A 57,496-nucleotide genomic window follows, 5' to 3' on the forward strand; every position below is an offset into this window, starting at 1 on the left:
AGCGCGAGTCCTTCTGCGATCGCTGTTTTCCCAACGCCTGGTTCACCAATAAGAACAGGGTTATTTTTATTTCTTCTATTTAAAATCTCAATGACTCTTGCGACTTCTTCATCACGGCCAATGACTGGATCAATTAAACCAGCATTTGCTCCATCTGTTAAGTTACGGCCGAGCTCATCGAGTAAGCCTTTTTGCTTTGGCTGCTCCATGTTTGGGGCATGACCTGCTGCCTGAGAGAAGAATGAACTTCCTCCAAAGAGCTGAGGTCCCATTTTCATTTTTGACTGCTCCATCAAAGAGGTATAGCAGTCTTCACATAAAACCATTTGGCTCCGGGACGAATTTACTTGCATATTCAGGCGAATAGTTGCTTCATTTACTTGACAATGTTGACAACGCATTTGCCATGACCTCCTTAAAATAAAGTTTGACTTTATTTGACCAATGAATGTTAAAGAAAATGGTCTATTGTTTGACCATCTTTGACTATAGTATACTCTGACCTATTTTGACTTTCAACTGTTTTGCTCAAAGGGGAATAAAAATCCTTTTTTGCATTTAATCATGGTTTGTCCTTCTTTTCAAGGAACTTGTCTCATAGGATAAAAAAGGAACAATCGAAAGTGATGGGTGCGGAGGGGTCACATGAAACGTTCAAATGAATCCGCTTTTCAGCTTGCCTTTGTATATGTAGGAACAGTGGTTGGAGCTGGGTTTGCGACAGGGAAAGAAATCGTAGAATTTTTTGTTCGTTTTGGCTGGATTGGACTATTAGGAATCCTGATTAGCGGTGTTATTTTTACTGGCCTTGGGGCAAAAATGATGCTGATTTCGAAACGAATCGAAGCAGAATCTTATCAAGATATGAACCGTTTTTTATTTGGCGCAGCTGCGAGTCGATATATTAATATTGTCATGTTTTTTATTTTACTTGGTGTCACCTCAGTCATGATTTCAGGCGCAGGGGCTATTTTTGAAGAACAACTTGGTATATCGAAGGAATATGGGATCTTTTTGACGATCATTCTGAGCGTCATTGTACTCTTTAAAGGTTCAAAAGGGCTATTTGGAGTCAACGTCCTTGTCGTTCCAATGCTGATTTTCTTTTCAATGATCGTGTTTCTTGATTCATTTGTGTTTAGCAGCAGTGAAAGTTATGTTCTTGCGCTGCAAATGGGTGAGGGCGAGTGGATATTATCAGCAGTGTCATATGGTGCCTTTAATTTAGCACTGTCACAGGCAGTGTTAGTACCCGTCGCAAATGAAATGACCTCTGAAGCAGTCATTAAAAAGGGAGCGGTGCTTGGGGGCGTCATGCTGACACTCATTTTGCTTGCTTGCTTCTTATCTCTTTCTTCATTAGATATGCTGGAGGCGTTTGATATTCCAATGGCCCAGGTGGTGTATCAAGTTGCAAACTCGATTCATCTCATTTATTTATTTGTCATCTTCGGTGAAGTTTTTACATCCGTCATAGGTAATTTATACGGGCTGGAGAGACAAGTGAGGGCATATATCCGAATGAACAGCATCTTTACGATATCCCTTATTCTCATATGCTGCTATGTGATTAGTAAAATTGGTTACGGTACACTGATTTCAACGGTTTATCCGGTTTTTGGCTATGTCAGCATCTCTTTTATCCTCTTTCTTTGTCTAAAAAAAGTGCCTGCACCGCTAGATAAGTAAAGAAAGAATAGCCTGCAAGAAAAATATGTGGTACACTATCCTCTGTGAAAATTGAACAAAAATCCGTGAAGACGGGAGAGGTTCTAGCAAAACCCTCTATAAAAAACTAAGGACTTGCCGTATCCTTGGATGTGGCATTTTTTATTTTTTATGGCTGGGACACCTCATACACATGTAAAGGTGTCTTTTCTTTTGAGAAAAATAGGGGTTTTCAGGAGCCTTTCAGATGCAGTGTTGTACGGTTGTACCATCTGCAAAAGGAGGAGAACAGAAAATGAAAAATGAAAAAGCAGTCGTTGTCTTTAGCGGGGGACAGGACAGTACGACCTGTTTATTATGGGCACTTCAACAATTTGAAGAGGTAGAAACAGTGACCTTTCATTATAATCAGCGTCATCAAGAAGAAATTGATGTCGCCAAAAGAATCGCTGACAAATTAGGTGTGAAGAATCATCTATTAGATATGTCACTTTTAAATCAACTCGCACCTAATGCTTTAACAAGAGATGACATTGACATTGAGGAAAAAGAAGGAGAGCTTCCTTCCACATTTGTACCAGGAAGAAACTTAGTGTTCTTATCCTTCGCCTCTATATTAGCGTATCAAATTGGAGCAAGACATATTATCACAGGTGTTTGTGAGACAGACTTTAGCGGCTATCCAGATTGCCGTGACGAGTTTGTGAAATCTTGCAACGTCACAGTGAATTTAGCAATGGAAAAACCATTTGTGATTCATACACCACTGATGTGGCTGAATAAAGCAGAAACATGGAAGCTGGCAGACGAGCTTAATGCGCTGGATTTTGTGAAAAATGAAACGCTCACTTGCTATAACGGCATCATCTCTGATGGCTGCGGGGAATGTCCTGCGTGTAAGCTGCGGAAAAATGGCTATGACACTTATATGGAAATGAAGGAGGCAAAATAAATGCTTTCTCAGATCTATCCACAAACCGATCATCCATTTTCATTTGAACTAAATAAAGATATGCATGTATCTGCTGCCCATTTCATCCCGCGAGAAGATGCGGGCGCATGCAGCCGTGTTCATGGTCATACGTACACCATCAATATCACGATTGCGGGAGACGAGCTAGATGAATCGGGTTTCCTTGTCAATTTCAGTACATTGAAGAAGCTCATTCATGGGCAGTACGATCACACGCTGCTCAATGATCATGAGGAATTCTCATCAAACGATCGATACGCGATGCCAACCACTGAGGTGGTGGCAAAGACCGTACATGACAAAGTCGCAGCGTATTTATCGACTTTAGCGAACAAGCCGACATGTGTTCAGGTCTTTGTCAGAGAGACACCAACAAGCTATTGCATTTACCGTCCGAAACGAGTTGAGATCAATGGCTAAAGCGATTCCCGTATTAGAAATCTTTGGTCCAACCATTCAAGGAGAGGGAATGGTCATTGGACAAAAAACCATGTTTGTCAGAACGGCTGGCTGTGACTACTCGTGCAGCTGGTGTGATTCCTCTTTTACATGGGATGGCTCAGCGAAGCATGACATTCAGTGGCTTGAGGCAGAAGACATTGTCAAAGAATTAAAAAGAATAGGCGGACAGGCTTTTTCTCATGTCACCATTTCAGGGGGAAACCCGGCGCTTTTAAAACAAATGGAATCCCTTATTGATTTACTGCATGAAGAAGGAATTGATACAGCGCTTGAAACACAAGGGACGATGTATCAGGAATGGTTTTTGAAAATTGATGATTTAACCATTTCTCCTAAGCCGCCAAGCTCGAATATGAAAACAGATTTTACGAAACTAACACGTATTATAGATGAGCTGAAAAGCGGGAATAGATTGCAGCATGCTAGCTTGAAAGTCGTGATTTTTGACGATCGTGATCTTGCGTATGCGAAGGATGTTCATGCGAAATATCCTGAGCTTCCTTTTTATTTGCAGGTAGGAAATGATGACACAACGACAGGTGATGATGCGTACTTATTAACGCATTTATTAAAGAAATATGAAGCGCTTGTGAATCAAGTCGCGCAAGATCCAGACTTAAACCGCGTAAGAGTGCTGCCGCAGCTGCACACGTTATTGTGGGGAAATAAACGAGGCGTATAGAAAGGAAGAGATGACATGACGACAAGAAAACCAGAAGAATTAGAAGGTGTCACGCTACTAGGAAACCAAGGAACCAATTATTTGTTTGATTATGCACCACAAGTGCTTGAAACGTTTCCGAATAAACATACAAATAGAGATTACTTTGTGAAATTCAATTGCCCAGAATTTACATCACTTTGTCCGCAAACAGGTCAGCCAGATTTTGCGACAGTTTATATCAGCTATATCCCAAATGAAATCATGGTCGAAAGTAAATCACTAAAATTATATTTGTTCAGCTTCCGTAACCATGGTGACTTCCATGAGGACTGTATGAACATTATTATGAACGACCTGATTGAATTGATGGACCCAAGGTATATTGAAGTTTGGGGCAAATTTACGCCAAGAGGCGGTATTTCCATTGACCCGTATACGAACTACGGGAAACCTGGCACGAAATATGAGGAAATGGCAGAATACCGTATGATGAACCATGATATGTATCCGGAGACGATTGATAATCGGTAATTATTCCGCTGTATGAAATGAATTGGTGTCACATTAAAGTGGAAAAAGTCACACCTGAAAATACTCATGGGAATTGTATGAAAAAGTGTGACCTGAGGTGCAACCTGAACTGTGACTTTTATGCAGTGAAAAATTGATAGTACAGAAGCAGATGAAGGCGTACAATTTGTACGTCTTTTCTTTTTTATCCGAAAGAAAAAATGCCTATTTAGAGATCTTAGGCATTAAATATTATGATCATATCTTCATTTATTGTTTGGCTAAGTTACTGAACCTTCTCTTTAACATTGGAAACAGCTCATTTTTGAATTTCATCAAAGCTCTCCTGAATATGTCCATGACACTTCTGATTAGAACTTCACTTTCAAAATTGACTATCTCATTTATTTCTGACTGTTCTTCATCTGAAGGTGATGGTATTGAAGTTGTTTAGCATTTACTTCAGCAGCTACATCTATCCTAACTTTAGTTGTTCTGGTTGTACAATTTCATATTCACCTTCTGCATACTCTTGCTCCGCATATTGGCTCCCCCATTGACAGAGCTCCTGCAAGATAGGTTTAAGAGATTTTCCAAGTTCAGTGGATGAATATTCAACCTTCGGCGGTACTTGATTATACATCTTTCTGGTCACAAGTCCACTGGCTTCAAGCTCTCTAAGAGTTTGAATCAGCATTTTCTGAGTTATATTTGGGATAATGCGCTTTAATTCACTCGTTCTCTTTGGTCCATTCATTAAAAAGTATAATACAAGACCTTTCCATTTTCCGCCAATCACTTCCTTTGTCACTTCAAACCCACAGCTAAATTTTTTCATGTCTAAAGCTCTCCATTCCGCATTTGTTACTTTTTAGTTACTATATCACAAAAAAGTGGGTACTTCCGATAATGTGCTCACTGAAGGATACTATTACTTGTAAGTTGTTCTTCAAGTACTTAAAGGTACTAGACATAAAATAATATGAATTCTAAAGGAGTGTTAAGTATGGGGATATTTGAAGGTAAAGTAGCGCTTGTAACGGGTGGAACAAGTGGGATTGGTCTTGCTACAGCACAAAAATTTGTAAACGAAGGTGCATATGTTTATATCACGGGACGTAGACAAAACGAACTTGATAAAGCTGTTAACCAAATTGGCAAGAACGTAACCGGTGTTCAAGGTGATATTTCTAAGCTTGAAGACTTAGACAAACTATATGACATGATAAAGCAGGAAAAAGGTAAATTGGACATCCTTTTTGCTAATGCAGGCATCGGCAACTTCCTTCCATTAGGTGAAATAACTGAAGAGCAGGTTGATAGAACGTTCGACATTAACGTGAAAGGAACCATTTTTACTGTTCAAAAAGCGCTATCACTATTCCCGGACAAAGTAGGTTCTATTATTGTAACGGGCTCTACTGCTGGATCAATTGGCAACCCAGCATTTAGTGTATATGGAGCATCTAAAGCAGCATTAAGAGCACTAGTTCGCAACTGGATTCTTGACCTAAAAGGTACTGAAATTCGTGTAAATGTGGTAAGTCCAGGAGTGATTCTTACACCTGCATACGATGAGCTTTTTGGTGATGCACTTGAAGGAGCGATGGAAAATGCCAGAAATACTGTTCCAGCTGGAAAAGTTGGGACACCTGAAGAAGTAGCAAACGCTGTATCTTTCCTTGCATCAGACGAAAGCAGTTACTTGACGGGTGTTGAATTGTTCGTAGATGGCGGGCTAGCACAGGTATAATGTCACTGCGAAGGGATTGCAAATCGTCCTTAATGGGGATTTCCTTGAGTCGTATAAAAAAGTCGTTTTCCATATGTCCTGAGTAGATGGATATATAAAATGAGAAAAAAGGAAAAGACATGCCAGATGCATGTCTTTTTTTGCGAATCAACCATAAAAAAAGAGAAGAGTCATGTCACTCTTCTCATACGAATGGGAATAGAACTTGCTAGGACGGCTGGGGGCTACCAGCTCGTAAACATATTATACATGACAGAACGTATGTTTGTAAATAGGGATCATGCTTTTTTTGCTTATCTCATTTGATGTAAGATAAAATAGAGGCAATGAATGATAAACGGAGGCGTTTGAGTTGGCAAACAAAGAAGAGCGGGCAGAGCAGCTGCTAATGGAACTAAAGGAAGAGCTTCAAATGCTTGAACATCAAAACAAAGAACGGTATAAATGGAGTGCCTCCACATTGCTTGGAGTGATTGCCCTCTTGATTGATAAAGGAGTGATCACACCCGAGGAAGTCGAGATGTACAAGACGAAGGCGGAAATGCAAACCTTTCATATGAAAAGAGATTGATGCTTTCTTCATATGGAGTAAGGTAAAAATAAGAAAAGGACATAACAAATTGATGACTCAATTGATATTATGTCCTTACTTCTGCAATTCGTTTTCACAGCTTTAAACAAGCTTATACATTAAAACATCATCCCAGTATTCATGATCATTTATTTTAAATTCTTTTATTTTACGTCCTTCTTCTATAAACCCCATCTTTTTGTACAAAGAAATGGCCTTTTGATTTGTTGAGAAAACGGCTAAACTAACCTTTTCAATTGAAGGGTTCTTTTCTGCCCAATGTAATAATGCTGTTAGCAGCATTTCCCCTACGCCTAAACCTCTATAGCTCTTATGCACCATCAGCCCGAAAGAACCCGTATGGGAAGTTCTTTTTCTATTTGATGAATGTTCAAAGGCTATCCATCCAATGACTTTTTCATCAGTTTGAGCAACTATGTACGTCTCATTTTCATTTTCTATTCTTTTCTGTATCCATTCCCTGTGTTCTAAGAGGGTTTTTTTATTTTCTTCAGGCGATGTAAGTAGATAATCTGATTCAGCAATAACAGATTTCTGTATTTCTAAAGTCATTTCAGCATCTTCCATTTTTCCAAAACGTACAATGATATCATTGGAATTTTGCATATTAGTTTTCTCCTGTCTAGAGCTAATACTGCATCTCATCATTTTTTAAAATGAAAAAGAAGGGTATTGAAATAGCTTTCACCATTTGGCCAAATCGTGATTAGCTTTGCTTCGTATGTACCGATCGTCTGAATTGAGGATTGCAAATTAATGTACGGAGTCTTTGATGATTTTATAGTTTTTATGATTAACGACTGTTAGTGAATCCAGTTCTAAATCTCTATAGTTGTCCATAATGGTGACATCCACAATGACAGAGTTTTCATTCACTTTTTCAACTACACCTGTTAAACCATTTCTAAATTCGATCACATTTCCAATTTTTGCAATCTTCAACCGATCCCTCTCCTTTAAAAACAGATTTCATTCCCTATTAAAAAGTATTTTGCAATATTTTCATACCAATGTAAAGGATAAAGACGTTTTTGTTTTGTTTTCGTTGTATGCTCTTCTAACGAATGGTATATTTAATAATTGATCATGGCTGAAAAGGAGCGGTTTTTTTGACTGAAGAACAAATCCTCACCATCCTCGAATCTTTACGGAATGGGACAGAAAAACAGGTGACCATCCAAAAAGATGACTTTTTAACGTTTCGTTCTGTTTTGGTGAATCAAGATGATTTTAAACATTTTCGCGGGATCGCCAAACATGGTGGAGATGTTATTTTTGAATATCTTACAGAAGCAAGAAGCTAAAGCTTTTTCTCATTGATGAGAGAAAGCTTTTTTATTTTCGTTCTTTTGTCACACTTCAAACCACTCTGATACATATGAAAAGAAAATGTAATAACCCATAATCAGGAGCATAAGGATGATGATAGGTGAAAAAGGGACCTTTTTAAGCGCTAACAATTCCATTTTATGTGCGCTCAACTAGGACATGCCATTTAATGACGGAATTTGGACAGGCATGTAAATCTTTGTGCGTGAAAATAGAATGAGCTCTTGTTAGAGTGGACAAGTATCTTACAGCCTACTTTTGATTAAAGGAGGAAAAAGGCGAATGATTAAAATTCATACAGCTCTTTTTGTCATCCTTATGCTCGTTGCAGCAATGAAGATGGACAATATACAAGAGCAGCATGGCACATTAAGTCACGAACTTTCACAAGCACCTGTTAAACATCAGCTTTCATATATAGATCAAGACCACGATCAAGTCATCCCGGCATTTTCTGAAGAAAAGCGTCAGCCAAAAGTAAAATTGCTAAGTACGTCAACAGAAGAAAAGTCTTCAAAACCGAAGCAAAAGAAAAAAGTAAAATCTGAAACGACGAATAAGGCAAGCGGCAAACAGTATTCTAATGAAGAAATGGATTTGCTTTCTCGATTGGTACATGCTGAAGCGAAAGGTGAATCTTACGAAGGGAAAAAAGCGGTGGCAAGCGTTGTTTTAAACAGGGTGGAGCATCGTTCTTTTCCTGACAGCGTTAAAGGTGTGATTTATCAGCGAAATGCCTTCCAGCCAGTATCAAATGGAAGCATTCATGATAAGGCAGATCAAGATTCCATTAAAGCGGTGAAGCAGGTAGTAAAAGAGCATGACAGAACAACAAAGGCTATCTATTTTTATAATCCAAAAACGGCAACAGATCATTGGATTCGTTCCCGCAAAATTGTAGAACGCATCGGACGTCACGTGTTTGCCGTATAAAGAAAAAGAGCGATCAATGAGATTGCTCTTTTTTGTCTTCAATTATTAAAATATTTTTTGGACTTGTCTCATAGAATGTGAAAAGAATTTGCTTTAGACAAGGGGAGGCTACATGAATCGATTTGTAAAAGGGGTCATTCTGCTATCTGTCGCAGCTTTTATTGCGGAGTGTATAGAGTTTTTAGTCAATATGATTTTAGCGAGAGAGCTTGGAGAACATGGAATGGGTTTATATATGAGTATCCTTCCAATCATCATGCTTGTCCTTGTGATCGCCAGTTTAGAGCTGCCAGTCTCCATTTCTAAATTCATTGCAGAATCACATGAACGTCTCCACAAAAGCATGCTCCGTCATGCCTTTAAAATGACACTTGTGGTGACAAGTACAACAACAGCTATAGCAGCCATTGTACTGCCTTTCATTCCAGTGTTTCAGTCGTATCATCCGCTTATGAAGGGCCTAGTGCTGTCACTTATCCCGATTATTGCGTTTACCTCCATTGCCCGCGGCTATTTTATGGGAAAGCAGCAAATGGGCAGAATTGCTTTAGCCAATATGCTGAAGAAAACGATCCAGCTTATCTGCTTGTTTTTGTTTTTTCATTGGTATTCGTTTGATATTGAAACAGCAGTACTCATCGCCATTGGTGTCATTGTTGCGAGTGATCTTGTTGTCTTTATTTATTTATACTCCCAATACGTCATGGCAAAAAATGCTGTGAATGTCAGGTCTGTTGAATTAAGAGGAAGTGATGTGCGAAAGCGCCTATTAGCCGTTTCCATTCCGACAACGGGCATGCGCATCTTTCATGCGATTGCCAATGCGGTTGAACCATTTTTAATCAAAGGAGCGCTCGTGGCAGCAGGCATTTCTGGAACACTTGCTGTTGATCATTACGGCATGCTGGCTGGTGTCGCAATGTCGATCGGTTTTTTCCCGGCGTTTATCGCTCATTCCATCATGATTGTGATGATTCCGAGTGTCTCTGAAGCCTATGCTTTAGGCCAGTATGATCTTGTGAAAAAACGTGTTAGACAGGCGATTCTCATAACGTTTGGATATGGGGTGCCGGCAGTGATGGTGATGTATTATTTTGCTTACCCGCTCACGCAGCTTTTTTTTGATTCACCGCAAGCTGCTGTCTATTTACAGCTGCTTTGGCCATACTTTTTATGCCATCTGTTTGTGATGCCTTTTCAAGCATGTTTAATCGGAATGGGGCTCATCAAAGATGTGTTCCTACATAATATATGGGTGCATGTCGTCTCTTTTTCTATGGTGTATTTCCTTGGTTCAATTGAAAGCTTGAATATGATGGGGGTCATTTTAGGGATGAACACAGGCATGCTGCTGTTGACTGCGCTGCATTATGCGACGATTTGTAAGGAGCTCGGCGTTTCAATGTTCCTTACATTGAAAAAAGCTTGAATGTCATCATCATCGAGCGGGCAAGCTATAAGAAAACTGGGAAGGAAGATCATGATGAATCGTAAACATCTACCCGCCAGTCTTCTGATGATGAGCGTGCTTCTATTTCTCATGAGCGCAGCAGCAGAAGCAAAAGAGCCTGTGATGGCGCCAAGGATAGAGGCGCCGACATTAAATGGTGACATGCAGATGGTTCCCGAAAAAGGGAAAAAGACCATTTTGCATTTTTGGACAACATGGTGCCCGTCCTGCAAAATGGAGCTGCCCGAATTTGAACAGATTGTGAAAGAAAATCAGAGTGATGTTGACATATTGACCGTGAATTTACTAGGTGCTGAACAAAGTAAACATGCTGTTGCCCAATTTGTGAAAGACAGAAGGTTTACATTCCCGATCATCCTAGATGAACACGGAGAAATGATGAAGAAATATCAAATCATCACCATCCCAACGACCTTTTTGATTAACGAAAAAGGAGAAGTGGTGAAAAATCATGTAGGTCCACTGACAAAAAAACAAATCAAAGAGTGGACAAATTCGTAGAACAAATCCTTTATGTGAAAGAACCAATTCTGTTGGTTCTTTTTTGTGTTCGTTTGCTTTTCATCTGAATACACTGTGCTCAGAAGAAGACGGAACGATCTATATCAATAATGATAATTATTATCAAAAAGAAATTATAATAATTATTAATTGAAAATTGATCAGAACCTGTTATAATGAGTTACAGACCAATAAAAAGCTTGAAATAGCAGAAAATATAGATGGAAAAAGAAACGGGTAACGATTGATAATGTGAAAAAGATTATCAATTAGAGAGGAGAAAACAATCATGAATGAGAATACAGCACTTTACCAAACGACAAATCAAAAGGAATCGAAATGGTCCTTACATAAATGGGCACAGCACGGAGAATTAATTGCAGCAGGAATCTCGGGGATTCTCATTTTAATTGGATGGATTCTAAAGGATCAGAGCATGTGGAGCATTCCTCTTTTCGTCCTAGCATTTGTTATTGGAGGTTTTGCAAAGGCGAAGGAAGGAATTGAAGAAACGATTTCGTCGAAGACCTTGAATGTGGAACTTTTAATGATTTTCGCAGCAATAGGCTCAGCTCTAATCGGCTATTGGGCAGAAGGCGCTATCTTAATTTTTATTTTCTCACTGAGTGGTGCGCTTGAAACGTATACGTCAAATAAAAGCAAGAAAGATTTAACAGCATTAATGAGCATTGCACCAGATGAAGCAACTTTAATTGAAGAAGACGGTACGACCATTCAAATCGCCGCTTCATCATTAACACCAGGTGACCGGATTATGGTTAAAGCTGGGGAACGCATTGCAGCAGATGGTGTCATTTTAAGCGGGAGAACAAGTGTAGATGAATCTGCCCTCACAGGCGAATCTATTCCACAGGAAAAAGGGCAGGGGGAAGACGTATTTGCAGGAACAGTGAATTTAAATGGTTCCTTAACAGTGGAAGTCACGAAACATAATGAAGAAACGTTATTCCATAAAATTATTAAACTTGTTGAATCCGCTCAAGAAAGTGTTTCGCCAAGCCAGGCATTTATCGAAAAATTTGAGGGTGCCTATGTAAAAGGTGTGCTGATCACCGTTGCGGTATTAATGGTTCTGCCTCATTTTGTCCTCGGCTGGAGTATGAGTGAAACCTTCTACCGGGCAATGGTGTTTATGGTCGTTGCTTCACCTTGTGCTCTAGTTGCATCCATCATGCCAGCCGCACTGTCATTGATCTCAAATGGCGCGAGAAATGGGATGCTTGTCAAAGGAAGCGTCTTTTTAGAAAAACTAGGCACAAGCAGTATGATTGCTTTTGATAAAACGGGGACGATTACAAGCGGGAAGCCAGCCGTAGAACAAGTCATCATGACGAAAGGGCAGGATGAATCTGCTTTTTACCAGGCACTCTATCAAATTGAGAGTCAATCAAACCACCCATTAGCGAAAGCAATTTCTGATATGGCAAAAGAGCACCAAACAGAAAGATCAGTCCATGTCACCATTGAAGAAACCTCTGGTTTTGGTGTGAAAGCACAATTAAATGGAGAAACGTGGCGGATTGGGAAGAAAGACTTTGCGGGTAAGGCGTCAATCGACCGCGAGATTGAAGAGACAGGTGATGACCTTTCCGCGCAAGGATACACAGTGGTCTACGTTCAAAAGGATGAAAAAGTTGTTGGCTGTCTTGGCCTTAAGGATCAAATCAGACCTGAAGCCAAAAAAATGATTCAAGAACTAAATGATTTAGGCATCCAAACCGTCATGCTGACAGGAGATCAGCAAAAAACGGCTGAAGCGATTGCGCAGGAAGCCGGCATCCAAACCGTAGTGGCTGAATGTCTTCCAGATGAAAAGGTACATGAGGTCAATCAATTAAAAAAACAAGGTAATTCAATCATCATGGTAGGAGACGGAATCAATGATGCACCAGCGCTTGCCACAGCAGATGTTGGGGTTGCGATGGGCGGAGGCACAGACGTTGCCTTAGAAACAGCGGATCTCATCTTAATGAAGAACAATTTAAATAACCTAACAAAGATGATCCGTCTTTCAAGAAAAATGAATCGAATCATTAAGCAAAACATTATTTTCTCATTAACGGTGATCTGTCTGTTAATTTGTGCGAATTTCTTACAGGTGCTTGATTTGCCTTTTGGTGTCATCGGGCATGAAGGAAGTACGATTTTGGTCATTTTAAATGGTCTGCGTCTGCTTCGTGCATCTTAAATCAATCATCAGGGCGCACTGGATTCATGCCAGTGCGCTTTTGTGCGAAATAAAACAAAAACTGATACAATAGACCAGTAGTAAAACGTGTGAGGAGGATCATGATGAACCGAATGAAGAGCTTGTCTTCTTGGCTTAAGAAAGAAGACATTCAAGGTGCATTTATACATACAAAGGAAAATGTGTTTTATCTATCTGGATACTTCACAGAGCCGCATGAAAGAGTGATGGGGCTGTTTGTGTTCCAAGAGGCAGAACCATTTTTTATTTTGCCTAAAATGGAAGTCGAGCAGGCAAAAAATGCAGGATGGTCCGGCGATATCATTGGATATGAAGATCACGAGAATCCATTTGATTTCATTCAATCAGCGATAGAAAAACGAGGTATTCAAGCGGCGCGTCTTGCGATTGAAAAAGAATCGATTCCGCTTCAAAGAGCAGAAGAGCTCCAAGCTGTTACCGGGGCAGAAACGTTCGTCCGGGCTGAAGATGCGCTCAATCAGCTCAGACTGATTAAAGATGAATCTGAAATTGCTACACTCAAAAAAGCGGCTCAATTGGCAGATGAAGGTGTAAAGATTGGGGTTAACGCCTTAAAAGAAGGAATCACAGAAACAGAAGTGCTCGCTGTCATAGAATATGAACTAAAGAAAAAAGGCATTCAAGGTATGTCCTTTTCAACTATGGTTCTCTTTGGTGAAAAATCAGGCGAGCCTCATGGAAATCCGGGACAGGCAGCCTTAAAAAAAGGTGATTTTGTGTTATTTGACCTTGGCGTCATTGTCGATGGATATTGCTCAGATATCACAAGAACATTCATCTATCAGGAAGCTTCTGAAAAGCAAAAAGACATGTATCAAACCGTCTTAAATGCAGAAATGGCAGCACTTGAAATGAGTAAGCCAGGCGTGAGAATCGGTGATCTTGATTTAAAAGCTCGCGGACTGATCACAGAAGCAGGGTATGGTGAATATTTCCCTCATCGTCTTGGACATGGATTAGGGGTTTCTGTTCATGAATTTCCTTCTATGAGTCAGGCAAATGACGACCTTCTGCAAGAAGGTATGGTGTATACGATTGAACCAGGAATTTATGTGCCAGGAGTCGGCGGCATAAGAATTGAAGATGATGTTCTCATTACGGCAGATGGTCCAGTCACCTTAACCAATTATCCGAAAGAGCTGACGATCATCAAGTAATGAAAAAAATCACGATGAACGTCCAGGTCTTGGAAGTGTCATCGTGATTTTTTATCACTCTTCTCGATCCTTATCAACAAAAAAATCATCAATTGATTGAAACGGTTTGATTTTATGTTCTTTTCCTAAAGGATGTAATGCAAAACGAGCAGAAAACAAAACAGTCATACATAATATAATCCATATGATGAAACCCATCTTGAATTCCCCTTTCCATCCAGTGATTTGTTCAGCTCACATACATCTTAAAGTATGAAACGCTTACCATATCAAGAGAAAGTAGGAGAAAAAATGGCAAACATAAGGGAGATTGCGAAAAGAGCGGGCGTATCTGTGACAACCGTATCACGTGTGTTGAATGAGCATCCTTATGTTAAAGAAGAAAAAAGGGAACGTGTTCTACAAGCGATGAAAGAGCTCAAGTATACGAGAAACATCCAGGCGGTCCATTTAGCGAAGGGCTATTCGAATATGCTTGGCATTGTCCTTCCAAACATTGAACACTCTTATTTCAGCGCTCTCGTCACAGGTATTGCAGAAAAAGCACAGGCGCGCGGCATGCATTTTGCTTTATTTCAAACAGGATATGACCCATTAAAAGAAAAAGAAGCGTTAATGAGTTTAAAAGAGCGCCGTGTAGATGGTTTAATATTTTGTTCAAATGCGTTAAGTGATGGTCACATTTTAAAGTGGCAGGAATCAGGTCCGATTATATTTTGTCATCCTGCACCGCACGATCAATGCTCAACCGTGTCGATTGCGCATGATCAAGCATTTAAAGAAGGCCTGCATCATTTGGCGGCATGCGGCCATCAACGAATTGCGATCGTTCTCGCCAGAACAGAAGGAGCGAATAGCGAGTCGCGACTTCAGGCTTATCAAGACATGATGCAATCGCTCGGGCAGACCATTGATGAGGATTGGATCATCGAAGGGAAGTTATCTCTGCTTGATGGGAAGCAATTATTTGCAGAATGGCAGGAAATGAAAAATCGTCCTACAGCTTTATTCATTACAAATGACGAAGTCTCTGCCGGCTTTTTATTAGAGGCGCAGCGTCATGACATAAAAGTAGGAGAATCACCAGCCATACTCAGCTTTCAAAATAACCAATTGAGTGAGGCTTTGGGGATTTCCAGCATTCATATTCCCCTCAAACAAATGGGACAGGAAGCGTTTGACTTGTTTGACCGGGCATTAAAGGGAGAGAAATCAGAAAAAAGAATGCTGCCATTTTGCCTGATTGAGCGAACAACAACCGTTTTGAAAAACAATCGTTGACGCACGTTTCATCTGTTTTGTACGATAAGAGGGATTGAATAAGAAGGAGGTGGGGATGTTCATGGAATCCTTCACCGTTGATAAAGCGTTAAATAATAATGTCATCATCGCAAGACACCCTTCTTTGGGCGAAGTGGTTCTGATTGGGAAAGGGATCGGCTTCGGTAAAAAATCGGGGGATCTTCTCGATCAAGACGTGTTTGAAAAAATGTTTGTGTTAAAAAACACGAAGGAACAAACAGAATATAAACAGCTGCTTCATCATATTGATGAGAACATGATCGAGCTTGCCAATGACGTCATTTATCATATACGAGAAAAAATGGGACAACGATTGAATGAGCATATACATGTTGCACTGACCGACCATATTGCGTTTAGTTTTAAGCGGGTGCAGCAAGGCTATGATATCACGAACCCTTTTATGCTTGAGACGCAATCGCTTTACCCGAAAGAATACGAGGTTGCAAAGGAAGTCGTTGAACTGATTAACGAGCGGCCAGATGTCGAAACGAAGCTGCCAGAAGGAGAAATTGGCTTTATAGCGCTCCATATCCATTCAGCTTTGACGAATCGGCCATTATCTGAAGTGAACCGTCATTCGCAGCTCATTACACAAATGGTCCAAGTCATTGAAGATTCATTTCATATGAAAGTAGACAGAGAAAGTATTCATTATTTACGCCTATTACGCCATATTACGTTTTCAATTGAGCGTATTAAACGGGGAGAATCATTAGAGGAGCCAGAAAAATTGCTTCATCTATTGAAAAATGAATATCCTTTATGCTACAATACTGCTTGGAAAATGATCAAAATTTTGCAGCATGCATTGAAAAAGCCTGTACAGGATGCTGAGGCCGTCTACCTGACACTTCATCTGTACAGATTGACAAATAAAATTTCATAGTTTCCTTGAAACGTGTAACTGATTCGATCAGGCATGAGTGACTTAAGGTAAATACAGGATAAGATCCTGTTATTTGCGCAACCTTATATCACCATGCCTTTTTTTGCGTTTGAAATTGAAATGTAAACGGTTAATTATGAAATGTACGTCAGGGAGCATCCCAAATGTATGTTGTAAGCGAAAACAAAAGGAGGTTCAACCAGTGTTTAAATCACTTTTTGGTGTGTTGCAAAAAATTGGACGAGCACTCATGCTTCCAGTTGCGATCCTTCCTGCTGCTGGTATTTTACTGGCACTTGGGAATGCGATGCAAAATCCGCAGCTGATTGATGTAGCTCAATTTTTAAGCAATGATACAATTCAGCTTGTTGCAAGTGTCATGGAGAATGCGGGGAACATCGTCTTCTCGAATCTTCCGCTATTATTTGCTGTAGGGGTTGCCATCGGTCTTGCCAATGGAGACGGAGTGGCAGGGATTGCCGCTATCATCGGTTACCTTGTCATGAACGTCACGATGAGTGCCGTATTAATGGCTAACGGATCTATTCCATCCGATTCACTCAAACTGGCCCAGTTCTTCAAGGAAAGCCATCCAGCATATATTAATATGCTCGGCATACCGACCTTGTCTACCGGCGTTTTTGGCGGGATTATCGTTGGGGTATTAGCAGCTTATATGTATAATAAATTTTACAAAATTGAGCTACCGCAATATCTTGGCTTCTTTGCTGGTAAGCGTTTTGTTCCAATCGTTACTTCTATTTCAGCACTTATTTTAGGGCTATTGATGCTAGTCATTTGGCCGCCAATCCAAGGTGCACTGAACTCATTTTCAACAGGACTGCTCGCAGCGAATGAGCCGCTGGCTGCCTTTGTATTCGGTGTCATTGAACGATCATTAATTCCGTTTGGTCTGCACCACATTTTCTACTCACCATTCTGGTATGAGTTCTTTAGCTACAAGAGCTTATCAGGAGAGCTTGTCCGTGGTGACCAGCGTATTTTCATGGCGCAAATCAAAGATGGTGTTCAGCTGACAGCTGGTACATTCATGACAGGGAAATATCCGTTCATGATGTTCGGTCTTCCAGCAGCAGCACTTGCGATTTACCATGAAGCAAAACCAAAGAATAAAAAGCTAGTAGCAGGAATTATGGGATCAGCGGCCCTTACTTCTTTCCTTACAGGGATCACTGAACCGCTTGAATTCTCATTCTTGTTTGTTGCACCAGTATTATTTGCGATTCACTGTGTATTCGCTGGATTATCCTTTATGATAATGGATATTCTAAACGTGAAAATCGGGATGACCTTCTCAGGAGGGTTAATCGACTTCTTCCTATTTGGTATCCTGCCAAATAGAACTGCTTGGTGGCTCGTCATTCCAGTAGGTCTCGTACTTGCTGTCATTTACTACTTCGGATTTAGATTTGCCATTCGCAAATTTAATCTGAAAACACCTGGCCGCGAGGATGAAGCAGCAGACGGAGCAAGTGAGGCGAAGTCTGAAAAAGGGAATGACTTGCCTTATGAAATCCTTGAAGCAATGGGTGATCAAGAAAACATTAAGCACCTGGATGCTTGTATCACGCGTTTACGTGTCACTGTGAATGATCAGAAGAAAGTGGATAAAGACCGTTTGAAAAAGCTTGGCGCTTCTGGTGTTCTCGAAGTAGGGAACAACATCCAGGCCATTTTCGGCCCGCGCTCTGATAACTTAAAAACACAAATGCAGGACATCATTGCAGGCCGCACGCCTCGTCCAGCGAAAGACCCTTCTGCAAAAGAAGAAGTCAGCCAGCAGGTCGAAGAAGTTATTGCAAAGCCGCTTCAAAATGAGCAAGGGGAAGAAATTTTTGCTTCACCAATTACAGGGGAGCTTCATCCAATTACAGATGTACCAGATCAAGTATTCTCAGGGAAAATGATGGGTGACGGTTTCGCCATCTTGCCAACAGATGGAACGGTTGTTTCACCGGTAAGAGGGAAGATCTTAAATGTGTTCCCGACGAAACACGCCATTGGCCTGCAGTCTGATGGTGGACTTGAAATTTTGATCCACTTCGGAATTGATACGGTCGGCCTCAAAGGAGAAGGATTTGAAGCATTTGTACAAGAGGGAGATCAAGTAGAAATCGGTCAAAAACTTTTAGAGGTTGATATTGATAAAATTAAGTCTGAAGTACCATCTTTGATGACTCCAATTGTATTTACCAACTTAAGTGAAGGACAATATATTGACCTTCAAGCATCCGGTGAAATCAAGGCTGGACAAGAAAACATCATGAAAATTTCAAAATAATTTTCATAACTGCCGTTCTTGTTAGATGACAAGCTCGGCAGTATGATATAATATTGTGGATGTATTAATTGTATAAAAAGGAGATTGATAAAAATGGCTCAACAAACATTCAAAGTAACTGCAGATTCTGGAATTCACGCACGTCCTGCAACAGTTCTTGTACAAACTGCTAGTAAATATGATGCTGATATCAACTTAGAATATAATGGTAAAACAGTGAACCTGAAATCTATTATGGGTGTAATGTCTCTAGGAATTGCGAAAGGTGCTACAATCACAATCTCTGCTTCTGGTTCTGATGAAAACGATGCACTTGCTGCGCTTAAAGACACAATGAAAAGTGAAGGCCTAGGCGAGTAATGCAACAACTGAAAGGAATCGGTGCTTCAGCAGGCGTTGCGATTGCAAAAGCGTATCGTCTGGAAGAACCAGATTTAACAGTTCACCAAAAAGACATCAATGATCCAGAGACAGAAGTGAAGCGTTTTGAAGAAGCAATTCATGTTTCTAAACAAGAACTTGAAGCAATTAAAGAACATGCGCTAAAAGAGCTTGGCCAAGACAAAGCAGATATCTTTTCTGCCCACCTTCTTGTGTTAAGTGATCCTGAACTGCTAAACCCAGTAAAGGATAAAATCAAATCTGATAAAGTAAATGCTGAGTTTGCTTTAAAAGAAACAGCGACAATGTTTGTCACAATGTTCGAAGCAATGGACAATGAATACATGAAGGAACGTGCAGCGGATATTCGCGACGTAACGAAACGTGTGACTGGCCATTTGCTAGGCGTTGACATTCCAAACCCAAGCATGATTTCTGAAGAAGTCATCATCATTGCTGAAGATTTAACACCTTCTGATACTGCTCAGCTGAACAGACAATTTGTCAAAGGCTTTGCAACAGATATCGGCGGTCGTACTTCTCACTCAGCGATCATGGCAAGATCTATGGAGATTCCAGCAGTTGTTGGGACAAAAGAAGCAACAAAAACGGTGAAAAACGATGATCTGATCATTGTGGATGGTATTAGCGGCGACGTCATCATTCAGCCTTCTGAAGATGAAGTGAAAGCGTATCAAAAAAAGCATGAAGACTACTTAGCTCAAAAAGCGGAATGGGCGAAACTTGTTGACCAGCCAACGGTTACAAAAGACGGCGTTCACGTAGAGCTAGCTGCAAATATCGGAACACCTGAAGATGTAAAAGGTGTACTTGAAAATGGCGGCGAAGCAGTCGGATTGTACCGTACTGAATTTTTATACATGGGCAGAGACCAGCTTCCTACAGAAGAAGAGCAGTTCGATGCGTATAAAACAGTTTTAGAGAAGATGGAAGGGAAAGCAGTGGTTGTCCGCACACTAGATATTGGTGGCGATAAAGAACTCCCTTACTTGCAGCTTCCAAAAGAAATGAACCCGTTCCTTGGCTATAGAGCCATTCGCCTTTGCCTGGAAGAGCAGGAGATTTTCAGAACACAACTACGCGCCTTACTTCGTGCAAGTACATATGGAAACTTGAAAATCATGTTCCCTATGATCGCGACGTTATCAGAATTTAGAGAAGCAAAAGCCATTTTACTTGAAGAAAAAGAAGCATTGGTTGCCGCTGGTACAGACGTTTCTGATTCCATTGAAATCGGAATGATGGTAGAAATTCCATCAACAGCTGTCATCGCAGACCAATTTGCAAAAGAAGTAGATTTCTTCAGTATTGGAACGAATGATTTGATTCAATACACAATGGCTGCTGATCGAATGAACGAACGAGTGTCTTACCTTTATCAGCCTTACAACCCAGCGATTTTACGTCTTATTACGCTTGTGATCGAAGCAGCGCATAAAGAGGGTAAATGGGTCGGTATGTGCGGTGAGATGGCAGGAGATGAAATCGCAATCCCGCTTCTACTTGGATTAGGATTAGATGAATTCTCAATGAGTGCAACATCCATTCTTCCAGCTAGAACGCAGCTAAGCAAGCTTTCTAAAGAAGAAGCTGCATCATTTAAAGAGCATATTTTATCACTTAGCACAACAGAAGAAGTGGTTGATTTCGTCAAGAAGACGTTTCAACAGAACTAAGTGAATGAAAACCAGACAGGTGAAACTGTCTGGTTTTTTTGTCGAATTTTATCATATTGAGTCATATTGGGCAGTGAGAAGGGCACCCTATAATTAAAAAATGGAGGTGACCAGATTGCCTTTCTCAGACTACAAACCGGGTGATCAAGTATATGTGATTTATCGAAATCCACATGCTGCAAACGTAGCACAAATTAAAGAAGCAGAAATTGTTTCACATCCATACAACGAAGAAGAGCTTGCCCTCTTTTTACTTGAAACGTATCATCCACTAGCACCTGATGATGCTGTGTTTCCAACATATGAAGAAGCAGAAGCTCTTTATCAAGACTTGTTTGAATAAGGGAGATTTTAGAAAGGATAAAAGCCATCCTGTGCGGTTAAAGTAACGGTATGAAAACCTTAAAGGTAAGGATGTGCTTAATATGATCAAACCTTTCGTTCCCCAGCTTGTTTACATTGAACCCCGGGCGTTAGAGTACCCGTTAGGACGAGAGCTGAAGGAAAAGTTTGCGGGGATGGGAATCGAAATAAGAGAAACGACTTCACACAACCAGGTCAGAAATATTCCGGGAAAAAATGACTTGCAAAAGTATCGTAATGCGAAGTCAACGCTTGTCATTGGTGTGAGAAAGACATTGAAGTTTGACTCGTCTAAACCATCTGCAGAGTATGCGATCCCATTTGCAACAGGATGTATGGGACATTGTCATTATTGCTATTTGCAAACAACAATGGGAAGTAAGCCGTACATTCGAACGTACGTCAATGTAGAAGAAATATTAGATCAGGCAGAGCAATACATGAACGAGCGGGCGCCGGATATCACGAGATTTGAAGCATCATGTACTTCAGACATCGTAGGAATTGACCATTTGACACATACACTCAAACGAGCGATTGAATACTTTGGGCAGACCGACTTAGGAAAGCTTCGCTTTGTCACGAAGTTCCATCATGTTGATCATCTGTTAGACGCAAAGCATAATGGCCGGACAAGATTCCGTTTTAGTATCAATGCCGATTATGTCATTAAATATTTTGAGCCCGGCACATCACCGCTAGATCAGCGGATTGAAGCGGCTGTAAAGGTCGCAAAGGCAGGCTATCCTCTAGGCTTTATTGTTGCTCCAATCTACATCCATGAAGGCTGGCAGGAAGGATATAAAGTTCTATTCGAAAAGCTTGATGCAGCTCTTCCTGAAGATGTGAGAGACGATATCACTTTTGAGATGATTCAGCATCGCTTTACAAAACCAGCAAAGCGTGTGATTCAAAAAAACTACCCAAAATCAAAATTAGAGTTGGATGAAGAAAAAAGAAGGTACAAGTGGGGAAGATATGGAATAGGAAAATATATCTATCAAAAAAATGAGGAACAAGAACTAAGAGAGACTTTAGAGTCATATATAGATCAGTACTTTCCTTCTGCAAAAATTGAATATTTTACTTGAAACAAGCCTATACGGCTTGTTTTTTCTATTTAAATTTTCTTACAACTATTGAATGCGGTATCATTTTGTCGATATATAAATTAAGGTGTGAAAGTAGATGTAGGGGTGATGAGATGTTTAAGAAACTTCAAGTGAGAATAGCTGTTTTCATCTCAGTTATTTTAATTTTAACCGTCGTGGCTGTTCAAGTGGGTTCTAACTTAGTGTTAAGACCACTGATTGAACGAGATGCAAAAACCACCGCAGCAGCAACGGCAGAAAGCATGAAAGACATTATTACAGAAAAGCTTGATAATTACGGCAATACAATTAATAAACTCGCAACAAGTACAATGACTGAAGAATTTGCGCGAAAACAAACCAAGCAAACATTGGCTTTTGAAAACGATGAACTAAAAAACATGCAGGAACAGGATAAGCTCATTTCGTTTGCCTATATTGGAACAAGTGACGGAAAAATGTTCGGCTTTCCGGAGTTCGATCTTGGCGAAGGATATGATCCATCGAAACAAGGCTGGTTTAAACAAGCAGCAGAAAAGCCTGAACAGGTCGTTTGGACAGATCCATATGTCGATGAAGCAACGAAAAAAGTGATTGTCTCAGCCACGAAGGCGATTGTCAAAAATGGAAAAGTCATTGGGGTCGCTGGACTTGATTTGAAGCTGTCCTCTATTCAAACGTATATAAATGAACAAGAGATTCCTTATAAGGGGACCGCTTTCTTAGTTGATGGCACAGGCACCCTTTTGGCGCATCCAACAGAGCAAGGAAAAAACATATCAAAGGTCCCTTCTGTGAAAAAAGCGCTTGACAACTCAGGTGTTGATGACAGCAAAGAACTGACGGTCCTATCTAAAATCAAAGAAGCCGATTGGACGGTTGGTGTCAGCTTTGAGAAAAGTAAACTGCTTTGGATCACAGAACAAATGAATCAGACAAGTATCATTATATCCGTCATTGCCATTATTCTTGCGATAATCCTCAGCTTCTTATTGGCAAGAAGCATTACAACGCCAATCAAGCGTCTAATAGAGCATGTGCGTAAGGTGTCAGAAGGCGATTTAACAAGTACGCTTGCAGTGAAATCCCAAGATGAAATTGGTTCCCTCACGAAAAGCATTAATCAAATGACCGAGGATGTCAGGGAGTTAATTGAAAAAGTGAAAGGGGCTTCAGATCAAGTTGTGAAATCAGCGGATGAAGTGACCCACATTTCAAATGAGACTTTGCTGTCTAGCGAACAGATTGCAACGGCCATTCAAGAGGTGGCAACAGGAGCGACTAAGCAGGCATCAGATGCAGAAACGATTAATGAAAAATCAGAGTATTTGTATGAGAAAGTGCGCCATATGGGTGAGCTGGCTTCACAAATGCAAGCCAACTCAAAATCATCTGAAGATGCAAGCTATAAAGGGCTTGACGCACTTGGTTTGCTCGTCCAAAAATCAACACAAGCGAGTGAAGAATCGAAAAAGGTTGAGCAAATGCTGCTAGACCTTGAGCATAAAACGAAAAATATTGAAAATGTCGTGACCGCCATCTCTGAAATCTCGGATCAAACGAATTTACTTGCACTGAATGCAAGCATTGAAGCAGCGAGAGCAGGAGAAAGCGGACGAGGGTTTGCTGTAGTTGCAGAAGAAGTGAGAAAGCTTGCTGAACAATCTGCGCAGTCAACAAAACACATTAGTGAAACCGTCAAACTTATTCAAGATGAATCGAAGAAGGCGGCTGAAGCGATGACAACAGCAAGTAAAATGAATGAGGAACAAGGTGCCGCCATCAATGCAACAGGTGAGGCTCTCAGCAGCATCACAATGGAAATGCAGGCACTTGTCGGTTCAATCGACAGCATTCATACACAGATTAATGAAATGACAGAAGAACAGCAGAAGATGAGTGACTCCATTCAAAGTATTGCTGCCATTTCAGAAGAATCAGCTGCCTCAGCTGAGGAAGTGCATGCGTCTACAGATGAACAAGTTCAAGTGTTAGAAAGAACGAAAACCTCAACTGAAATGCTGAACGAATCAAGCCAGGCACTGCGTCAGGCGGTCGACCGATTTAAGGTGTAATGAGCGGAAAGGAACCTTGCGATGTGAGCAAGGTTCTTTTTGTATGATAAAATAAACTAGAGGAGGTGTTGACATGGATGTCAATCTAACTGGAAAAAAAGCATTGGTAGCTGCAAGCAGTCAAGGTATCGGAAAAGCGATTGCCTTTGCTCTAGCAAAAGAGGGAGCAGATGTGATGCTCTCGGGAAGACATGAACAAAAGCTGAAGGAAACAGTCAATGAGCTGTCTCCGCTTGTCAAAGGACAGCTGACTTATCAAGTATGTGATGTATCTGACGCCGGGCAAATCAAGGCGCTTGTTCAAGCGGCGGCTGGTGATGAGAAGTGTCTAGACATTCTTGTGAACAATACAGGCGGGCCTAAAACAGGAACGCTCGACACCTTAACAGATGAAGATTGGATCGAATCATTTCAGCTTCATTTACTCAGCTATATTCGATTATTAAAAGAGGCATTGCCTTATTTGAAAAAACGCGGCGCACGTGTGTTAAATATTGCGTCAATGTCAGTGAAAGAACCGATCCCGGGCTTGATGCTGTCGAATACATTTAGACCGGCCATAGCCGGATGGACAAAAACAGCCGCTCTGGAGTTTGCAAAGGATGGTATTTTGATCAATACGTTAGCACCGGGAAAAATTGAAACAGACCGTGTGAAACAGCTGGAGAAGCACCGCGCACAAAGAGAGAATCGGACGGTTGAAGAAATCAAAGCACAGGCTGAACGCGCGATCCCGCTTGGCCGTTACGGCCAGCCAGAGGAATTTGCAGCATATGCAGTGTTTCTTTTATCAGAAGCCAATACATATATGACAGGTCAAACACTGATCATTGATGGTGGATTGACAAAGTCTCTTTAAGGAGGAACAAGTGATGGCACAAATCAAAACAGTTGGTTTTATAGGAATCGGTGTAATGGGTCGCAGTATGGCAGGACATTTAATGGATGCAGGCTATGAAGTGATCGTTTATACAAGAACGAAAGCAAAAGCAGACGCATTGATTCAAAAAGGCGCATCATGGAAGCCGGCAGTAAAGGAGATTGCAGAAAGTGCAGATGCCGTCATTACAATGGTGGGATATCCATCTGATGTAGAAGAGATCTATTTAGGTGAAGATGGGCTTGTGGCACATGCCGCGCCAGGTACATATCTCATTGATATGACGACATCGAAGCCTCAGCTTGCAAAAGAAATTGAGTTGAAAGCGAAGGAAAGAGGTATATTTACATTAGATGCACCTGTATCAGGCGGAGACATAGGAGCCAAAAATGGCACGCTGGCCATTATGATCGGCGGAGAAAGGTCAGCCTATGAAGCCTGTCTGCCGCTATTTGAGCAAATGGGTGAAAACATTCAATATCAAGGACCGGCAGGAAGCGGTCAGCATACAAAAATGTGTAACCAAATTGCCATTGCAGCGGGAATGGTCGGTGTCGCAGAGGCAATGGCCTATGCCGAAAAATCAGGGCTTGATCCAGAGCAGGTGCTCAAAAGCATCACAACAGGTGCAGCCGGCAGCTGGTCTTTGTCAAACCTTGCACCAAGAATGCTGAAAGGCGATTTCGAGCCAGGGTTTTATGTGAAGCATTTTATCAAAGATATGGGCATTGCACTTGAAGAAGCAGAGCTGATGGGGGAAGAAATGCCAGGGCTCTCACTTGCGAAGTCTCTTTATGAAAAGCTGAGCGAACAGGGCGAAGAAAACAGCGGGACCCAGAGCATCTATAAATTATGGGTCAAATAGTTTGCAGCACCCTCAAAACAAACTAAAAACCTGTCCCAAATAGGGACAGGTTTTTTTGATATTATTTTCCGATGAATTGCTGCGTCCAGTAGTTGCCAGATTTCACATAACCAACACCGATATGTGTATAGCTTTTGTTTAAAATGTTCGCTCTGTGGCCTTCACTGTTCATCCATGCTGTCACAACTTCTTGAGGAGATCTTTGACCTTGGGCAATGTTTTCACCTGCTGATTTGTAAGTGATACCGAATTGCTTCATTTGATCAAATGGAGATCCATAAGTTGGGCTTGTATGAGAGAAATAGTTTTTATCTTTCATATCTTGAGATTTTGCGCGAGCAGATTTGCTTAATTTAGAATCAACAGAAAGGGCCTTTAAGCCTTGTTTTGCACGCTCTTTATTTGTAAGTTCAACCACTTCTTTTTCAAATGCATTTAAGCTACTGTCAGCTTTGGATGCTGTTGTGTCTTTTTGGTCAGCTTTTGTGTTGCTGCTTGTGTTTTCTTTTGCTGGAGTGCTTGGTTTTGAAGCAGTTGGTTTTTTCACTGATTCTTGTTTTTGTTCTTGTTTTGCTTTGTTTACTTCTTTCACTACTTTTGTTCCTGTAACAGGTTGACCGCTTTTGATCAGCTTGTTTAATAGAGCTTCGATCTCTTTTTGATTCGACTTGCTTAGCTTGTTTACATCTGAAGAGATATGTAATTTTGCTGCTAGTGTATGAAGATCAATGGCTTGATGCTGTACATTTATTACTTGTTTCAGGTTAAGCTCCTTCGCATCAGCTGAATGTCCTCCAGTGAACGTGATGAGTGCAGCAGCTGTCAGCGCTGAAAAAAAGAATGATTTCTTCTTCATATTGTAACTCCTCCTAAAATCTTTGTTTTGTTTTCTCACAAAAAATCATACCATGGACTTTTTGTTATAAACGTACCAGCATCCTCCATTGACAATGCCGGTTTGTCATTTTTGTTAAAGTCATCGTAAGAGACGCTTCATATCAAAGGATAGGGAATTCTTCCATTTAAAGAAAACGACATAAACATACCAATATTTTAAAGTGTTAGTATATTTTTTTGCAGATTAGGGATTGACAGCTTTTTTTCACTCGTTTCGCTGTAACAACTATTACAAAAGTGTTACAATAATGAGTGGTAATTGTAAAAGATTGAAAAGGATGAGAGGAGCTACATAAGTGGGAGAGAAACAGCATCAAGGTGCTGCCGAGCAAAAAAAAATCAAGCGCCGGAACGCCTGGAGAATTAATCTCTTTTTCTTCGCTGTATTTAGTTTATTTGCTGGACTTGTGATCAAGCTTGGTGTGCTGCAAATCGTCAATGGTGAAGATTATAAAAAGCAAGCCAACCGAACAGAGGTCAAAACAGCATCATACCCGTCTCCAAGAGGAAAAATGTATGACGCGAGAGGAAGAGTCGTCGTTGATAACGAAAGTGTACCTGCCATCGTTTATACATCAGAAAGCGGTGTGAAAGCGGAGGATAAGATTAAGGTAGCAAGAAAACTTGCGACTTATATAAAAATGGATACTGATTTTTTGAGAGAGCGTGACATTCGAGATTTTTGGCTGGCGAGCCATCCGAAAGAAGCGGATAAACTCATTTCAAAAGCGGAGAAAAAAGATATCGATGCAAAGGATGTCTATCCGCTTCAAGTAGAGCGTGTCCCAAAGAAAGAAGTCAAAGCGATCGAAAAGGATGCAGAGGAAAAAGCTGTTGCAGCGATCTACCGTAGATTTACAGGCGGTTATGCCTTTGAGCCCCAAATCGTGAAGGCAATGAACCCAAACGAAGAGAAAAAAGGGGACGAAAAAGTGGCTTTACTCGATGAAACGAAAGAATCAAAACAAACTTCATCCGTAAGCCTGACATATGAAGAAATTTCACTTGTCTCAGAGCATCTTGATGAACTGCCTGGTGTGAACGTCATCAACGACTGGACAAGAAAATATCCGTATGAAAAGACCCTTTATAATGTACTTGGCGGTGTGACTACACCAGAGCAAGGAATCATTAAAGAGCGTGAAGATTACTATATGGCAAGAGGCTACTCGCGAAATGACCGGGTAGGGAAGAGCTATTTAGAATATCAATACGAGGATTTTCTAAACCCTGAGAAGGCGACCGTTCAATATACACAGGTTGGCGGGAAGCTTCTCGATGAAATCAAGCGGACAGAAGGACGAAGAGGACTTGATCTTGCGCTGACATTTGATATGGAGCTGCAAAAGGAAGTCGACAAAATCGTTGAATCAGAGCTTAGATCTGCCAGCGCGAGAAACTATATGATGGATCGTGCCTTTGTCGTCATGATGGACCCTCACACAGGGGATGTTCTCGCGATGTCAGGCAAGAAAATGGACGGCAGAGACGTCACAGATTATGCGATCGGAACATTTACGACCCAGTACGAAATGGGCTCTGTTGTCAAAGGAGCCACAGTACTTGGCGGTTATCAGGACGGGATGTCACACAACCAAGCCTATATGGATACACCGCTCTATTTTGCAGGGAGTAATGGAAAGGCGAAAAAGTCTTATAAAAATCTAGGATGGGTCAATGACCTTCAAGCACTCCAAAAAAGTTCCAACGTCTACATGTTCCAAGTAGCGATGAGAATGGCGGGCATCACCTATCAAAAGGATGGTCCGTTACCTGCAAGGCCTGAGCACTTACAAAAAATGAGAAACTACTATGCGCAATTCGGTCTTGGCGTGAAAACGGGGATCGATCTGCCGCAGGAATCAAGCGGGATGCAGACGCATCCTAAGACGGTCGGCGGACTCTTGCTTGATGAAGCAATTGGTCAGTATGACACGTATACACCGCTTCAAGTGGCACAATACATGTCAACGATCGCCAATGGAGGAAGCCGTATTCAGCCAAGAGTAGTGAAAAGTGTTCATCTTCCAACGAAGAAGGATGAAGTAGGCCCAGTCGTAAAAAAATATGAGCCGAAAGTGCTGAATACGATTAACAACTCGAAAGCAGATATTGACCGCGTAAAAACGGGACTGAAAATGGTCACATCAACAGGCGGAACTGCCGCTGGCCGGTTTGGTCAGCATGATGTCGCAGGAAAAACAGGTACAGCGCAAACGTTCTACTATGGTGCCAACCGCAGCTGGTGGGGAAATTCAACGTACAACTTAACCTTTGGAGGATATTATCCTTCTTCTAATCCAAAGGTGGCGTTTAGTGTCGTGACACCTTATGTCTCAGATAAGGATCCTGTTATTAAAAACATCCCGAGTAAAATTGTGGATAAGTACGTTGAATTACAAAAGAAATATGAAAAACAATAAACCGCAGGGAGCACAGCAGCAGAAAGTGCTCCCTTTTTGCTGAAAATATGGACGTTTCCCTCGATGACAGAAGGAAAATACGGGTTTTCTAGCGAATCTTTTTTATACATCAATCTAAGGACAACCCTAAAAAATGAAAAGGAGGGTCGGACGACGATGGAACAACAAATGAAAGATTCGAATCAATTGTATTCGAACATCGATTTACATGCCGTTCTTTCTTCTAATGGCCGCTTTCTCTACATTTCTTCCAACTGTAAGCAGCTTTTGCTCTATGAACAAAAGGATTTACTAGGGTGTTTTTTGAAAGACTTTGTTCATACCGAAGATCAATTTCTCGTCGAAAGTTATTTTTACAATCAGCACATGCTAGAGGTTTGCCACTTTAGACTGCTAAGAAGTGATCTGACAGCTGTATGGATCGAAGCAAGCATTGATTTTGTTGCTTGTGATGGGTTAGACAATGAAGTAAGTAGAGAAATGATCCTGAAAATGAGGGTGCTGGATACTGAGCCCCAAAAAGCAGCATTTCAAACAACATCAAAAGTAGCAGAACAGTCGTTAGGCAGTCTGCCGGCTTTCCAAAATGTCGGTGAAGCTGAACAATTGATTGCCATGCTGCCAAATCCGTTATGTATTACGATTTTAGGGAAAATTGTGTATGCGAATGATGCGATGCTGCAATTAATGGGGGTAAGTGCAAGAGATGACATGATCGGCAAGTCCGCGTTTGATTTTATTGCTGAAGAGTACCATGATATTGTCAGAAGCCGAATAACAAGGCTGCAGCAAGGCCTTCCAGTCGGAATGATTGAACAGATATGGAAGCGTCAAGATGGGAGCAGTATTCATATTGAGGTAAAGTCATCACCGACGATTTATCAAAATCAGCGGGCAGAGCTTTTACTGCTAGTGGACATCTCATCCCGTAAAAAATTTCAAACCGTTCTTCAAAAAAGCCGGGAGAGGTATCAGCTGCTCATTCAAAATTCCATTGATACGATTGCGGTCATCCATGATCACAAATGGGTGTTTATGAATGAATCTGGCATTAAATTATTTGAAGCCGAGCATTACGATAAATTAATAGGAAAGGATATCTTTCATCAAATTCATTCCTGTGATCAGCAAAAGGTCAAAAAGAGTTTATCACGTATTATTGAAAGAGCATCAGATTCTGAGATTGTCACAATGAGCTGTCATACGTTTAAACATAAGCTGATTTATACAGAAATGGTCTGTATCCCAACTACATTTTTTGGAGAAACAGCGGTTCAAATTATTTTAAGAGATATCTCCGAACGTAAGCAGACAGAAGAGCTCATGCTCCGCTCTGAAAAATTATCGATTGCAGGCCAATTGGCGGCTGGCATTGCACATGAAATCAGAAACCCATTGACCGCCATCAAAGGCTTTTTACAGCTTATTAAACCGAAAACAAAAGATCGCGATCAATACTTCGAGATTGTTTTCTCTGAGCTGAGCCGAATAGAAATTATCTTGAGTGAGCTGCTCATGCTGGCGAAACCGCAGCAAACGTCCTCAATGCAGACGCTTGATTTGAAAAAAATCATCAGCGAAGTCACAGCCTTGTTAGAAACACAAGCGAACTTAAATGGCATTTTAATGAACACAAGTGAGATAGAGGAGGGTCTCCTGATGAACGGGGATCAAAATCAGCTCAAGCAAGTGTTTATCAATTTAATCAAAAATGCCGTAGAATCCATGCCGGACGGAGGAAAGGTAGACATCACAGCCAAAGCAGAAGGTGATGGAATACTTGTCACGATTCGTGATGAAGGGATCGGCATTCCTGAATCGGTGATGAAGCGGATTGGAGAGCCCTTTTTAACCACAAAGGAAAAAGGAACAGGACTTGGCCTCATGGTCACATTTAATATTTTAGAAAATCATAACGGGACGATCCGTGTGGATAGTCAGCCTGAAAAGGGCACTGTATTTCACATCATGTTTCCTGCAAAATAAAAACAACGGCAAGAGAGCCGTTGTTTCAATCTAGCGAATGAATGGAACGTTTTTCGAGTACAAATTGTTCTAGCCGGTCAAGTCCTTCTTTCAGCGTTTCAAGTGAATAAGCATAAGACAGGCGCACATACCCTTCGCCGAGTGGAGAGAAAGCAGAGCCTGGTACGACCGCAAGTCTTGTACTTTCTAACAGCTCCATGCAAAAATCAAAGGAACTCATCCCAAACGATTCAATGGATGGAAAAATATAAAAAGCGCCAGAAGGTTTAATCACCGGAAGCCCCATAGAAATGAGCCGATCATATACATAATCGAGTCTTTTCTTATATTGCTCTCTCATGATCAGTGCATCATCCACACCATTTGTCACAGCTTCAAGTGCCGCCTTTTGTGAGACAGCCGAGGCACAAGACACGTTATATTGATGTACTTTTAATACATGTTTAGCAATTGGAGCTGAAGAAAATAAAAATCCAATTCTCCATCCAGTCATGCTATGAGATTTAGACAGTCCATTGATGACAATGGTCTGTTCTTTTAAGAAAGAGGCAATTGAATGATGCGGCCGGTCAAATGTCAGCTCGCTGTAGATTTCATCGGATAAAATAAAGATGTCTTTCCCTTCAAGGAGCTGGGCAATTTCTTTCAATTCTTCTTCTGAAAGCGTGACACCAGTCGGGTTTGAAGGGTAAGGAAGAACCACACACTTTGTTTTTTCCGTTAGCGCATCCTCAATCAGCTTGGCATTCAATTTAAAGCCGGCATTCGTTGTGTCAATATGTACGGGCATAGCACCGCACATTCGAATGATCGGTTCATATCCGGGGTATACAGGTCCAGGTAAAATGACCTCATCGCCTTCTGTTAAAATGGTTCGAAACGCAGCATCAATTGCTTGACTTGCACCTGTCGTCACAATGATTTCTGACTCTGCATCATAATCAAGATTCACTTTCTTCTTGATATAATGCTGGATTGCTTGTCTTAGCTCTAGGAAACCAGCATTGTGAGTGTATGAGGTGAAATTCTCGTCAATGGCTGCTTTGGCAGCTGTTTTGACATGATGCGGCGTATAAAAATCGGGCTGGCCTATCGTCAATGAAACGACATCCTCATATGACGATACGAGATTTGAAAATGTTCGAATGCCTGAAATTTCAATATCCTTTACTCTTGGATTCAGCAAATGCTCCATTTCTCATCACCTTAAAAATTTATGTTTTTATCCTATTTTACCATTCACTGCATAAATGTCACCTGCGAAAGGCACTGGATATCGTTATATGTAGTCTATTCTCCTATCCATCACCGCATGAGTGATATATTAAAGAAAGAGCAACATTTATTATAGCGTAACCTCAAAAGAAAATACAGGCTGTGATGAAGATGATTAGAAAACGGCAAAACTGCGTAAACTGAAAGAACGTGAGAATCAGGGTCATGGGAATTGCTTTCATAGACATACGATCTCCTAAAGGAGGACGATAGATGGAACAATCAGCGAAGACATCGAAAATCGCGTTTCTATCCGTGCTGAGCAACACATTTGTTGTCATCTTAAAAATCATTGTGGGACTATTAACCGGATCTGTCGCGGTTTTATCAGAAGCCATTCATTCGTTTCTCGATTTAATGGCGTCGTTTATTGCATTTATTTCTGTTCGTATTTCAAGAAAGCCAGCAGATTCTAAACATCCTTATGGACATGGAAAAGTCGAAAATATTTCTGGAACGATTGAGACACTGCTGATTTTCGTTGCTGGCATTTGGATTATATACGAATGTGTTCACAAATTAATGCATCCAGAGCCAGTCAAGCTGCCTGTGCTTGGTATTGTGGTCATGCTGCTAGGCGCTCTCATCAATTTTGTTGTATCGAGGGTTGTGAACAAAGAGGCTGAGCGAGTACATTCAGTTGCCATGAAATCAAATGCACTGCATCTTTTAACGGATGTGTTTACGTCATTAGGGGTGGCATTTAGTTTATTGCTTGTGGCATTAACCGACTGGTATTTCCTAGATCCGATCATTGGAATGGTTCTGGCCCTCTTTATTATGCGTGAAGCGTTTAAACTAATGAAGGAAGCCTTCCCGCCGCTTGTTGATGCTCGGTTAACACAAGAGGAAGAACAATCAATCGAAGCGATCATTCAAGGATTTAGTCAAGAATTTATTGAATATCATGACTTTCGAACAAGGCGGTCTGGTGCCGAGGAATATATTGATTTTCATTTGATTGTAGATGGAAAGACAACGATTGAAGATGTGCACCAATTATGTGATCGAATTGAAGAGAAGATTCAGCTGGAATTTCCGCATGCACAAATCTTTATTCATGTGGAACCTGAAAGTGAAAGAAGCTCACAAACGTAAAAAAGGCGATCAACCTATTCTCAGGTTGTATCGCCTTTTTTTACGCTTCATCTATGAAATGAAATCAATATCCATAAGCAGTATCATAGTCTTCATACCAAGAGATATAAGCTGTGTCATCATTTGACAAACCATGCTTCATATCTAAAAAATCAGCCTCGCAAATATCTTCAATTACAGTCATTTCGTTGTTCTTTAATAATACGACAGTTCCCATCATGAACACCTTTCTTTAAAAAATCCTTGACTATTGTACCATTTGAAGAATCATTGTCAACAGAAGAATGGAAACAAGACGAAAATATCACAAAATGTTAAAAAATCAGGAGGTAAAAGAACTAGAAGTGCCATGTTTTTCACAAATTTTCAGTATTTATTCACATAAATCAATTAGATCAAACTGATCTAAAATGTATGTAAAAGTGTAAAGCTCCATTGATCTTGCTATATTCATAGGATATAATAACGAATGATTATAAGAAATTTATAGAAAACATACATAATAAAGGAGAAATAGGATGGAAACCAACATAACAGAACCACACATTCAAGAAAAGAAGCATCCTGAGCTAGCAGGTGTAGGCTATCGTTTTCTTGCACACCTTTTGGACGGTATCATTATTGGTGTACCAATTGCATTTATCATGTTTATTTTGGCGTCAGTCTTTTTTATCTCAAGCCCAGAGGCAGCAATGATGATGGATGACGACAGTTATTACTATTCTTCAACCGTCATAACGGATGAGGAGTGGGAAGCTATTATGGGACTGATCTTTTTCTATATAGGGGCAATCTTGATGGGTACCGTGGTGACATGGCTTTATTACGCCATCATGGAATCATCAAAATTGCAAGGAACACTTGGAAAGATGGCTCTCGGCATCAAAGTAACAAAAGTCACAGGCGAAAAGGTCACATTTGGCCGTGCAACTGGCCGCTTCTTTGCAAAAGGCTTTTTGTCTCCGATCTTATATATTGGCTATATCATTGCTTTCTTCACAGAAAAAAAACAAGCACTTCACGATTTGATTGCAAGTACCATTGTTGTGAAGAAATAATGAAAAAAGCACCTCTGCTATATGGTAAGAGGTGCTTTTTTTCATAGATTGCTTGTATGGAAGAGAGAAACAGCACATAAAATAGAATGATAGTGAAAAATGAGGCAGGGAAGGGAGACAATCGATTGAGAACAGGAAAAAAGACCGCACAGAAAAAAGGGGCAGGCTTTGGGCTGTTTTTGACAGCACCTGTGCTGGCCTGGGCGTTGTATGATTTTGCAAATACGATCTTTTCATCAAATATGATCACCATTTTCTTCCCATTTTACTTGCAGGAAACGATCGGGGACAGTGCGAGAATGGACCAGATCGCCAGCACCTTTATTTCTTATGCAAACGCACTAGCCAGCTTTTTTCTCGTCATTTTTACACCTTTATACGGAGTGCTGATTGATCGTACAGGAAAAAAGAAACGCTACATTACGGTGTTTACGTTCATATGTATTGCTTGTACGTTGATGATGGGGATTTTTGCTGGGATTGATTTCTCAAGTGAATGGTTTGGGCTGCCTGTTTCTTTATTAGTTGTGGTCACCTTGTTTGTGATCGCAAAGTTTTTTTATCATTCTAGTCTGGTTTTCTATGACACCATTTTGCCCGATCTTGGGACAAAGGAAGAAATCCCGCTTATTTCAGGATTTGGTATCGCCGTTGGCTATTTAGGAACACTTGTCGGTCTCTCTGTTTATTTACTTGTCGGCAATGACCAGTTTCATGAAGCATTTATTCCGACAGCTCTTTTATTCCTTCTCTTCTTTCTACCCTTTCTCTTTTTTGTAAAAGATCCTCATCCGCTGCCTCAGCGAGAGAAAAAGGCGTCTTTTTTCAGCGGGTATAAAGAGATTATTCACACGTTTAAAGAGATGAAAAAGTACAAGCCAGCTTTTATCTTTATGATTGCTTTCTTTTTTATGAATGATGCTTTACAAACAGCGATTGCGATGATGGCTGTTTATGCCAAAATCATCATTGGCTTTACTGCTGGGCAATTTATTTTGCTCTATCTTGTGTCGACCATTTCAAGTATCATTGGCTCCTTTCTGTTTGGATATATCACAAAAGCGATAGGGGCAAAGCGATCGATTACAGTCGTGTATGTCATTTTAATTGTGGCGCTCATTCTGGCTGTGACAGCGGCAACCGAATGGGTCTTCTGGATAGCGGGCAGTTTATTCGGGATTTCACTTGGCGCAAGCTGGGGGGCATCACGAATCTTGATTATTGAACTGACCCCGAAGGAAAAGCGAGGACAGTTTTTTGGCCTCTTTGCATTCTCAGGGAAGGTATCTTCCATTATCGGGCCGATCATTTATGGCTCAGTTACCCTGCTGTTTGCAGAGCACGGAAATCTCGCAAGCCGCCTTGCACTAGGGTCTTTGCTCATCCTTGCAGCGATAGGACTTGTGATTCATCAATTCGTTCGAGAGAAAGCGTAAAGAAACGTCAACTTTTTACCTATGCTGCCGATATAAAAAGTACAATCTTATATTGAAGAATAGAGGGATTTCCGTGGCTTTAAACAAACAAGAAATTTTACTTGACTCTGGTACCAATGAATTGGAAATTGTGAAGTTTGAAATTGGTGCAAATCAATTCGGCATTAACGTCATGAAAGTAAGAGAAATCATTCAGCCGGTTGAGGTGACGGTTGTACCGCACTCTCACCAAGATGTAGAAGGGATGATTAGTTTACGAGGCGAGATTTTACCAGTCATTAATCTATTTTCCTTTTTTAATGTCGAGTCAGATCAGTCAGAACAAGAGAAATATATTGTGACTGAATTCAACCAACGGAAATTTGTGTTCCATACAGGAACGGTATCACAAATTCACCGCGTCAGCTGGGAAGAGATTGAGAAGCCGACTGCACTCAATCAAGGGATGGACCGTCATTTAACGGGCATCATTAAGCTTGATGAAAAAATGATTTTCCTTCCAGATTACGAAAAAATCATTTATGATATTGAATCCGCTTCTGGTGTTGATACGTATCATATGTTTGACGGTGAGAAAGACGAGAGAAGAACAGGGAAGAAACTGTATGTCGTTGAAGATTCTCCGCTTCTCATGCGTTTATTAACAAATGAATTAACCGAAGCAGGCTATAAAAACATTGTGACCTTTGAAGATGGCAAACAAGCATATGATCATGTCATGGACCTTGTCAGCAAAGGAATCAGTGTCACAGAAGAAATTGATATGATTATTACGGATATTGAAATGCCTAAAATGGATGGCCACCGGCTAACAAAACTGCTGAAGGACAATCCTTTAACAAATTCCATTCCGATTCTTATTTTCTCTTCGTTAATCACTGAAGATTTGCGTCATAAAGGGGAAACGATCGGGGCGGATGATCAAATCAGTAAACCAGAAATTCATCAGCTGATTGAAAAAGTCGATCATTTTATTATCTAAACGAAAAAACCACTCGGTATGAGTGGTTTTTTTCTGTTTAAAAATAACTTTCCCCGAGACGTTTGAAGACGGGCTTTGTGTAATGTGATTTTTGTTTTGTGGCGGCAGGTTTTTCTTTTAAACCGACATACGTTTGAAGTATTTGCTTTGCTCGGTTTAATGACATATTCGCTTTCGGATTGCGATATGATTGATTTAAATTTCCTAAGTGTGGCAAAAATTCGAAGTCTTCTTTCGTTGGTGGCAGGTGAAAATAATAATCTCCAATTTCAATCAGCACGTCGGACTGTTGTTGACTATACTTGGGATTGTTAGAGAAATGTAGGCCCACTTTTCTTCCTTTACCTTCTTGCAATAGTTTTTGCAGCGCGCGTTTTTTCAAAAGATAAAGAAACTTGGGGTTTGGTGCGGTTTTAGCATGGCGGTTAACAGTATAAATGGCTTTTGCGATGTTTTCTGCTGTAGGTTCTATGTCTTTAGTATGAGCATAATCGTCCATTTTTTCTCTCCTTTGTCTTTCGTCTTCCTGTGCTTAGTATAAATTATACGTTTTTATTAGTAAATTGCAAATAGAGTTATTGTAAAAAGAAAACCTTTGGTATAAAGGGATTAGGGAGGGGTGAAAATTTTGTGTTTTAGAATCCCCCCAAACATCCCCCAAATTATAATTTCATAGCCTCTGCAAAAACTTCAACTGATTCTATTTCTAATTCTTCAAAGGTATGGCTAAATATATCATTAATCATTTGAGGGTTGTTCCCAAGACGATCAGCTATGAATTTGACTGGTATTCTTTTGCTTATCAGTATAGTCGCATGAGTAAGTCGTAAACTGTGAACGGTAAATTTTTTAGATTACGGTTATCGATAACAGATTGACAGCATAAAGGAGATGTCAGAGGAACAGTCTCGAAAAGTGTTAAAACAAGTAAAGCTTTTGTCCATAAATGGATAGGGGCTTTAACTGGAGAAACTTGGTTATACGGTTAGTTAAAACGTGATATGATTGTAAAAAGGAGGTAATATCATGACATTCAAAAAAGCGTTCAATATAGGTTATTTTGTTTTCCTTTTATCTTTTATTGTCGTATATTTCTTGCTTCCAGTCGATCAATTATTTACAGCAATTATGATCCTAACCGTATTATTTGGAGTTTATCAATTTGTGATTTTCAAGAAACTAAAAGAACAAAAAAAGCAATAAAAAATGCCCTAGTCTGCATTCGTCAAGGGCATTGAAAATTAAGCTATTCTCATCGCTTGTCTTCTACATTTTAGCAAACACGCTATCTGCCATCAGTTTTCCTCTACCTGTTTTATCTGGAGAAGATCCAGCTGTTTTAATTTTCTATATGCTAAAGGTGTCGTATTTTTTATTCTTTTAAACAGATTGATAAAATAGCTTGTGCTGTTGAAGCCTACTTGGTAAGCGATTTCTGTGATATTGAAATCCGTTTCTTGAAGCAGGATGAGGCTTTGCTGAATTCTATATTCATTTACATAATGCATAGGAGATTTCTTTAAAATGTCTTTGAAGGATCTGCAGCATTCTGAGCGGCTAAGCTGTCCTGCACGAGCAATATCTTGAAGAAGGATCTTTTCATGATAATGCTTATGAATCCAATTCAGCATGTGTTTCATCCGTTCATTTTTATCGTGTTTACGCGCATCATGTTTCATTTGGAAGCCATTTTGTAATAAGCTTTTCCAAATGGTGATGAGCTGAATATTGAGTTCAAGTTCATAATAGACTGGAGTTTCATCAATTAATTGTTGAATGGTTTGAATACATTGATAAATATGTTTAGGCCAGTGATCTTTTTGGTTGAGTAAAATATAAGCTGTCTGGCTCGCATGCATATAAGGATGGACAAAAGTGGTGAATAATTCATTCGCTGTGATGAAGTAGGGAGAGACATTTAAACAAACATAAGTACATGCCGTCCCATTCGCATCTTTTGCCATGTGCAGGCAGCCACTATTGATGAAAATGCCATCTCCTTGCTTTACATATAATGTCTCTTCATTGATATGAAATTCAGCCTCACCCTCTAAAATAAAGACAAATTGAAACTCGTCATGCCAGTGAAGAGGAATATAGCCGCTTCTATGATGACGAATTTTCGTATGATAAAGAGCAATAGGCCATGCTGTCGTGGAATGCTCCGTTAATTCTTTCAGGTTGTAGTCAATCAGAAAATGATGGTTGTGCATAATTCTCCTCAATATTCTTTTATTTTTATGTTCAATTAATATATCAATATGTAACAAAGTGAACTACTATCAACTATATTATCATGATTTGTTAAGAATTGAGGAGAATGAAAATGAATAGGAGAAAGGGCATTTTACTTGTACTCATAGGCGCCATCTGCTGGGGTGTAGGAGGAACGATTTCACAAAAATTGTTTCAGCAATATGGGATTGATGTCAATTGGCTTGTGACGGTCCGGCTACTCATCTCAGGGGGATTGCTTTTATTTGTTCATGTGATGACAAAAGAAAAAACACATCTGATGGGTGTGTGGCAAAAGAAGAGGACAGCGATGCAAATCCTTCTATTTGGACTAATGGGGATGCTGGCTGTTCAATATACTTATATGGCATCCATTCAACATGGAAATGCTGCTGTGGCAACGCTGCTTCAGTATACTGCCCCTGTTATGATTATCGTGTATTTGGTCATTCGCAGGCAATCAACCTTCACTAGAAGAGATCTGGTCACAGTGGTATTGGCTTTAGCAGGCATGTTTTTCTTATTGACGAATGGTTCTATTTCAACATTAACCGTTCCATTTGCGGCAGTGATGTGGGGAATATTATCGGCTGTCGCGCTCTCGTTTTATACGTTATATCCAATCAGCCTGTTAAAACAATTCGATTCTCTAGTGGTTGTCGGCTGGGCGATGCTGATAGGAGGAGGCGCCCTTAGCTTGATCCATCCTCCTTGGAAGGTTAATCTCACTCATTTACCTTTTGAAGCGTATGTCTATTTATTATTTGTGGTCATATTTGGAACGATGATCGCTTTTTGGTTTTACATAGAAAGTTTGCAATACTTATCACCAAAAGAGTCGAGCTTAATTGGAAGTGTTGAGCCCCTTGCAGCAGTCGTTACGACAGTTTTCTGGTTAAAAGAGCCATTCGGACTTTTCCAATGGATAGGGACAGCTTGTATTGTCTATATGATTTTATTCTTGGCATTGTATCAGCCGAAAAAATGAGAGGGATGGGTGTTGAACAATAGAAGGAATGATAAGAAGAATTGACTTAATGAAATATAAATAAAGTGAACTATTAGTTCATGATAACTACCTATTTATTAAAATGGGTAGTTTCTCAAATGATATTTTTTTATATGATGTAAGCAGATGAATTATTTTGTATGAATAGAATAAGCGCAATAAAAACAACCATTAAAGTCCGTTTCATTCGTCATTTGTTTGGCTTCGCCCATGGCGCTTTCCCCATTCATATGCATGCCAATCAATGTACGGCTTGCAGCATCACCTAAAAATGCACAATCTTCTGTATGTACAACAAACTGTCCCTGTTCATTCTTTGTATGAATAAAATAGTAACTTTTTAGCATTTCCTTCACCTCCAACCTGACTATCCTACTATAAAACGTTTAATGATGTAAAGGAATTTTATTGTGAAAAACAAGAAAAAATGGATCAACAAAACAAAACGAGAGGTGCTAAAAGGATGGAGGGGTTAGTAAAGCGAGGTATATGTGATTTATTTATGCATGCTTCAAGCAGATTCTATGGGCAGAGGAAATGACATGAAGGATGTTTCAGCCATGCAAAAAGGACTTTTCTGAAAAGAAAGTCCTTTTTGCTATTTACTTATTGAACTCCCTGACCCTTTAGTTCACGCTGCACGTCTAAGTCGGCAGCTTCTCTGCTGAACTTTGGCAGTGTAATGAAGTAAAAAAGGAAAACGAGTAAAATAATAAAGCCCATTCCGTAATAAATATAAGAAACATTTGTGATGAGTTTTGGAAATAATACAGCAATCAGACCTAATGTCATTGATTGAGCAAACATAGTAAGCGGATCAACCCATCCTGACACACGGCCCATCAGGCGAGGGTGGACGATTCTAGGCAGCCAGCCGCCAATGACAATGTTGACTGGGCCAATGCATGTACCAATGACAAATGATGTGACATAAAACAACCATAATGTATGGGTAGAACCAAGGACAAAAATCAAAATACCTGCGACCAGAATTGGAATCGACATGAGATATTGCATCTTTACCTTCTTAGCAAGGACAGAGCCCATTAAGCTTCCAACGAGCAATCCTGCACCGATCGCAATTGTAAAGAAGGATGTATGCAGCTCAAAATGGTCCGGTGAAAGTCCATATTTCATTGTAAACATCGGAAGAACGGCAAATGCGCCATTGACTAGACCGAAAACAAAAAAGCCAAAAATTAAAGAAGCCAATAATTTATTTTTTAAAATATACAGTATGCCTTCTTTAAAATCTTTCAGAGACGTTTTAATGGTCATGCCTCTCCAGCCAGCTTGTCCATTTGGCTGACGCGCTTCAATTGGAATGTTACATGAGCGGATCAGGATGCCTGAAATAATAAAGCTGACTAAATCAATTGTAATGGCACCGTGAAGACCAATCGTTTTATACATAATGGCACCGAGTCCAACGCCAAATACCATAAATAAACTAAACAGCATTTGATTTAAGCCAGCGGCTTTTGCATATTGATCTTTATTTAAAATGGCCTGAACGAGAGAAGCTTCAGCTGGATAGAAGAATTTCGTAATGGCACTTCGAATAAACAAGATCAAGAAAATAAGTGGCAGTGAATTAAAATAAATCACGATGAATAATACAATCGTCAGCCCAGCTCGTATCCAATCACAATTCTCTGCGACTTTTTTACGATCAAACCGGTCTGCGACCACACCGACCATAAAAAAGACAAAGACAGTAGGAAGAGAATACATAAGCTCAGCCAATGTGGCGTATGCGGGCTGATGACTAAAATGGTCGAGCAAATAAAAGGCAAACGCCATATTGCCTACTGTTGTCCCCATTTGCGAAGCAAGTGCCGCAAAAAAGAGACGAACAAAATTTCTGTTTTTAAAAATATCCATAAATACGCTCCTTAACCTGAAGATCCCACTTTATATCATATAAAATTTTAACCATTCGTACAATTGATTTCATCTACTGGCTAATGGTCACAGGTGTTCCGTTTGGAACGAGTGAAGCAAGCTCGATGACATTCTGATTATACATGCGAATGCATCCTCTAGAAACAGCTTTACCAATTGAAGACGGGTTATTCGTACCGTGAATGCCGTAATGAATTTTTGAGAGGCTCAGCCAATAAGCGCCAAAGGGACCTCCTGGGTTTGGCTGTCTGTTGACAATATAATAAGAACCTGTCGGTGTCATATTTAAAATTTTCCCTGTTGCAATCGGATACGAACGAATAAGCTGAGATCCAGAAAACAAAACAAGACGTTTCGTTGAAATCGAAACAAAGATGCGGTAAGGGATCGTATTAGGATCCGGCAAACCAGGAATAATGATGCCCTCATTTTGTTCGGGCTCGCGAGCTTGAAGTGACGGATTTGCAGCCTTTAAGGCAGCTGTTGTTGTTCGAAAATCAATCGCTATAGAAGCAAGGGTTTCCCCGCTTTTCACCGTGTATCGCAGCACCAAAGCACACTCCTTTTACTCAAATAAAAGAAGCCATGATGCCGTCGCTTGACATACTATATGGACGGAATCAGGCCCCGTAAGGTTTCTCCTAACATTTGTCATGAGAAAGATCATTGATTATACATATGCAGGAGAGGGCGGTTTGGCTTCTATTTATACGCGAGATGTCAAGGTGAAAAAGGTTAACTCGGGTTTGGCTAAAAATCGAAGCGGCAGACGCGTTGTCCCAAGTCCACGGTTGACATAGATGCGGTGCTGATCACTGCCGTATAAACCTTCTACATATGTATGGCCGTAAGGTGCCGTGAGAATCGGTCCATAGAAAGGCAGCTGCACTTGACCGCCATGCGTATGCCCGGAAAGCTGCAAGTTAATGGGTGTTGTTTTCAGCTCTAGTGCGGCATCAGGCTCATGGACGAGCAGTAATGTAAATATATCAGTTGATACTTCCCGTTTGATCAAATCGTAATCAGGCACGCTCATCATGAGATCATCCAGTGAAGCAATCTGAATATGCGCATGATCTTTTTCTAATAGAAACACATCATTTTTACATAACGTAAATCCACAAGCCTCCATTGTTTTCTCATAAAGCTCCACGCCAAAAGGTCCGTAGTCATGATTTCCGTAGATGGCGAGCTTACCGAACGGTGCATGAAGCTTATTCAAATAAGCCTTCGCTTTTTCATGCTCTTCAGGGGATGCTTGAAAATCAACGAGATCACCTGTGAACACAATGAGATCTGGAGATGCAGCATTGATTTTCTGGACGATGGCTTCTAAATCCTTCGCAGCGAATGTATCACTCAAATGAACGTCACTAAATTGGGCTATTTTAAACTGGTCAAATGAAGCTGGAAGCTGAGCATCTTGAATGGTCAGTGAGACGGTATCGATCATGCGCGGTTCAATGTACCTGGCATATCCATATCCACAACTTGTAGCCAAAAAGCCGAGAATACTCGCACCAGCTGCTCCTTTTAAAAATTGTCTGCGGGAAAGCTGCTTCATATAAGACTCCTTTATAAATAAAATTAAGTATAGCATCATATTTGGATAATCTCCCATATGGTGCACCGAGGGTCAATCATGATATGATAGACAATAATGAATGAATAGTCATTCAAATGACACAGAGGGGGAGAACAAATGACGAAACAAACAGTGATTGTCACAGGGGGATCAAGCGGTATGGGGAAGGCGATGGCTGCTCATTTGGCAGCTGAAGGCTGGAATGTCGTGATTACTGGTAGAACGGAAGAGACGCTGGAAAAAACGGCAAAAGAAATGAAGCAGAAGGGCGGATCGGTCGCTTACTTCCAAATGGATGTACGAAACCCAGATGATGCGGACCAAATGGTCAAGTTTGCGGTGGATACATTTGGTGATGTCGATGCCCTCATTAACAACGCAGCAGGAAATTTTTTAGTGCCAGCAGAAAAACTGTCTCCTAACGGCTGGAAGGCTGTCATTGATATTGTGTTAAATGGTACATTTTTTTGCAGCCATGCAGTGGGGAATTACTGGATTCGTCAAAAGAAAAGAGGAAGTATGGTTAACATGGTGGCCACCTATGCATGGGGTGCTGGTGTAGGCGTGGCGCATTCGGCGGCAGCAAAGGCCGGTGTGTTGTCTCTCACTCGAACGCTTGCTGTGGAATGGGGGAAGCAATATCGAATTCGCGTCAATGCGATCGCACCAGGTCCAATTGAGAGAACAGGCGGTGCAGATAAACTATGGGAATCTGAAGAGGCAGCGCAAAGAACATTAGATAGTGTTCCTCTTGGCAGACTGGGCACACCTGAGGAAATTGCAGCGCTTGCGAGCTTTTTATTGTCTGAGCATGCTTCTTATATAAATGGAGATTGTATCACGATGGATGGGGGACAATGGCTCAACCAATCACCATTTTGATTGACGATGTAAGACCTGCTTTTGATGTGGTATAATCACACAAAGAGAGAAGCAGGTGATGAAAATGGTCGATCCATTGGATATTTTAACGAATATTGAAGATGTTTTCCCGCACTATCAAGCAATATTCAGTGCGGAAGAGCAAAAAGTGATAGGCTATGAGATTCTAGGAAGAATGAAGCTTGAGTCAGAAACGGTCAGCCTAGGCTCCTTCTTTATGGATTCATCTATTCCTGACGAATATAAATTGGAAGTAGATCACAAAGTATTGACTCAAGCACTTGATCTCTTCACAACTGCAGATGACGATTTGCTCATTTTTATTAATCATGATGCCAATATCCTCATGCTGGATCATGGAGAAAGCTTTTTAGAACTTTTAAAGGAATATGAAGCACGGGGCATTCAGCTTAACCGGTTTGTTATTGAGTTTGCAGAGCATACGTTTAGCGGCGACATTGAACAGCTATACCATACGTTAACGTATTTTCGTACATATGGGATTAAAATCGCCGTCTCAAATATAGGAAAAGAAAGCAGTAATCTGGACCGGATTGCCTTGCTTTCACCCGATTTATTAAAAATAGATTTACAGGCATTAAAGGCATCGGCTCCATCTCCTTCCTATGAATATGTCTTGTACAGCATTTCATTGCTTGCAAGAAAAATAGGAGCAGCCTTAATTTATGAGGATATTGAAGCAAATTTCCAGCTGCAGTATGCTTGGAGAAATGGCGGGAGATATTTTCAAGGGTTCTATCTTCATGAGCCTGCAGGAGAATTAATCGACCGAAGCCACCGAAAAGATCAGCTTAGAGAAGAATTCCAGCAATTTATTGCCCATGAGAAAAAGAAGCTGCAAGCGGTCTACGAACATTCTGAAACATTCTATAAACGAATTCATCAAGCTGTTACGACTTTAAAGAAATCGTGCAGCACAAATGATGAGCTCATTCAAAAGCTCGCACTCGAACTAACAGATTGCAGCTTCCGAATTTATATGTGTAATGAAGAAGGCTTTCAAATCACTGGAAATGTGTTCAAAAAAGAAGAAGAATGGCTGTTTCAGCCGGAGTATATCGAAAAAAACTGGAGCTGGCGTCCTTATTTCCTAGCAAATATTCTTCAAATGAGAATTAGCGGAAAAGGATTTTTCAGCGATATTTACAGTGATTTAGAAACCGGTGAGAGGATACGTACGTTTTCTTATCCTTTAGAGGGAGATATGTATTTGTTTATAGACCTTCCGTATGCTTATTTATATGAGCAAGATGGATTAATTTGAAGATGCGGCGTGAAGACAAACCCTCTCATTCGTTGTCAGTCCTATGTGCTAGTGCTCACGAATGTATAATTCGCTCCGCTCCGGTACTCGTCCTTCCTAGACTTCAAAAGTTTTCTATCACACTGAAATGTAAACAAAAGGCAGCCTTGAAGGCTGCTTTTTTTTGATAGAAAAAAGAAATAAAAAATGGTTGACAATGAAACTGATAATCATTATCATTTAGTTATAGAGAGAAGCTACTCTCTGTTCCCCAACCCCTCTATCAGATCAAGATCCAAAAAACTTGGCGCTACCCCCGCCAAGTTTTTTTTGTGCTTCAATCTTTCCCTTCATGCATAGGACAGCCCAAACCTTCCATACATCTTAAGTGATGATAGTTAGACGGTAGGAGGGAAACACCATGATCAAACGTGACACGCGGCTGCTCATTGATTTGCCAAGGCCAGATCACCCAGATGCAAATGGTGCCGCTGCTGTGCAAGAATTACTCGGCGGAAAATTCGGTGAAATGTCCACATTAAATAATTACATGTTTCAATCCTTTAACTTTAGAGGAAAACGAAAACTTAAACCGTTTTATGACCTCGTATCCAGTATTACGGCTGAAGAATTCGGTCATGTTGAGCTTGTAACCACAGCCATCAATCTCATGATTACAGGAACCACCCATGGCGGGGACCCAGATACGACGCCGATGAAGGCAGCTGTCGATAAACGAAATACACAGCATTTTATTCAAACAGCCCAAACAGGCTATCCGTTTGATTCAATGGCAAAACCTTGGACCGGAGAGAATGTGTTCTCAAGCGGCAACCTCATTCTTGATCTTCTCCATAATTTCTTTCTTGAATGCGGAGCACGTACGCACAAAATGCGCGTATATGAAATGACGGACCATCCTACAGCAAGAGAGATGATCGGTTATTTACTTGTCAGGGGCGGCGTGCATATTGTGGCATATGCAAAGGCACTTGAAGTCGCTACAGGAGTAGATGTGGGGAAAATGCTGCCAATCCCAAACCTCGACAACAAATACTTTGACTCAGCGAGAAAATTTGAAGATCAGAATGTTCATACAAAGCTGTATACATTTAGTGATACGGATTACAAGGATATTAATAAAATTTGGAAAGGCAGCCATCCGATTGATGGAAAGCCGCTGACAGTCATTGAGGGCACCCCGCAAGGTGCACCTGTGCCAGATTATAGAGAATTACCGGAAGAGTTTGCTCCAGGCATTTCAAAAGAGGATTTTGATGAAATTGCGAAACGGCTGATGAGATCTGCTGGTTTATAAAATCATGGTGCATGAGATGAGAAAAAAGACTCAAACTAAAAAAACAGATTCTTTTTCTTTTTTTGAATTCAAGAGGAAAAATATCATCTGAGAACACTTTATGGTATGATGCTTTGTAGGACTTGTGTATAATCAATACGGGTTCATCTTGAGTTGTTTTTTTGAAAGGAGTCTTTTTTTAGAATGTCACAATTAATGGGTATCATTACAAGGCTGCAAAGTCTTCAAGAGACAGCAGAAGCTGCAAACGAGCCGGCACAGCGTTATTTCGAAGTGAACGGTGAGAAAATCTGTAGTGTTAAGTATTTCGAAAAGAATCAAACGTTTGAATTGACTGTTTTTCAACAAGGGGATAAGCCAAATACTTTCCCATTTGACAACATTGATATGATTTCGATTGAGATTTTTGAGCTTCTACAATCCTAAGCTGAATCGTATGAAATGTTTTTTCTGAGGATTCCTTCGTTTATTGCGGCAGCATACATGGATCATCATAGATGATATGTACAAATGGAAGATGATCAATCAGCGCATTTTTCGGATAAGAGACCATTAAAAAGGAGTTCCTTTCTGTGAGTGATTCTTTTTTCTACAATCTTTCTGAAGATCATTTAGCGTTTTCTGATGTCGTCATGAGAATGAAAGACTTTATTCGAAAAGACCCTAGATCCGCCTATGTGTTATCAATTGGTACGGACTCTCAGGTCAATCAAAATGTCACAACATTTATGACTGCAATTCATCTCCACCGGATTGGCAAAGGAGCATGGGGCTGTCTCACTCAACAAGTGATCGAGAGACCCGTGCAAAGTCTTAGAGAAAAAATTTCATTAGAGACAGCGTTTAGCCAAAAGGTATGTGCAGACATCCTTGAGGGGCCTTTAACAGAACTGATGGATTTGCTTCTTCCGTTTGCTGAGGAAGGGGCAGACCTTCGTTTTGAAGCCCATCTGGATATTGGCAAAAAAGGAAGTACGAAAGAGCTGATTCAGGAAATGACCGGAATGATCACAGCTATGGGAATTGAAGCAAAAATAAAACCCGACTCATATGCAGCATTTTGCTATGCCAATCGATACACAAAATAAATTCCGTCATTTTTCTCCAAACCTTGTCGAAACGTGCGGTTGACGATTCGATTCTAGTTCCTTATTCTAGCTGTATAGAGAGGAAGCAGACATTCAAAAGCCTGCTAATCAATATAAAAGCATATATGAAACAGGGGGCCTGATGTTGAATGAGCGTCATCGAAAATCGTTTTAATGAAGAAGAGAAAAAGCTATTATTAAACGTATTGCTGAATCAGGAATATGCTGTCGAATTACTAAGCAGTGAGATCAATGATATAGAATGTGGAACAAAAAATGTCGACGACAATACGTATAAGCAATTGATCACATTGTATGACAGAGTAAGGTTTGAGAATTAATATTGGTTTAACATTCTATTAGATACTCGGGGGCTGAGTATCTTTTTTATGCAGAAAAAATCTTTCGACAAAATTCGTTTTAGTTTATGCTTAATCGTAATGGGGAATGTATGATTGATGATTGAGAGAAAAGGGGTCGAAGAAACATGATAGAGATAGAACCGACTCAATTGCTTGAGTCCACAGTAGCCGAGCATATGATTGATGCAGATAAAGTCGCACATGTTCAAATTGGAAATAACCTTGAGCATGCCCTATTGGTTCTAACAAAAACAGGATATACAGCTATACCGGTATTAGACGCTTCTTATCATTTACACGGGTTAATTGGAACGAATATGATTATGGATAAAATCTTCGGTTTAGAACGAATCGAATTCGAGAAGCTTGATCAGTTGAAGGTTGAAGAAGTCATGCTGAAGGATATTCCGAGACTTAAAACAACAGATCCTGTACTAAAAGGCGTTCACGCTGTGACGAATAATGGATTTGTTTGTGTAGAAAATGAGGAGCAGGTCTTTGAAGGCATTTTTACTCGACGAGTTGTATTAAAGCGCTTAAATGAGGTCATTCATTCCGCAAAAAAATGAGCTGCAGCCCAGCTTATTTTTTTTGCCTTCATAAGTTAAAATTTATATAATGAGCATATAAAATAAGAAAAACTTATAGAGAGAAAGGGGACGCCCATGCAGCTTCAGGAGTTACATATGCTTGTTGTGCTAAGTGAAGAATTGAATATGAGAAAGGCTTCAGAGCGGCTCTTTGTCTCTCAGCCTGCATTATCTCAAAGATTGCAGACGATCGAAAAGGAATGGGGAACCAAAATCTTTTTTCGTTCACAAAAGGGGCTGACTGTGACCTCGGCAGGTGAACAGATTATTCAATTTGCAAAAGAGGTGACGGTTGAACAGGATCGAGTGAGAGAGCGAATTGATGAACTTGAGGGTGACATTCACGGTACACTCAAGCTTGCGGTGGCGTCGATTATTGGACAGCACTGGCTGCCAAAGGTGTTAAAACGGTATGTTGAAAAATATCCAAATGCCAAAGTATCACTCGTTACTGGCTGGAGCAGTGAAATGCTCAAAAGCTTGTATGAAGATCACGTGCACATAGGAATCATTCGCGGTAACCCTGATTGGAAGGGGACAAAGGAATACTTGATGACAGATCATTTATATTTAGTCGATTCCGTGATCAAGGACGTAGATGAATTAATCAAGACAGAGCGGCCATTTATCCAATTTAAAAGCGACAGCACGTATTATCAGGAAATCCAGCACTGGTGGCACCAAAAGTTTAAAGTGTCTCCAAAGCAGACGATTTTAGTAGACCAAATTGAAACATGTAAACAAATGGCCTACCACGGCATCGGCTACGCCATTTTGCCTTCTGTTACCTTATATGACCACGAAAAAAGTGTTTATAAAACACCGCTTGTTGATGTGAACGGAGAGCAAATCGGCCGTGACACATGGCTGCTAGGCTATGAAGCGTCTTTTCAGTTAAAACAGGTACAAGCATTTGTTGGTGTGGTTAAAGAAATGCTTGAGAATGATGCCGTCTAAGTGCCTTCTTGGAATAGGGAGGTACTTTTTTTATGAAATCATTTGACAATGAAAATCATTATCATTTAAAGTGTACATATAATAATTGAAAATGATTATCATTTAGAAGAGGTGACCGATAGATGAAAGCACTAATTGCATTTGCGAGTATGTCTGGAAATACGGAAGATATGGCAGCGATCTTAAAGCAAACACTTGAAGGAAAAGGGATCGATACAGAAATGATGGAATTTGATGATACGAATGCAGAAGACCTTTCCTCATACGATTACGTATTCATTGGTTCTTATACATGGGGTGATGGAGATTTGCCTTATGAAGCAGAGGATTTTTATGAAGAGGTCTCTACTCTTGAACTTAGCCACATCAAAGCAGCTGTCTTTGGATCGGGTGATTACAGCTATCCGAAGTTTTGCGAGGCTGTCCATACATTCCATGACATGCTGAAATCAACGGGTGCATCTGTTTTTCCTGAAACATTAAAAATGGAGCTTGCACCGGATACAGATGAAGATGTGGCGTGCTGTCAGGAATTTGCTGCGAGCTTTTTAACGTGGGCTGCTTTATCTGAGAAACGAGTTGAAAATCATGTTTCATAAAGGAGCAACAGCCGTTGCAGCATCTAAAAGTGGTGGATACTTTGTTGCTGTAAAACGTGAAGGTATTTTTCACTATAATGTGGAAAGCGGATGGCAGCAGCTGTTTAAGCTCAAGCATAAAATCCATGCGATCAGCTATATTGGCCCTTATTTATTCGGTGTTGGTGAAAATGGCACAGTAATTAGATCAGGAGATGAAGGCAACACATGGGCGTTATCTTCATTCCCAACAAATGCAGTCGTTTGGTCTATTACAGGACGCAAAGATGGATTTGTGTGTGCGCATGGAAAACATAGTATCTATGTGTCAAATGATTTCGGAATTTCCTGGGAAATTATGAAGCCATTTGCTCATGTGAATCATCCGCCGGTCATTCGTTCTTTATGTGCTGCAGGTGACCATCTTTATATTGGAACACAGATTCATGAGGTTCACGGAGGAATATGGGTGTATGACTTGCAAAGTGAACAGATTTTTCTTCTAAACAGAGAGGAGCACCGCATGACGGCTTCTATGCTGCTCTGTCATGAACATCTTCTTGTTTGTGCGTTAGGTTCAAAAAAAGGCAAAAAAGGATCTGTTCAAATTTTAGATTTACATACAAATATTCTGCATGATATTCAATCACAGGCCTTTGCTAGAGAAGAATCATTTTTGGATGTGTCAGAGGATAATGGCATTGTGTATGTGACCACCTCACAAGACGAACACGGATTTTCTAAAGTGTATCAGCTTGATATTGAGCAAAAAGAGCTCAAATGGTTTGATACGATCAAAGGACATGGTTTTCGTGTAGCCAATCAAAACGAAAACTTTTTCTGTGCGGGTTTATATGAAAGTAAGTTTGTCAGGCCATATGAGGAGCCTGCATTGATTCATTGATAAGGAGGAAGAAAAAGTGACAGAAAAGGTTTTATTGGTATATGCCACGATGTCTGGAAATACAGAAGCGATGGCAGATTTAATTGAAAAAGGTATAACGGAAGCAGGAGCCAGCGTAGACCGGCATGAAGCGATGGATATTGATGCCGAGCTGCTCAATGATTACTCGCACATTATGTTAGGTGCGTATACTTGGGGAGATGGCGATCTTCCGGATGATTTTATTGATTTATATGAAGAAATGGAAGAGCTTGATTTAACGGGAAAAGCATTTGCAGTATTTGGTTCTGGCGATACATCTTACGAACATTTTTGCGGAGCTGTTGACCTAATTGAAGAAAAAGTGAAGGAGCTTGGCGGTGACATTGTCCTGCCCTCAGTTAAGATTGAGCTGAATCCAGAAGGGGAGGAAGAAGACGAATTAATATCTTTTGGCAAACAATTTGTTCAGCTTCACCAGCAAGAAGCGGGATAATCGGTCCCGCTTGTTTTATTTTCCATTGCGGAGATGACTCTTTCACTTGTCATTAAAACACTCCTTTGGTACAGTAATGAAGTATAAATTAAGAGGAGGACATACATACATGAAACAAATGGACGCTAATGAAATTATTTCATTTATTCAAAATAGTACAAAATCAACACCTGTCAAAGTCTATATCAAAGGTGACTTAGAAGGTATTGAGTTTGGTGAACATGCAAAAACATTCATCACAGGAAACACTGGAGTTGTTTTCGGTGAGTGGAGCGAAATTCAAGAAGCGCTAGCATCTAACAAAGATAAAATTGAAGATGTTGTCGTGGAAAATGACCGCCGCAACTCTGCAATTCCGATGTTAGATTTGAAAAACATTAAAGCCCGTATTGAGCCAGGGGCAATCATTCGTGACCAAGTTGAAATCGGTGATAATGCAGTCATTATGATGGGTGCTTCTATTAATATCGGTTCTGTGATCGGCGAAGGTACGATGATTGACATGAACGTGGTGCTTGGCGGCCGTGCGACAGTAGGTAAGAACTGTCATATCGGTGCTGGATCTGTTCTTGCAGGTGTCATTGAGCCGCCGTCTGCTAAACCAGTTGTTGTAGAAGATGACGTTGTCATCGGTGCGAATGCTGTTGTTCTAGAAGGCGTGACAATTGGTAAAGGTGCAGTAGTAGCTGCTGGTGCAATCGTTGTAAACGATGTAGAGCCTTACACAGTTGTAGCAGGTACACCTGCTAAGAAAATCAAAGACATTGATGAGAAAACAAAAGGTAAGACTGAAATCAAACAAGAACTGCGTCAGCTTTAATTCATATAATTCGCAGCTGAAGACAAAGACGTGGATGAGATATCCACGTCTTATTCGTATAGAAGAAAGGAAGTGAGTTCACTTGTTAAATCGTGAGCAATTAATATCCATTCGAAGAGATTTACACCAAATCCCTGAGCTTGGTTTCCAAGAATTTAAAACACAAGCGTATCTCATTCAGCACCTTAATACCTATTCAAAAGATCGAGTTGAGATTGAAACGTGGCGTACTGGGCTTTTTGTGAAAGTGAAGGGAACAAATCCAACGCGCGTATTTGCTTATCGTGCAGATATGGACGGTCTGTCTATTCCTGAGGAAACAGGGTATCCATTTGAATCTGTGCATGAAGGAAAGATGCATGCATGTGGACATGACCTTCATATGACCATTGCGCTTGGTATCATTGATCATTTCGTCCATGAACCGATCAAAGAAGACGTATTATTTATCTTCCAGCCGGCAGAAGAAGGTCCAGGCGGAGCTGAACCGATGCTTACAAGTGATGTATTGAAAAAATGGACGCCAGACTTTATTACAGCGCTGCATATCGCACCTGAATATCCTGTTGGAACAATTGCTACGAAGCCTGGTTTGTTATTTGCCAATACGAGTGAGCTTGTGATTGAGCTTGAAGGAAAAGGCGGACACGCTGCATATCCTCATTTAGCCAATGATATGGTTGTTGCTGCAAGTGCACTTGTAGGTCAGCTGCAATCGGTTATTTCGCGTAATGTCGACCCCCTTGATAGTGCGGTCATTACAGTCGGCACAATTACCGGTGGAACGGCTCAAAATATTATTGCGCAGCATGCAAAGCTTGACGGTACCATTCGCACACTATCCCCAGAGTCTATGGACAAGGTGAGAAAGAGAATTGAAGCATTGGCAAAAGGCATTGAAATTGGCTACGAATGCAAGGCAACCGTTCGATATCCTTCATCTTATTACGAAGTGGACAATTCAAAGGATTTGACTGAGGAATTTATGTCATATGTAGCCGAAGAAGGGCTAGCAAATGTGATTGAATGCAGAGAAGCCATGACAGGAGAAGATTTTGGGTACATGCTGAAAAAGTATCCCGGCTTCATGTTTTGGTTAGGGGTCGATTCAGAATACGGCCTGCACCATGCAAAGCTCCAGCCTGATGAAAACGCGATTGAAACAGCTGTGAAAGTCATGACGGCTTATTTTAAAAAGCAAGCTGGCGAATGAATAATCGAGCTGCCTCCTGTACACCTTATGAACAGGAGGTGTTCTTGATTATGACAAGAATTGGTGTAGAACAATCTTTATCCGATGTAGAAGAACTATTGAAGCAAAAAGGGTATGATGTCGTACGTATTCAAAATGAACAGCAAATGGATCAGTGTGACTGTTATGTCGTCACAGGACTAGATTCAAATGTTCTTGGCATTTCAGACACAACAACAAAGGCATCTGTTATTACAGCATCAGGTATGACGGCTGATGAAATTTGTCAAGAAGTAGAACAGCGTGTTCAATAAAACAAGAAAAAGAACCGGTAGATTATGATCCCGGTTCTTTTTGCTCTTTTTCTATATCGAGTACTTCTTTCATTTTTTTGCGCAAGATTCGTTCCACTCGCCATTGCTCCATTGTTTCAGTTTTCGCTATGATGCGCAGCACAAGGGAAGAGGAACCGAACGCCTCTACGCCGACAACTTGAGGACCTTCGATAATTTGCGGAGTTTCCTCCCGCACCTCATCACAGGCAGCTTGGAGGGCTGTGATCATCTGATCCACATTTTCATCCGGTGACAGCTCAATATCAACGAGTGCCTGCATCGTCCCTCTTGAATGATTGCTCACATTCAGTATGCTGCGATTTGGAATGAAATGAAGGGTGCCGTCAAAGCTTCGAAGCTGCGTGGTTCTTAGGCCAATTTGTTCGACAATCCCATCAAAGCCCGCGACCGTTATATATTCTCCTACATCAAATTGTTTTTCCAATAATATGAAGAATCCGGTCACAATATCACTCACTAACCCTTGAGCGCCAAAACCGATCGCAAGTCCCACAACGCCCGCACCTGCCAGCAAAGCGGTCGGGTTATAATGAAATAAGTCGAGGATCATCACAACTAGAATAAAAATCAATAAGTAGGCGAAAATATTTAATGTCAAACTTTGCAGTGTCTGAGCTCTTGATAAAGAGACTTCATGCTTTTCAGCGAATGTTGAATAGGCGCGCTTAATCATCTTGTTTCCTATGGCTCTGATGATAAAGTAAATGGCAAAAATGGCGACTAGTTTTAGCAAAATCATACTGCTATTGAGGATAATGGAAACCCAATCTACTTGTTGAAATGCTCTCATAATCTTCAAAACCTTTCTATGTATGCTCTAAAAGAGAAGCTAATCATTTGTTCCCTTATGCAAGTCATGTTAAACTTTTGATAAGTAGAGCAGGAATTGTGACAAATCGTTAATTAAATTTATTATTAATTAATATTGACTAAAAATCGCATAAGTATTATAATTGTAATTGTGAAGTTATTAACTAAATGAGAATTTTAAGTTTTGATTCTCATTTTATATACAGCTAAGAAGACTGTATAAAAGATATTATTTTTTGGAGGGATTTACATATGGCAGAGCGTTTTGTAGGAAAACAAGCTCCACGTTTTGAAATGGAAGCAGTACTTGCTAACAAGGAATTTGGTAAAGTAAGTTTAGAGGAAAACATGAAGAATGACAAATGGACAGTTCTTTTCTTCTATCCAATGGATTTCACATTTGTTTGCCCAACTGAAATTACAGCAATGAGCGATCGTTATGACGAGTTCGAAGATTTAGATGCAGAAATCATTGGTGTATCTACTGATACAATCCACACGCATCTTGCTTGGATCAATACAGACCGTAAAGATAATGGTCTAGGTGAATTAAAATACCCGTTAGCTGCTGATACTAACCACACAGTATCTAGAGAATACGGCGTTTTAATTGAAGAAGAAGGGATTGCTCTTCGCGGTTTATTCATCATTAACCCAGAAGGCGAACTTCAATATCAAACAGTATTCCACAACAACATCGGTCGTGATGTAGATGAGACATTACGTGTTCTTCAAGCATTACAAACTGGTGGACTTTGCCCAGCGAACTGGAAACCGGGTCAAAAAACACTTTAATTGATAGCTGAAGAAACAGGAGGGTCTAACTGATGTTAGACCTTTTTGTTTCGACACATACAATGGATGGAGGCGCTTCATAATGAAATTACGTCAACCAATGCCAGAACTAACTGGTGCAAAAGAATGGTTAAATGGAGAAGTAACAAAAGAAGATTTGATTGGTGACAAACCAACATTGATTCATTTCTGGTCAGTCAGCTGTCATCTTTGTAAAGAGGCAATGCCTCAAGTCAATCAATTCCGTGATGAATACAAGGATCAACTAAACGTTGTGGCAGTTCATATGCCTCGTTCAGAGGATGACCTAGATCTAGAAAAAATCAAAGAAGTTGCGAAAGAGCATGAAATCACGCAGCCAATCTTTGTGGACAGTGATCATCACTTAACAGAAGCCTTTGAAAACGAATATGTACCGGCATATTATGTATTTGATAAAACAGGTGCTTTGCGCCACTTCCAAGCCGGCGGAAGCGGAATGAAAATGCTTGAAAAACGTGTCAATCGAGTGCTTTCTGAGTCTGAAAAGGCTGCAGAATAAGCTTTCCCCCATAAATGGGGGTTTTTTCATGGGCAAAAATAGGAAGCATATGGCTTCGGATGAGTTTTTATGTAGGTGTTATTCCTAAGAAAAGAGAAAATGAGGGAGTTTATTAAAAAATATCCCTGAAACAAAAAGGTATAACGACCTATTTACATTTTTGTTTTGAAATGAAAATGTAAAGATTTTAACTTTTTACTATTCAGAACGTTTTTGCACAAAAGAAATTTCAGTTAGGTAAATAACTATATAAATCAAGTAGTATAAGCGTTTATTCAATTTTTTTACAATATTTTAAGGTTTGTCAAAAGCCTATAGTGGCAATGAAATGGGTGCCGATTTTTCCTTTTTGGCAAAATTTTAGTTGAAAATACCTATCTGTTAGCAAACTGTAAAATGATAAAAAAATAGTTGATAAAATTAGTTTTCTAATCTAATATTTACTATAGAATATTTTTTATATGATGAGGGGGAAATCCATTGTTTAATGAGAGGGAAGCGTTACGTTTACGATTGGAACAATTAAACGAGGCAGAAGTAAAGGTCATCCGTGAATATCAAATTGA

At 40.4% G+C, this 57,496-nt stretch carries 63 protein-coding genes and 1 riboswitch (2 of these 64 only partly in view); of the genes, 48 read left to right on the plus strand and 15 right to left on the minus strand.

What is annotated here, in order from left to right; all coding sequences use genetic code 11:
• Positions 1–401 carry the beginning of an ATP-dependent Clp protease ATP-binding subunit gene (locus MHB67_RS06490; protein ID WP_133743886.1) on the minus strand. It extends 1,702 nt beyond the left edge of the window, so the window shows 401 of its 2,103 coding nt (coding positions 1–401); it begins with the start codon at positions 399–401; its stop codon lies off the left edge, out of view.
• 244 nt (positions 402–645) lie between these two features.
• Between MHB67_RS06490 and MHB67_RS06495 the strand changes: the two genes are divergently transcribed.
• The 5 genes from MHB67_RS06495 to queF all read left to right on the plus strand — a co-directional run bounded on the left by MHB67_RS06495 (position 646) and on the right by queF (position 4,298).
• Entirely contained in the window at positions 646–1,689 is a 1,044-nt protein-coding gene (locus MHB67_RS06495) for a hypothetical protein (protein ID WP_073204958.1), read from the plus strand.
• Between the two features lie 71 nt (positions 1,690–1,760).
• Positions 1,761–1,805, plus strand: a riboswitch (PreQ1 riboswitch).
• A 158-nt stretch (positions 1,806–1,963) separates the two neighbouring features.
• Entirely contained in the window at positions 1,964–2,620 is a 657-nt protein-coding gene (gene queC, locus MHB67_RS06500; protein WP_024424683.1) for a 7-cyano-7-deazaguanine synthase QueC, read from the plus strand.
• Positions 2,621–3,061 (plus strand): 6-carboxytetrahydropterin synthase QueD, encoded by a 441-nt coding sequence (queD, locus tag MHB67_RS06505; protein ID WP_024424684.1) that lies wholly within the window; start codon positions 2,621–2,623, stop codon positions 3,059–3,061. It begins immediately after the preceding gene.
• Entirely contained in the window at positions 3,054–3,785 is a 732-nt protein-coding gene (queE, locus tag MHB67_RS06510; protein WP_034623358.1) for a 7-carboxy-7-deazaguanine synthase QueE, read from the plus strand. Before queD ends, queE begins: the two co-directional genes overlap by 8 nt.
• 15 nt (positions 3,786–3,800) lie before the next feature.
• The gene (queF, locus tag MHB67_RS06515) at positions 3,801–4,298 is read left to right on the plus strand and encodes a preQ(1) synthase (RefSeq protein ID WP_024426839.1); all 498 of its coding nucleotides are present in this window, start codon (positions 3,801–3,803) and stop codon (positions 4,296–4,298) included.
• Between the two features lie 454 nt (positions 4,299–4,752).
• On the opposite strand, the gene MHB67_RS06520 is transcribed toward queF, so the two are convergent.
• The gene (locus tag MHB67_RS06520) at positions 4,753–5,115 is read right to left on the minus strand and encodes a winged helix-turn-helix transcriptional regulator (protein ID WP_034623357.1); all 363 of its coding nucleotides are present in this window, start codon (positions 5,113–5,115) and stop codon (positions 4,753–4,755) included.
• Between the two features lie 168 nt (positions 5,116–5,283).
• On the opposite strand from MHB67_RS06520, the gene MHB67_RS06525 reads away from it, so the two are divergent.
• Positions 5,284–6,030: a glucose 1-dehydrogenase gene (locus MHB67_RS06525; protein ID WP_216100312.1), complete on the plus strand. Its 747-nt coding sequence runs from the start codon at positions 5,284–5,286 to the stop codon at positions 6,028–6,030.
• 352 nt (positions 6,031–6,382) lie between these two features.
• On the plus strand, positions 6,383–6,601 hold the full coding sequence (locus MHB67_RS06530) for a hypothetical protein (protein WP_024426840.1): 219 nt from the start codon (positions 6,383–6,385) through the stop codon (positions 6,599–6,601).
• Positions 6,602–6,703: 102 nt separating this feature from the next.
• On the opposite strand, the gene MHB67_RS06535 is transcribed toward MHB67_RS06530, so the two are convergent.
• The gene (locus MHB67_RS06535) at positions 6,704–7,228 is read right to left on the minus strand and encodes a GNAT family N-acetyltransferase (protein WP_034623353.1); all 525 of its coding nucleotides are present in this window, start codon (positions 7,226–7,228) and stop codon (positions 6,704–6,706) included.
• 147 nt (positions 7,229–7,375) lie between these two features.
• Positions 7,376–7,564, minus strand: a complete 189-nt coding sequence (locus tag MHB67_RS06540) for a DUF2187 family protein (protein WP_003211747.1) — start codon at positions 7,562–7,564, stop codon at positions 7,376–7,378.
• A 167-nt stretch (positions 7,565–7,731) separates the two neighbouring features.
• On the opposite strand from MHB67_RS06540, the gene MHB67_RS06545 reads away from it, so the two are divergent.
• From MHB67_RS06545 to MHB67_RS06570, 6 genes are all read left to right on the plus strand, one after another.
• A complete protein-coding gene (locus MHB67_RS06545) occupies positions 7,732–7,926 on the plus strand; it encodes a hypothetical protein (RefSeq protein ID WP_024424688.1) in 195 nt (64 codons plus the stop codon).
• A gap of 307 nt (positions 7,927–8,233) precedes the next feature.
• The gene (locus MHB67_RS06550; protein WP_025092333.1) at positions 8,234–8,884 is read left to right on the plus strand and encodes a cell wall hydrolase; all 651 of its coding nucleotides are present in this window, start codon (positions 8,234–8,236) and stop codon (positions 8,882–8,884) included.
• Between the two features lie 112 nt (positions 8,885–8,996).
• Positions 8,997–10,313, plus strand: a complete 1,317-nt coding sequence (locus tag MHB67_RS06555) for a polysaccharide biosynthesis protein (RefSeq protein WP_024424690.1) — start codon at positions 8,997–8,999, stop codon at positions 10,311–10,313.
• A gap of 54 nt (positions 10,314–10,367) precedes the next feature.
• Positions 10,368–10,856 carry an endospore biogenesis thiol-disulfide oxidoreductase StoA gene (stoA, locus tag MHB67_RS06560; protein ID WP_122631257.1) on the plus strand — a complete coding sequence of 163 codons (489 nt, stop codon included), beginning with the start codon at positions 10,368–10,370 and terminating at the stop codon, positions 10,854–10,856.
• 289 nt (positions 10,857–11,145) lie between these two features.
• A complete protein-coding gene (locus tag MHB67_RS06565) occupies positions 11,146–13,065 on the plus strand; it encodes a heavy metal translocating P-type ATPase (RefSeq protein WP_342492861.1) in 1,920 nt (639 codons plus the stop codon).
• Between the two features lie 104 nt (positions 13,066–13,169).
• Positions 13,170–14,264: a Xaa-Pro peptidase family protein gene (locus MHB67_RS06570; RefSeq protein WP_342492862.1), complete on the plus strand. Its 1,095-nt coding sequence runs from the start codon at positions 13,170–13,172 to the stop codon at positions 14,262–14,264.
• A 54-nt stretch (positions 14,265–14,318) separates the two neighbouring features.
• Here MHB67_RS06570 and MHB67_RS06575 read toward each other — a convergent pair whose 3' ends face one another.
• Positions 14,319–14,462, minus strand: a complete 144-nt coding sequence (locus MHB67_RS06575) for a hypothetical protein (protein WP_162842493.1) — start codon at positions 14,460–14,462, stop codon at positions 14,319–14,321.
• 93 nt (positions 14,463–14,555) lie between these two features.
• On the opposite strand from MHB67_RS06575, the gene MHB67_RS06580 reads away from it, so the two are divergent.
• From MHB67_RS06580 to MHB67_RS06625, 10 genes are all read left to right on the plus strand, one after another.
• Complete coding sequence (locus MHB67_RS06580; RefSeq protein WP_212048324.1) at positions 14,556–15,545, plus strand: LacI family DNA-binding transcriptional regulator; 990 nt, start codon at positions 14,556–14,558, stop codon at positions 15,543–15,545.
• A 55-nt stretch (positions 15,546–15,600) separates the two neighbouring features.
• Complete coding sequence (locus MHB67_RS06585; protein ID WP_024424695.1) at positions 15,601–16,455, plus strand: transcription antiterminator; 855 nt, start codon at positions 15,601–15,603, stop codon at positions 16,453–16,455.
• A gap of 202 nt (positions 16,456–16,657) precedes the next feature.
• Positions 16,658–18,757: a glucose-specific PTS transporter subunit IIBC gene (ptsG, locus tag MHB67_RS06590; protein ID WP_133743881.1), complete on the plus strand. Its 2,100-nt coding sequence runs from the start codon at positions 16,658–16,660 to the stop codon at positions 18,755–18,757.
• Positions 18,758–18,850: 93 nt separating this feature from the next.
• Positions 18,851–19,117 (plus strand): phosphocarrier protein HPr, encoded by a 267-nt coding sequence (locus MHB67_RS06595; protein ID WP_003211078.1) that lies wholly within the window; start codon positions 18,851–18,853, stop codon positions 19,115–19,117.
• On the plus strand, positions 19,117–20,835 hold the full coding sequence (ptsP, locus tag MHB67_RS06600) for a phosphoenolpyruvate--protein phosphotransferase (protein ID WP_024426847.1): 1,719 nt from the start codon (positions 19,117–19,119) through the stop codon (positions 20,833–20,835). Before MHB67_RS06595 ends, ptsP begins: the two co-directional genes overlap by 1 nt.
• 100 nt (positions 20,836–20,935) lie before the next feature.
• On the plus strand, positions 20,936–21,178 hold the full coding sequence (locus MHB67_RS06605) for a transcriptional regulator SplA domain-containing protein (protein ID WP_044331928.1): 243 nt from the start codon (positions 20,936–20,938) through the stop codon (positions 21,176–21,178).
• An 82-nt stretch (positions 21,179–21,260) separates the two neighbouring features.
• Positions 21,261–22,289, plus strand: coding sequence for a spore photoproduct lyase (gene splB / locus MHB67_RS06610; RefSeq protein WP_342492863.1), 1,029 nt, complete (start codon positions 21,261–21,263; stop codon positions 22,287–22,289).
• A gap of 113 nt (positions 22,290–22,402) precedes the next feature.
• Positions 22,403–24,364 (plus strand): methyl-accepting chemotaxis protein, encoded by a 1,962-nt coding sequence (locus MHB67_RS06615; RefSeq protein WP_073204980.1) that lies wholly within the window; start codon positions 22,403–22,405, stop codon positions 24,362–24,364.
• 73 nt (positions 24,365–24,437) lie between these two features.
• Positions 24,438–25,223: an SDR family oxidoreductase gene (locus tag MHB67_RS06620; protein WP_024424700.1), complete on the plus strand. Its 786-nt coding sequence runs from the start codon at positions 24,438–24,440 to the stop codon at positions 25,221–25,223.
• Positions 25,224–25,236: 13 nt separating this feature from the next.
• On the plus strand, positions 25,237–26,109 hold the full coding sequence (locus tag MHB67_RS06625) for an NAD(P)-dependent oxidoreductase (protein WP_024426850.1): 873 nt from the start codon (positions 25,237–25,239) through the stop codon (positions 26,107–26,109).
• 61 nt (positions 26,110–26,170) lie between these two features.
• Here MHB67_RS06625 and MHB67_RS06630 read toward each other — a convergent pair whose 3' ends face one another.
• Positions 26,171–26,965: a CAP domain-containing protein gene (locus MHB67_RS06630; RefSeq protein WP_024424702.1), complete on the minus strand. Its 795-nt coding sequence runs from the start codon at positions 26,963–26,965 to the stop codon at positions 26,171–26,173.
• Positions 26,966–27,302: 337 nt separating this feature from the next.
• On the opposite strand from MHB67_RS06630, the gene MHB67_RS06635 reads away from it, so the two are divergent.
• Complete coding sequence (locus MHB67_RS06635) at positions 27,303–29,429, plus strand: penicillin-binding protein 2 (RefSeq protein WP_044331937.1); 2,127 nt, start codon at positions 27,303–27,305, stop codon at positions 29,427–29,429.
• 156 nt (positions 29,430–29,585) lie between these two features.
• On the plus strand, positions 29,586–31,415 hold the full coding sequence (locus tag MHB67_RS06640; protein ID WP_342492864.1) for a PAS domain-containing protein: 1,830 nt from the start codon (positions 29,586–29,588) through the stop codon (positions 31,413–31,415).
• 25 nt (positions 31,416–31,440) lie between these two features.
• Here MHB67_RS06640 and MHB67_RS06645 read toward each other — a convergent pair whose 3' ends face one another.
• Positions 31,441–32,610, minus strand: a complete 1,170-nt coding sequence (locus MHB67_RS06645) for an aminotransferase A (RefSeq protein ID WP_342492865.1) — start codon at positions 32,608–32,610, stop codon at positions 31,441–31,443.
• Between the two features lie 293 nt (positions 32,611–32,903).
• On the opposite strand from MHB67_RS06645, the gene MHB67_RS06650 reads away from it, so the two are divergent.
• Positions 32,904–33,788, plus strand: a complete 885-nt coding sequence (locus MHB67_RS06650; RefSeq protein ID WP_133743879.1) for a cation diffusion facilitator family transporter — start codon at positions 32,904–32,906, stop codon at positions 33,786–33,788.
• A gap of 64 nt (positions 33,789–33,852) precedes the next feature.
• Here the strand turns inward: MHB67_RS06650 and MHB67_RS06655 are convergent, their stop codons facing one another.
• A complete protein-coding gene (locus tag MHB67_RS06655) occupies positions 33,853–34,005 on the minus strand; it encodes a hypothetical protein (RefSeq protein ID WP_162842519.1) in 153 nt (50 codons plus the stop codon).
• A 301-nt stretch (positions 34,006–34,306) separates the two neighbouring features.
• Between MHB67_RS06655 and MHB67_RS06660 the strand changes: the two genes are divergently transcribed.
• From MHB67_RS06660 to MHB67_RS06670, 3 genes are all read left to right on the plus strand, one after another.
• Positions 34,307–34,846, plus strand: a complete 540-nt coding sequence (locus MHB67_RS06660) for an RDD family protein (RefSeq protein ID WP_024424707.1) — start codon at positions 34,307–34,309, stop codon at positions 34,844–34,846.
• A gap of 125 nt (positions 34,847–34,971) precedes the next feature.
• Positions 34,972–36,282, plus strand: coding sequence for an MFS transporter (locus tag MHB67_RS06665; protein WP_024424708.1), 1,311 nt, complete (start codon positions 34,972–34,974; stop codon positions 36,280–36,282).
• A 73-nt stretch (positions 36,283–36,355) separates the two neighbouring features.
• Complete coding sequence (locus MHB67_RS06670) at positions 36,356–37,264, plus strand: chemotaxis protein (protein ID WP_024424709.1); 909 nt, start codon at positions 36,356–36,358, stop codon at positions 37,262–37,264.
• A gap of 37 nt (positions 37,265–37,301) precedes the next feature.
• On the opposite strand, the gene MHB67_RS06675 is transcribed toward MHB67_RS06670, so the two are convergent.
• Complete coding sequence (locus MHB67_RS06675) at positions 37,302–37,763, minus strand: YkyB family protein (RefSeq protein ID WP_008356877.1); 462 nt, start codon at positions 37,761–37,763, stop codon at positions 37,302–37,304.
• A 527-nt stretch (positions 37,764–38,290) separates the two neighbouring features.
• Between MHB67_RS06675 and MHB67_RS06680 the strand changes: the two genes are divergently transcribed.
• The gene (locus MHB67_RS06680; protein ID WP_342492866.1) at positions 38,291–38,467 is read left to right on the plus strand and encodes a hypothetical protein; all 177 of its coding nucleotides are present in this window, start codon (positions 38,291–38,293) and stop codon (positions 38,465–38,467) included.
• 92 nt (positions 38,468–38,559) lie between these two features.
• On the opposite strand, the gene MHB67_RS06685 is transcribed toward MHB67_RS06680, so the two are convergent.
• Entirely contained in the window at positions 38,560–39,477 is a 918-nt protein-coding gene (locus MHB67_RS06685; RefSeq protein WP_342492867.1) for an AraC family transcriptional regulator, read from the minus strand.
• A gap of 113 nt (positions 39,478–39,590) precedes the next feature.
• Here MHB67_RS06685 and MHB67_RS06690 point away from each other — a divergent pair, with 113 nt between their 5' ends.
• Positions 39,591–40,487, plus strand: coding sequence for an EamA family transporter (locus MHB67_RS06690; protein ID WP_034623334.1), 897 nt, complete (start codon positions 39,591–39,593; stop codon positions 40,485–40,487).
• 152 nt (positions 40,488–40,639) lie between these two features.
• On the opposite strand, the gene MHB67_RS06695 is transcribed toward MHB67_RS06690, so the two are convergent.
• The 4 genes from MHB67_RS06695 to MHB67_RS06710 all read right to left on the minus strand — a co-directional run bounded on the left by MHB67_RS06695 (position 40,640) and on the right by MHB67_RS06710 (position 43,977).
• A complete protein-coding gene (locus MHB67_RS06695; RefSeq protein ID WP_024424712.1) occupies positions 40,640–40,855 on the minus strand; it encodes a hypothetical protein in 216 nt (71 codons plus the stop codon).
• 259 nt (positions 40,856–41,114) lie between these two features.
• Entirely contained in the window at positions 41,115–42,392 is a 1,278-nt protein-coding gene (locus MHB67_RS06700; protein ID WP_024426859.1) for an MFS transporter, read from the minus strand.
• Between the two features lie 73 nt (positions 42,393–42,465).
• A complete protein-coding gene (locus MHB67_RS06705) occupies positions 42,466–42,963 on the minus strand; it encodes a L,D-transpeptidase family protein (protein WP_234107734.1) in 498 nt (165 codons plus the stop codon).
• A 156-nt stretch (positions 42,964–43,119) separates the two neighbouring features.
• Complete coding sequence (locus MHB67_RS06710) at positions 43,120–43,977, minus strand: metallophosphoesterase (protein WP_234107735.1); 858 nt, start codon at positions 43,975–43,977, stop codon at positions 43,120–43,122.
• Between the two features lie 138 nt (positions 43,978–44,115).
• Here MHB67_RS06710 and fadH point away from each other — a divergent pair, with 138 nt between their 5' ends.
• The 14 genes from fadH to MHB67_RS06780 all read left to right on the plus strand — a co-directional run bounded on the left by fadH (position 44,116) and on the right by MHB67_RS06780 (position 54,742).
• Complete coding sequence (fadH, locus tag MHB67_RS06715) at positions 44,116–44,880, plus strand: 2,4-dienoyl-CoA reductase (RefSeq protein ID WP_024424716.1); 765 nt, start codon at positions 44,116–44,118, stop codon at positions 44,878–44,880.
• Positions 44,881–44,944: 64 nt separating this feature from the next.
• Positions 44,945–46,165 (plus strand): EAL-associated domain-containing protein, encoded by a 1,221-nt coding sequence (locus tag MHB67_RS06720; RefSeq protein WP_024424717.1) that lies wholly within the window; start codon positions 44,945–44,947, stop codon positions 46,163–46,165.
• A 400-nt stretch (positions 46,166–46,565) separates the two neighbouring features.
• Positions 46,566–47,462: a manganese catalase family protein gene (locus MHB67_RS06725; RefSeq protein WP_024424718.1), complete on the plus strand. Its 897-nt coding sequence runs from the start codon at positions 46,566–46,568 to the stop codon at positions 47,460–47,462.
• 183 nt (positions 47,463–47,645) lie between these two features.
• Entirely contained in the window at positions 47,646–47,888 is a 243-nt protein-coding gene (locus tag MHB67_RS06730; RefSeq protein ID WP_003212254.1) for a DUF1797 family protein, read from the plus strand.
• 146 nt (positions 47,889–48,034) lie between these two features.
• Entirely contained in the window at positions 48,035–48,550 is a 516-nt protein-coding gene (locus tag MHB67_RS06735) for a ribonuclease H-like YkuK family protein (protein WP_024426864.1), read from the plus strand.
• A gap of 149 nt (positions 48,551–48,699) precedes the next feature.
• On the plus strand, positions 48,700–48,891 hold the full coding sequence (abbA, locus tag MHB67_RS06740) for an antirepressor AbbA (protein WP_003210802.1): 192 nt from the start codon (positions 48,700–48,702) through the stop codon (positions 48,889–48,891).
• Positions 48,892–49,037: 146 nt separating this feature from the next.
• On the plus strand, positions 49,038–49,481 hold the full coding sequence (gene cbpB, locus MHB67_RS06745) for a cyclic-di-AMP-binding protein CbpB (RefSeq protein WP_024424720.1): 444 nt from the start codon (positions 49,038–49,040) through the stop codon (positions 49,479–49,481).
• Between the two features lie 96 nt (positions 49,482–49,577).
• On the plus strand, positions 49,578–50,459 hold the full coding sequence (locus MHB67_RS06750; RefSeq protein WP_024424721.1) for a LysR family transcriptional regulator: 882 nt from the start codon (positions 49,578–49,580) through the stop codon (positions 50,457–50,459).
• Between the two features lie 122 nt (positions 50,460–50,581).
• A complete protein-coding gene (locus MHB67_RS06755; RefSeq protein WP_024426866.1) occupies positions 50,582–51,058 on the plus strand; it encodes a flavodoxin in 477 nt (158 codons plus the stop codon).
• Positions 51,048–51,941, plus strand: a complete 894-nt coding sequence (locus MHB67_RS06760; RefSeq protein ID WP_075622948.1) for a hypothetical protein — start codon at positions 51,048–51,050, stop codon at positions 51,939–51,941. Before MHB67_RS06755 ends, MHB67_RS06760 begins: the two co-directional genes overlap by 11 nt.
• 49 nt (positions 51,942–51,990) lie before the next feature.
• The gene (locus tag MHB67_RS06765; protein WP_047203713.1) at positions 51,991–52,416 is read left to right on the plus strand and encodes a flavodoxin; all 426 of its coding nucleotides are present in this window, start codon (positions 51,991–51,993) and stop codon (positions 52,414–52,416) included.
• A 109-nt stretch (positions 52,417–52,525) separates the two neighbouring features.
• Positions 52,526–53,236: a 2,3,4,5-tetrahydropyridine-2,6-dicarboxylate N-acetyltransferase gene (gene dapD / locus MHB67_RS06770; RefSeq protein WP_008347987.1), complete on the plus strand. Its 711-nt coding sequence runs from the start codon at positions 52,526–52,528 to the stop codon at positions 53,234–53,236.
• An 82-nt stretch (positions 53,237–53,318) separates the two neighbouring features.
• The gene (locus MHB67_RS06775; protein ID WP_185854369.1) at positions 53,319–54,449 is read left to right on the plus strand and encodes an N-acetyldiaminopimelate deacetylase; all 1,131 of its coding nucleotides are present in this window, start codon (positions 53,319–53,321) and stop codon (positions 54,447–54,449) included.
• A 50-nt stretch (positions 54,450–54,499) separates the two neighbouring features.
• Positions 54,500–54,742: a YkuS family protein gene (locus MHB67_RS06780; RefSeq protein WP_024424725.1), complete on the plus strand. Its 243-nt coding sequence runs from the start codon at positions 54,500–54,502 to the stop codon at positions 54,740–54,742.
• A gap of 22 nt (positions 54,743–54,764) precedes the next feature.
• On the opposite strand, the gene MHB67_RS06785 is transcribed toward MHB67_RS06780, so the two are convergent.
• Positions 54,765–55,574, minus strand: coding sequence for a mechanosensitive ion channel family protein (locus MHB67_RS06785; protein ID WP_024424726.1), 810 nt, complete (start codon positions 55,572–55,574; stop codon positions 54,765–54,767).
• A gap of 272 nt (positions 55,575–55,846) precedes the next feature.
• On the opposite strand from MHB67_RS06785, the gene ahpA reads away from it, so the two are divergent.
• From ahpA to rok, 3 genes are all read left to right on the plus strand, one after another.
• On the plus strand, positions 55,847–56,389 hold the full coding sequence (gene ahpA / locus MHB67_RS06790; protein ID WP_003211758.1) for a biofilm-specific peroxidase AhpA: 543 nt from the start codon (positions 55,847–55,849) through the stop codon (positions 56,387–56,389).
• 82 nt (positions 56,390–56,471) lie between these two features.
• Positions 56,472–56,930 (plus strand): TlpA disulfide reductase family protein, encoded by a 459-nt coding sequence (locus MHB67_RS06795; protein ID WP_024424727.1) that lies wholly within the window; start codon positions 56,472–56,474, stop codon positions 56,928–56,930.
• Positions 56,931–57,410: 480 nt separating this feature from the next.
• A protein-coding gene (gene rok, locus MHB67_RS06800; protein ID WP_024426871.1) for a transcriptional regulator Rok crosses the window boundary here: on the plus strand, positions 57,411–57,496 show its start. It continues 487 nt past the right edge of the window; 86 of the gene's 573 nt are visible here — the first part of the coding sequence; it begins with the start codon at positions 57,411–57,413; its stop codon lies off the right edge, out of view.

This window comes from Bacillus sp. FSL H8-0516 (genome assembly GCF_038635285.1).
Lineage (GTDB): Bacteria > Bacillota > Bacilli > Bacillales > Bacillaceae > Bacillus > Bacillus safensis.

Excerpts from the sequence above, each read along its gene's own strand:
- MHB67_RS06655 (WP_162842519.1), bottom strand. The coding sequence starts at position 34,005 with ATGGGAACTGTCGTATTATTAAAGAACAACGAAATGACTGTAATTGAA.
- MHB67_RS06720 (WP_024424717.1), top strand. The coding sequence starts at position 44,945 with ATGGTCGATCCATTGGATATTTTAACGAATATTGAAGATGTTTTCCCG.
- stoA (WP_122631257.1), top strand. The coding sequence starts at position 10,368 with ATGAATCGTAAACATCTACCCGCCAGTCTTCTGATGATGAGCGTGCTT.
- ptsP (WP_024426847.1), top strand. The coding sequence starts at position 19,117 with ATGCAACAACTGAAAGGAATCGGTGCTTCAGCAGGCGTTGCGATTGCA.
- queE (WP_034623358.1), top strand. The coding sequence starts at position 3,054 with ATGGCTAAAGCGATTCCCGTATTAGAAATCTTTGGTCCAACCATTCAA.
- MHB67_RS06765 (WP_047203713.1), top strand. The coding sequence starts at position 51,991 with ATGTCTGGAAATACAGAAGCGATGGCAGATTTAATTGAAAAAGGTATA.
- MHB67_RS06750 (WP_024424721.1), top strand. The coding sequence starts at position 49,578 with ATGCAGCTTCAGGAGTTACATATGCTTGTTGTGCTAAGTGAAGAATTG.
- abbA (WP_003210802.1), top strand. The coding sequence starts at position 48,700 with ATGAGCGTCATCGAAAATCGTTTTAATGAAGAAGAGAAAAAGCTATTA.
- MHB67_RS06710 (WP_234107735.1), bottom strand. The coding sequence starts at position 43,977 with ATGAAGCAGCTTTCCCGCAGACAATTTTTAAAAGGAGCAGCTGGTGCG.
- MHB67_RS06690 (WP_034623334.1), top strand. The coding sequence starts at position 39,591 with ATGAATAGGAGAAAGGGCATTTTACTTGTACTCATAGGCGCCATCTGC.
- MHB67_RS06645 (WP_342492865.1), bottom strand. The coding sequence starts at position 32,610 with ATGGAGCATTTGCTGAATCCAAGAGTAAAGGATATTGAAATTTCAGGC.
- MHB67_RS06640 (WP_342492864.1), top strand. The coding sequence starts at position 29,586 with ATGGAACAACAAATGAAAGATTCGAATCAATTGTATTCGAACATCGAT.
- MHB67_RS06605 (WP_044331928.1), top strand. The coding sequence starts at position 20,936 with ATGGAGGTGACCAGATTGCCTTTCTCAGACTACAAACCGGGTGATCAA.
- MHB67_RS06495 (WP_073204958.1), top strand. The coding sequence starts at position 646 with ATGAAACGTTCAAATGAATCCGCTTTTCAGCTTGCCTTTGTATATGTA.
- MHB67_RS06580 (WP_212048324.1), top strand. The coding sequence starts at position 14,556 with ATGGCAAACATAAGGGAGATTGCGAAAAGAGCGGGCGTATCTGTGACA.
- MHB67_RS06585 (WP_024424695.1), top strand. The coding sequence starts at position 15,601 with ATGTTCATGGAATCCTTCACCGTTGATAAAGCGTTAAATAATAATGTC.
- MHB67_RS06700 (WP_024426859.1), bottom strand. The coding sequence starts at position 42,392 with ATGGATATTTTTAAAAACAGAAATTTTGTTCGTCTCTTTTTTGCGGCA.
- MHB67_RS06695 (WP_024424712.1), bottom strand. The coding sequence starts at position 40,855 with ATGCTAAAAAGTTACTATTTTATTCATACAAAGAATGAACAGGGACAG.
- MHB67_RS06595 (WP_003211078.1), top strand. The coding sequence starts at position 18,851 with ATGGCTCAACAAACATTCAAAGTAACTGCAGATTCTGGAATTCACGCA.
- MHB67_RS06725 (WP_024424718.1), top strand. The coding sequence starts at position 46,566 with ATGATCAAACGTGACACGCGGCTGCTCATTGATTTGCCAAGGCCAGAT.
- MHB67_RS06520 (WP_034623357.1), bottom strand. The coding sequence starts at position 5,115 with ATGAAAAAATTTAGCTGTGGGTTTGAAGTGACAAAGGAAGTGATTGGC.
- MHB67_RS06760 (WP_075622948.1), top strand. The coding sequence starts at position 51,048 with ATGTTTCATAAAGGAGCAACAGCCGTTGCAGCATCTAAAAGTGGTGGA.
- MHB67_RS06615 (WP_073204980.1), top strand. The coding sequence starts at position 22,403 with ATGTTTAAGAAACTTCAAGTGAGAATAGCTGTTTTCATCTCAGTTATT.
- MHB67_RS06785 (WP_024424726.1), bottom strand. The coding sequence starts at position 55,574 with ATGAGAGCATTTCAACAAGTAGATTGGGTTTCCATTATCCTCAATAGC.
- MHB67_RS06535 (WP_034623353.1), bottom strand. The coding sequence starts at position 7,228 with ATGCAAAATTCCAATGATATCATTGTACGTTTTGGAAAAATGGAAGAT.
- fadH (WP_024424716.1), top strand. The coding sequence starts at position 44,116 with ATGACGAAACAAACAGTGATTGTCACAGGGGGATCAAGCGGTATGGGG.
- MHB67_RS06565 (WP_342492861.1), top strand. The coding sequence starts at position 11,146 with ATGAATGAGAATACAGCACTTTACCAAACGACAAATCAAAAGGAATCG.
- MHB67_RS06780 (WP_024424725.1), top strand. The coding sequence starts at position 54,500 with ATGACAAGAATTGGTGTAGAACAATCTTTATCCGATGTAGAAGAACTA.
- MHB67_RS06675 (WP_008356877.1), bottom strand. The coding sequence starts at position 37,763 with ATGGACGATTATGCTCATACTAAAGACATAGAACCTACAGCAGAAAAC.
- queC (WP_024424683.1), top strand. The coding sequence starts at position 1,964 with ATGAAAAATGAAAAAGCAGTCGTTGTCTTTAGCGGGGGACAGGACAGT.
- queF (WP_024426839.1), top strand. The coding sequence starts at position 3,801 with ATGACGACAAGAAAACCAGAAGAATTAGAAGGTGTCACGCTACTAGGA.
- MHB67_RS06660 (WP_024424707.1), top strand. The coding sequence starts at position 34,307 with ATGGAAACCAACATAACAGAACCACACATTCAAGAAAAGAAGCATCCT.
- MHB67_RS06685 (WP_342492867.1), bottom strand. The coding sequence starts at position 39,477 with ATGCACAACCATCATTTTCTGATTGACTACAACCTGAAAGAATTAACG.
- MHB67_RS06525 (WP_216100312.1), top strand. The coding sequence starts at position 5,284 with ATGGGGATATTTGAAGGTAAAGTAGCGCTTGTAACGGGTGGAACAAGT.
- MHB67_RS06680 (WP_342492866.1), top strand. The coding sequence starts at position 38,291 with ATGACATTCAAAAAAGCGTTCAATATAGGTTATTTTGTTTTCCTTTTA.
- cbpB (WP_024424720.1), top strand. The coding sequence starts at position 49,038 with ATGATAGAGATAGAACCGACTCAATTGCTTGAGTCCACAGTAGCCGAG.
- MHB67_RS06730 (WP_003212254.1), top strand. The coding sequence starts at position 47,646 with ATGTCACAATTAATGGGTATCATTACAAGGCTGCAAAGTCTTCAAGAG.
- MHB67_RS06755 (WP_024426866.1), top strand. The coding sequence starts at position 50,582 with ATGAAAGCACTAATTGCATTTGCGAGTATGTCTGGAAATACGGAAGAT.
- MHB67_RS06625 (WP_024426850.1), top strand. The coding sequence starts at position 25,237 with ATGGCACAAATCAAAACAGTTGGTTTTATAGGAATCGGTGTAATGGGT.
- MHB67_RS06555 (WP_024424690.1), top strand. The coding sequence starts at position 8,997 with ATGAATCGATTTGTAAAAGGGGTCATTCTGCTATCTGTCGCAGCTTTT.
- dapD (WP_008347987.1), top strand. The coding sequence starts at position 52,526 with ATGAAACAAATGGACGCTAATGAAATTATTTCATTTATTCAAAATAGT.
- MHB67_RS06550 (WP_025092333.1), top strand. The coding sequence starts at position 8,234 with ATGATTAAAATTCATACAGCTCTTTTTGTCATCCTTATGCTCGTTGCA.
- MHB67_RS06650 (WP_133743879.1), top strand. The coding sequence starts at position 32,904 with ATGGAACAATCAGCGAAGACATCGAAAATCGCGTTTCTATCCGTGCTG.
- MHB67_RS06575 (WP_162842493.1), bottom strand. The coding sequence starts at position 14,462 with ATGGGTTTCATCATATGGATTATATTATGTATGACTGTTTTGTTTTCT.
- splB (WP_342492863.1), top strand. The coding sequence starts at position 21,261 with ATGATCAAACCTTTCGTTCCCCAGCTTGTTTACATTGAACCCCGGGCG.
- queD (WP_024424684.1), top strand. The coding sequence starts at position 2,621 with ATGCTTTCTCAGATCTATCCACAAACCGATCATCCATTTTCATTTGAA.
- ahpA (WP_003211758.1), top strand. The coding sequence starts at position 55,847 with ATGGCAGAGCGTTTTGTAGGAAAACAAGCTCCACGTTTTGAAATGGAA.
- MHB67_RS06570 (WP_342492862.1), top strand. The coding sequence starts at position 13,170 with ATGAACCGAATGAAGAGCTTGTCTTCTTGGCTTAAGAAAGAAGACATT.
- MHB67_RS06795 (WP_024424727.1), top strand. The coding sequence starts at position 56,472 with ATGAAATTACGTCAACCAATGCCAGAACTAACTGGTGCAAAAGAATGG.
- MHB67_RS06630 (WP_024424702.1), bottom strand. The coding sequence starts at position 26,965 with ATGAAGAAGAAATCATTCTTTTTTTCAGCGCTGACAGCTGCTGCACTC.
- MHB67_RS06620 (WP_024424700.1), top strand. The coding sequence starts at position 24,438 with ATGGATGTCAATCTAACTGGAAAAAAAGCATTGGTAGCTGCAAGCAGT.